We start from the raw sequence: 57671 nt of genomic DNA, 5'->3' as shown, positions 1-57671 counted from the left end.
GCAAGCGGAAGTTTGCGTTGTATTGGCGCGAGCACATTTAATGAGTTTAAACAGACTTTTGATAAGGACAAGGCGCTTTTGCGGAGATTTTCAAAGGTTGAGGTCAAAGAGCCAAGCGTGGAGGATTGCTACAAGATTCTAAAAGCGCTTGCGCCCATTTATGAGAAATTCCACAATGTGCGCTATTTGGAATCTGCTATCAAAGCCTGCGTGGATCTTTCCCACCGCTACATAAGCGATAGATTTTTGCCGGACAAGGCGATTGATTTGCTCGATGAAAGTGGCGCGTATCATAAGATAAAAATGCAAGATTCTCAAAAAAAAGATGCCGCACTTGGCGTAATCCCAACAATTGGGCTAAGGGATATTGAATCTATCATCTCAAAAAGCGTGCATATCCCAAAATCTCAAGTCAATCAAGATGAAAGCAAGGTGCTAAAAAATTTGGATAAAAAGCTAAAAGAGCGCATTTTCTCGCAAGATAAGGCAATCGATGAGGTTGTGCGCGCGATTTTGAAAAACAAGGCTGGCTTAGGCGAGGTGAATAAGCCCATTGGGAGCTTTGTTTTTGCCGGTCCTAGTGGAGTTGGGAAAACGGAGCTAAGTCAAGAGCTAGCGAGAATCTTAGGCGTTGCGTTTGTGAAATTTGACATGAGTGAATATATGGAGGCGCATTCTATCTCAAGGCTTATTGGCGCGCCGGCGGGATATGTGGGCTTTGAGCAAGGCGGGTTGCTTGTGGATAGTATCCGTAAGAATCCTTACTGTGTGCTTTTGCTCGATGAAATCGAAAAGGCGCACAGCGATATTTATAATGTCCTTTTGCAGGTGCTAGATTCTGCGAGTTTGACGGATAATGCGGGCAATCGCGCGGATTTTAAAAATGTCATTGTCATTATGACGAGTAATGCTGGGAGCAAGGAAAGCAATACGCTAGGCTTTAATATGGACAATAAGGGCAAGAGTGAGGGCGCGATAAAAAATCTTTTCTCGCCAGAGTTTCGCTCACGCCTTGATGGCGTGGTGCATTTTAGCGCGCTTGGTGTGAAGGAATATAAGCTTATTGCAAAAAAATTCCTAGATGATTTAAACGCCCAGCTAAGTGAGAAAAAAATCACACTTTTGCCACAAACTAGCGCGCTAGATTTCCTTGCTACAAGGAGCGTGGATAATGATTTGGGCGCGCGCGAGATTAAGCGCCTTATTGATTCTCAAGTCAAGCAGCCTTTGAGCGAGGAGATTCTTTTTGGCAAACTTAGACGCGGTGGGAAGGTAAAAATCAGCGCGAAAAAAGCCAAAAATGCGGATTCCAAGCAAGAGCTTTGCGTAGAGATTATGTAAAATTTGTTATAATTGCGCCCTTGGGTGTGGCAGGTGGTTGCTTGCGTGTTTTTTGCAAACAAAAAAGCGCAAGAGGAAAGTCCGAGCTACATTAAGACGAGGATTCCATTTAACAAATGGCTGGCGCAAGTCAAGGGAAAGTGCAACAGAAAAAAACCGCTTTTTAAGCAAGGGTGAAAAGGTGGGGTAAGAGCCCACCGACTTTTTAGCAATATCAAGTGCCATGCAAACCCAATCCGTAGCAAGAAGGGCAGGTTGGAAGTCTTAAAATTTAAAGTCCTTTGCATGAGGGGCAAAGTGATTTGTCCCCTAGATAAATAACCACCCACGACAGAACTCGGCTTACGCCACGCCCAAGATTCTGCAAAATTTCTTTTTTTTACTTACTTTTTTCTTCGCAAAATAATCCGCAAAAAATCACGAAAAACTTTAAGGGGAAGCAAAAAATCATCATTGTATAATGCGCGCTTACAATCCCGCGAAAATCTCGCATAAAAAGGAATCTAACTATGAAATCAAATACAAAAAAAGCCTTTATTTTGCTTGCGTTTTTTGTCATTTCTTTGCTGCCGCTAGCGCTTATTTATGACAATTTAAACGCGCGCAAACACAATTATAATTCCGTGGTTGAGGAAATTAGCAACTCTTATGGTATGACGAAAAGTCTTTCAACGCCATTGCTTGCAGTGCCGGGCGTAAAGAGCGGCGATGAAGTGCATAGCTTTTTTAACGCGCTAGATTCTGAAGTGGAAATACGCCTAAAACCACAAGTGAAATCTCGCGGAATCTACCGCGCTGTGGTGTATCAGGGCGATGCGGAATTTAAGCTTAAATTTAAGAGCGATGAACTTAAAGAACTGCAAAAGAGAGAAAAGAGGGCGGAGTTTGACTGGGATAGGGCATATCTGCGTTTGAAAGTCGTTAGCAATACAAGTCTAAGCGTTTATGACAAAAATGACAAACCGCTAAATTTTAGTATGGATTACAAGTATATGAATATCCCGCTGACAGCGTTTTTCGCTGATGAAAGCATTTCGATAAATGAAGCTTTTTTGCTGAATAAAGAAATTACTTTTCACCTTTCTTTTAAAGGTTCGCAGGATTTTAGCTTTACCCCAACAGCGAAAAATGAGCATATTACGATGTATTCCACTTGGGAAGATCCCTCATTTGATGGAATCTTGCCTGATAGTATTGAGAAAAAAGACGGCTTTAGCGCGCAGTGGAGTATAAGAAGCCCTGAATACACAGATAATCTTGAAGCAACAAAAAGCTTAGAAGTGAGATTGCTAGATTCTGTGACAGAATACCGCTTGATTGAGCGTTCTATAAAGTATGGAATCCTCTTTATCGCGCTGACTTTGGCGCTATTTTTTATCTGTGATGTTGGCTTGCAAAAGAGACTACATATTTTGCAATATTTCATCATAGGCGCGACACTTGTGGCGTTTTATATGCTGTTGCTTTCGTTGTCCGAGCAAATTGGCTTTGTTAGCGCGTATCTTATTGCGATGCTTTCTGTCGTCGTGCCAACGGCACTTTATGCCTATGGGATTTTGCGCGATAAGAAATTTGCTCTGCTTGTTGGCGGTGCCTTGTGTGCGCTCTATCTCGCGCTCCTTGGAATCTTAAAAATTGAGAATTACTCGCTTTTGTTAGGAAGCGTTCTCTTAATGATTGTGCTGTATTTTGCAATGTTTTTAACAAGGCATTTGCGCACATAGCGTAAGTAGGGACATAAATGCAAAACCAAAACACCCTTATACAAATTGAAAAGGCGGTGCTTTCATCGATTATTTTTGCGCCTAGCAATTTTGAAGATATCGCAAGCGTGCTAAAAGCGCGCGATTTTTCGCTTAAAAGCCATCAATTGCTTTTTGAGCTTATGCAAGAATGTGAAAAGCTTGAGTTACCGCTAGATTCTGAAATTTTGCTGCAGCGCTCCGCTGGGAAAATCAATGAAAATGAGCTTATAGAAATTGCGAGCATTAATCCGATTGCAAATATCGAGGCGTATGTAAGAGAGATTAAAGAAGCCTCAATCAAGCGTGATTTGCGCGAGTTGGCAAATATTTTGCGTGAAAAATCGCTGGAAAGCGCGGAAAAATCTCAAGAAATTATGGACTTAATCGAGCGTAGGATTAGCGAAATCTCGCTTGAAAATGTCACGCGCAGTAATTTTCAAACTTCGCATGAAGTCGTGGTAAAAACGCTAGAGCATTTAGAGAATCTTAAAGCGCGCGGAAACCAAGTGCTAACCGGGCTTACAACAGGATTCCATGATTTAAATATGATTACAACAGGTTTTAACAAAGGCGATCTCATCATCATCGGTGCGCGCCCATCAATGGGGAAAACTGCACTTGTGCTAAATATCGCGCAAAGTATTTTGAACTCTGATAATGGCGTGGCGATTTTTAGCCTTGAGATGCCTTCCGAACAGCTCATGCTAAGAATGCTAAGCGCGCTTGCTTCTATTCCTTTGCAGTCCTTGCGTAGGGGCGATTTGAGCGATAAGGAATGGGAAAATTTAAGCATTTCTGCGGATTCTCTTAGTCAAAAAGATCTTTTTATCGATGATGGCAGTATGCTAAATATCGCGCAGCTGCGCTCCAAACTGCGCCGATTAAAGCGCCATAATCCAAATGTCGGCATTGCGATTGTGGATTATTTGCAACTTATGATAGGCGATAGAAATCAAGGCAGGCAGGTGGAAGTAAGCGATATTTCACGCGGGCTAAAGACACTTGCGCGTGAGCTAGAAATCCCAATTATCGCGCTTTCCCAGCTTAGCAGGAGCTTAGATTCCCGCGATGATAAGCGCCCGATACTTTCAGACTTGCGGGATTCTGGCGCGATTGAGCAAGATGCGGATATGATACTTTTCTTGTATCGCGATGATGTGTATCAAAAGCACGATGATAAGCAACGCCTCGCGCGCTTGAAAAAAGAGGGCAAGGAAAAGGAATTTAAGCCTGAATACCAAGAAAAAGAAATCGAGCCTGCTGAAATCATCGTGGCAAAAAACCGCAATGGTGAGACGAAATCTGTGTATGTGCAGTTTAACAAACGCTTCACGCGCTTTGAAAACAAGCGCAGAGATGATGGAGAGAATGTGGCGCATACAGAGACGCGCTTTGATCCAGATTCTGACAATGGTGGCGTGAGGCTAGATATCAATGAAGTGACAAATCTAGTCAAGCAGTTTGAATAAAATAAGAATCTAGCGCGATTATTTTAAGCGGAGCAAATAGCCATCATTTTGCGCCTGCAAGTCATAGTCATACTGCCCATCAAGCTCTAAAGTGATGCGGTAGAAATCATCGTGGCTTGTAAGCGCAATGCTTTTAAAATATTTTTTATCCACTGCGAGATTCTCATTTAGCGCCTTGTCCAAATCATCAAAATCAAGCACTATGCGCGAAGGCGTAGGCAAAAGAAAATGGCGCAGATTCTTGCGCTTTGTAGCGATGAAAAGGGAATTTTCATTAAAATTAAACTCAAACGCCCCAAGACTGAAGCGATTTTCGCTTGTATATTGCGCGCCTATGGCATTTTGTGAAAGGCGCAAGGGATAGTGCCAATCGATACTTTTTTCAATCTCGATTTCCTTTACACTTTCCGTCCCATCGATATTTTGATAAGTGATACTGACTTTTTTCACAATGCGCGCGGTGGAGGGCAACTCAACATCGATATTTTTTAGAATCTCATTTTTTAGCTCTTTGTGGCTGTGGATTCCCTCTTTTGGCGTTATTTCTGGCTCGAAAGGATTAGTGCGCGCGTGAAGGAGGCTTGCAAAAAAGCTCAAAAAAGCAAAAAAAACAACGCCTACTTTTAAATAATTTAGATAAACATTAAAAGTTTGAGAAACCTTCAAAGCCCCTTCCTCCTTATAAATTGCTAAAATTTTTAAGGCTCTAGCCCTCTAAGCTCAAAAATTTCTTTTTGAATCTTTGCATTTTGCTTCTGTAGAGAATCCACTTCTTCAATGAGCGCATTTTGCTGGTATTTGAGCTTTAATAAACTTCGCAAGGAAATATCGCCAAAAAGTAGCACCACGCCATAGCCAAAAAGCCCAAGCACGATGAAAAATGCCACCAAAAAATAGCGGTTAGTTTCAAACCACCGCCGAAATTTTGAAGGTGTGTCAAAAAGTTGCATAAAAGATTCTTATTTTTTGAAAAGTTTCGCGCCCAAATACTCGCTATTTGAAATCTCTGTTTCAATCTCAAGCAAGCGGTTATATTTAGCTATGCGTTCACTTCTAGCAGTCGAGCCTGTCTTAATCTCGCCTGTATTTAGCGCGATGGCAAAATCCGCGATGAAAGAATCCTCGCTCTCCCCACTTCTATGACTCATAATGCAACGATACGCATTGCGCTGTGCTAAACGCACACAATCCATCGTCTGCGTAACCGTGCCTATTTGATTTGGCTTGATAAGCACTGCATTTGCGATATTTTGCTCAATCCCTTGCGCGAGGATCTTTTTATTTGTCACAAATAAATCATCGCCCACAAGCTGAATCTTGCCTCCTAGCTTTTGTGTGAGGATCTTCCAACCTTCCCAATCATCTTCACTCAAGCCATCTTCGATTGAAACGATAGGATATTTTTCCACCATTTGCACATAATATTCTACAAGCTCTTCACTGCTTAGCTTGCGCCCTTCACCCGCGAGATTATACATTCCGGAATCTTCCACTAGCTCGCTACTTGCCACATCAAGCGCGATGGCAATATCGCTACCGGGCTTATAGCCAGCCTTTTCAATCGCTTGTAAAATCACTTCAATTGGCTCTGTGTTGCTTTTAAGATTTGGCGCAAAGCCCCCTTCATCGCCGATACTTGTGATATGCTTTTGCTCGCTTAGGATTTTTTTAAGATTCTGATACACTTCCGCGCTTGCCCGCAGAGATTCACTAAAGCTCTCAAAGCCAAGCGGCATAATCATATATTCTTGAAAATCCACGGTGTTTTCGGCATGCGAGCCACCATTGATGATATTTAGCATAGGCACAGGTAATACAATCGCATTTGCCCCGCCCAAATAGCGATACAAAGGGATATTTTGACTTTTTGCCGCAGCTCTAGCAATCGCCATTGAAACGCCCAAAGTCGCGTTTGCGCCGAGTTTTGAGTAGTTTTCTGTTCCGTCTAAATCTCTTAGCGTGACATCAATAAGCCCTTGATCAAATGGGCTAGCGCCAACAAGCGCTTCGCTTATGCTTAAGTCGATATTTTCACATGCTTTTAGCACACCTTTGCCCAAAAAGCGGTTTTTGTCCCCATCGCGCAATTCTAGCGCTTCTCTTTTGCCTGTGCTTGCGCCACTTGGGACGATTGCGCTTGCTTTTGTGCCATCGCTTAAAAGCACGATTGCCTTTACCGTTGGATTCCCACGAGAATCCATTACTTCTTGTGAATAAATCTTACTAATATGCACCATTTTTAAACTCCTTTATTTATTGCATTTCATCTTGTGGCTCATCAGGCAGCGGTAAAATCTCATCTTTTGTGCCGATTTGCTCTTTGATTTTTGCGGTGATTTCTTGTGCGATATTTTGATTTTCGCGCAAGAAAATTTTCGCATTTTCCCTACCTTGCCCTAATTTGACATCTTTATAAGAAAGCCACGCGCCACTTTTATCAACGATATCAAGTTTGATTCCATAATCGATGATTTCGCCCTCTTTGCTTATCCCTTCGCCAAACATAATATCAAATTCCGCCTCTCTAAATGGCGGTGCGACTTTGTTTTTGACAACCTTTGCTTTGGCGCGGTTACCGATATTTTGATCATTTTGCTTCAAAGTCGCTATGCGGCGGATATCAATCCGCACACTTGCATAAAATTTAAGCGCATTCCCACCTGTGGTGGTTTCTGGGCTACCATAACCCATAGTGCCGATTTTCATACGGATTTGGTTGATGAAAATTAGCGTGGCGTTCATTTTATGCAAAATCCCCGTAATCTTGCGCAATGCATGGCTCATAAGGCGCGCCTGCAAGCCCACATGCTGATCGCCCATATCACCTTCAATTTCCGCGCGTGGCGTGAGTGCCGCCACAGAATCTATAACGATTAAATCCACCGCACCGCTTCTTGTGAGCGTTTCTAGGATTTCAAGTGCTTGCTCGCCATTATCTGGTTGAGAGACGAGGAGATTTTCTGTATCCACACCAAGATTTTTCGCATAATACACATCTAGCGCATGTTCAGCATCGATAAATGCCGCGATACCACCATTTTTTTGGCATTCCGCGACAATCTGCAAAGCAAGCGTGGTTTTACCGCTAGATTCTGGTCCATAAATTTCAATAATGCGCCCTTTTGGCACGCCACCAATGCCTAGCGCCATATCAAGCCCAAGCGAGCCTGTGGAGATTGCATCGATTTTTTCTACCTGTTTATCGCCCAAGCGCACAAGCGCACCTTTGCCAAAAGCCTTATCAATCTGCTTGAGCGCGAGATCAATAGCCTTCTGCCGTCTTTCATCTATTGCCATTGTATGTCCTTAAGATTTAAGATTTTGCGAGTTATAAAACGAGGGATTCTATCTTAAGTTTCTAAAATGTCAAATATATTTTAGGGTGTAAAGCTTTTGCTCAAAGACTTTCAGTAACCCAAAATGTGCCTATGGCGAGTGAAAAATTTTCACATAATTGTTTAAAATAGGGCTTTGTAAATGATAAAAATTGTCTTTTGAGCCCAAAATATGCCTAAATGCTTGACTTTGTAGAAAAAAGTTATTAGAATGTGCGCGCCTTTAAAATTTCATTCGAGGAGTTTGTTATGAACAAAGCTGATTTCGTAGAATTGGTAAAAACTGCAGGCAAGTTTGAAACCAAAAAAGATGCTGAAAGAGCAGTAAATGCTTTCACTGAAGCTGTAAGCAAAGCACTTTCTAAAAAAGAAAGCGTTGAGTTGGTAGGTTTTGGTAAATTTGAAACTGCTGTGCAAAAAGCAAAAACAGGTAAAGTACCTGGCACAAACAAAACTTACACTACAAAAGAGAAGCGTGTTCCTAAATTCAGACCAGGTAAAGGTCTAAAAGACTTAGTAAGCAAAAAATAAATTTTGCTACAAGCTAGGGTTTTTAAGCCCTAGCAACTTCTTAAGATTCTCTACTATAACTTCTGTAACCTCACAAATCGCTAGATTCTATTATTTTTTATTGCTAGATTTTCTTTGTTGAGTTTGATTTTAAATTAATCACTAAAAGCGCTATAATCTATTCTTAATTTTATAAAATTTTAAGATTCTGGGTTTGTATCACCTTAATGATTTTTAATCCTACAAGTCAAAAATGCTGTAAATATCAAATATTGTTGAAACCTGTAAGCTTATTAACCAAAAAAGGTAAAATACACGCGCAAAAAGCGAAATGTAATGAGAGCGGAGGCGAAGCGGGATTTACTTCCGCGAAGGTGATACATTAATTATGAGGAATAGAATCTAATATATGCCAATCGATAGAAATAATGCGCGGATTTTGTTAATCGGCTATGTGCTTATTGCGCTTTTTGGCGCTGGGCTTTTGATGCTACCTGCAATGCATAGGGGCGAGCTTGCGTTTATTGATGCGTTTTTTACTACTTCTTCTGCCATTAGCGTGACAGGGCTTATTGTCAAAAGTAATGCCACGGATTTTAGCTTTGGCGGGCAGTTGGTGATTTTGTGCCTTATCCAGCTTGGTGGCTTTGGGTATATGAGTTTAGGAAGCGCGCTCTATCTTATGTTGCGCAAAAATATCAATCACTCTAACGCAATGCTTTTGAAAGAAAATCTCGCTTATCCCACGACTGATGGTTTGGGCGGATTCTTAAAGCGTATGTTTCTTATCACGCTAAGCATTGAAGCATGTGGGGCGCTAATTTTAACCTTGCGTTTTATGCTTGATTTTTCGCCTACACAAGCGCTGTGGCAAGGGATTTTTCATAGTATATCAGCTTTTAATAACGCTGGATTCTCGATATTTGCGCAAGGGCTTATGCCTTATCGTGATGATGTTGTGCTAAATCTCACCATTACCACGCTCATCATCATCGGAGGCATTGGGTATTTTGTGCTGGTGGAGTGCTATTTGGTAGCAAAGGGGTGGAAAGGTGGCTTTTCACTGCATTCAAAAATCGTGCTTATTATGACGGCGATTTTGCTTGTGGTGGCGTTTTTCTCGGTGTTTTTGCTGGAATATCACAATGCAAAAAGCATTGGCGATTTATCGCTTGGGCATAAGATTCTAAGCTCGTATTTTGCCGCGGTGAATTACCGCACTTCAGGCTTCAACACGCTTGATTTAAGTTTATTACAAGATCCTACGCTATTTTTTAGCTCTATTTTTATGGTGATTGGTGGTGCGCCCGGCGGGACAGCTGGGGGCGTGAAGGTGACAACTATTGCAATAATTTTCTTGCATATTTTTTACACACTTCGAGGCTCTATGCAGGTGAAAGTGTATAATCGCGCCATTACGCCACAAACCATCAGCAAAGCCTATGTGGTGGTGATTTTGTCCGCGCTTTATATTGTCCTTGCGCTTATGGCGTTATGCTTGTTTGAAGATGGCGGGAGTAGGGGATTTTTAGCGTTGCTTTTTGAGATTTGCTCGGCTTTTGGGACGGTTGGGCTTTCTATGGGTGATGGCGGTGTGCTAAGCCTTAGCGCGCATTTTACGCCTTTTGGGAAAAGTGTGATTATAATTTTAATGCTGTGCGGGAAAGTTGGGATTTTTGCCTTTTGTGTGAGTATGATCATAAAAGAAAAAAGCGCACACATCGGCTACTTGCCAGCAAAGATTCTGATTTAAATGTGTCGCTTGTATAAATTAGATTCTTTAAATATTGAGATTGGATTTTTTAGAATCTTGCTATACAATGCGACTTTTTAAAATGTATCAACAAAAAAATTAAGGAATACTATGTCAGAAAGTTATGGTGTGATAGGATTAGGAAAGTTTGGGTTCCACATTGCTACGGGGCTTTTGAAGCAAGAAAAGCGCGTGATTATCGCCGATAGAGATGAGATCGCGCTCAAAGAAATTTCCGAGCTTACAAACAATGTGTTTATTTTGGATTCCACAGATGTGCTCGCACTCAAGGAAGCGGGCTTTAGCAATTTGGATTTTGTCATCGTAAGCATTGGCGAAAACATAGAATCTAGCATTCTCACGCTTATGGCGCTTAAGGAAATCGGGGTAAAAAATATCATCGCTAAGGCAATCACAGCCGTGCATGGAAAGATTCTCTCAAAACTAGGTGCGAGCAAGGTTATTTACCCAGAGCGCGAGGCTGCTCAGCATTTGTTGGCAAACTTTATCACGCACCCAAAGATTGAAATCACCCCTATCTCAAATTCCCTAAAAATCGCTAAGATTGAAATCAGCCACAATCTCATCGGAAAAACCCCGAGCGAAATCACAAAATTTTTACAAGAAAATAACCAAACAGAAAAAATAAAGCTTATCGCGCTTAAGCAAAGCAACCAAACAGATTGGAATCTTGATATGAGTGAAGATGTAGCACTTTTTGAACATGATAAAATCGCGATTTTAGGGGATTCTAGTGTGATTGATACTTTAAGATATTAAGTATAAGAAAACTTAAATACTTTTTATTGTAAAATGCGAGCTTTTTATTAAAAATCTCTACCCAAAAAATGCAAGGGTATTATTAAGGAAACCACAATGAGAACAGAAGAAGTCGCTGCACTCGCACTTGCAAAAGTTGATAATGATAGATATGTGCTTTCAAACCTCCTTTTTGCGCGTATCAAAGAGCTTGGCTTAGGTGCTGAACCTTTGGTGAAAAAAGATATCAAAAAAGACAAGCTCGCAGATATCGCAATGCTAGAAATTGCTGAAGGCAAAATCACTCTTGAAAAAATTCAAGACGCCCCAGCGCGCTAGTGCCTGCTTAGATTCTATTGTTTGTCTAAAATTTTAGGGAGATAGGGTGAATTTTTTTTCACAAATAGCTGCGATTGATAGTGTCGAGCATGCTATCACCAATCTCCAAACCCTCACAAAAATCACCCCAAATATCCAAAAAGCCATCGACAAAGCGATTTTCTACCATCAAGGGCAGTTTCGCAAAAGTGGGATTCCCTATGTTGTGCACCCCGTTTGTGTGGCGTGCATTGTGGCGTTTTATGGTGGCGATGAGGTTATGCTATGTGCGGCACTTTTGCATGATGCGGTTGAAGATACGCAGTGCAGTTTAGAAGATGTGCGCGAGGAGTTTGGCTGGGATTGCGCGCATTTGGTTGATGCACTGACAAAAATCGTAGAAATCCGCAAAGAAGAGTTTGAATCTAGCAAAAATCCTTCAAAAGATTCTGACATTAAGCTTGTGGCATCCGCGCTTTCTTTTCGCAAAATGCTACTTGCATCAATCAAAGATATCCGCGCTTTTGTGATTAAAATCTGCGATCGAATGCATAATATGCTAACGCTTGATGCCCTGCCTCATCATAAACAAATAAGAATCTCCGAAGAAACGCTTGTCGTGTATGCACCTATCGCGCACAGGCTTGGGATTTCTTCACTCAAAGCCGAGTTAGAAGAGCGCAGTTTTTATTATCTATTCCCTCAAGAGTATGAAAAAATCGAAAATTATATGAAAGAAAATCATCAAGCAATTAGTTTGAAGCTTAATTCTTTCATAGATACCGTCCGACATTTGCTACTTAGCAATGGCTATAATGAAAAGGATTTTAGTATCGAGCATCGCATAAAGCGCAATTATTCAATTTATCTCAAAATGCAAAGAAAGGGCGTAGAAATCGATGAAATACTTGATTTGCTCGCAGTGCGCATTATCTTAAAAGAACCGCTTGACTGCTACAAAGTGCTTGGAATCTTGCATTTAAACCTTAAGCCCGTAGTTTCGCGCTTAAAAGATTATATCGCTATCCCTAAGGAAAATGGCTACCAAACAATCCACACAACGATTTTTGATAAATCAAGCATTTTTGAAGTGCAAATCCGCACCATTGATATGCATAAATCCGCGCAATATGGAATCGCCGCGCATTGGAAATACAAAAGTGGGGGCAGAGAGCCAAATTTAAGCTGGGTAAATAATTTGCAATACCAAAATAACTCGATTGAGGAATTTTACGAGCTTGCAAAAAATGATCTCTACAAAGAAGATATCATCGTTTTTTCGCCAAAGGGCGATACTTACAGCTTGCCACTTGGCGCGGTGGTGCTGGATTTTGCCTATGCTATTCACACAGATATTGGTAGTCGCGCAAAAAGCGCCTTTGTCAATCATCAAAAAGCCTCTCTTTTACAGCCGCTCAAAAATAGCGATATCGTGCGTATCATCACCGCTGAAAGCGATGAGGAAGTAAAGCCAAAGTGTAGCTATATCGATGCACTCAAAACTTCAAAAGCAAAAAATCATCTCAAATTACAATGCCAGCAACGCATAAAAGAGATTGACAAAAAAAGCGCGATAAATATCCTTGCGACAATGTTTGAAAAAACGCCACAGCAAGTAGAGGAATACCTAAAAAGAGGGAATCTAGATTCTGAAGTGTATAAAATTATGCGCGATAGGAGCTTTTTTCGCAATGTGAAAAATTATATTAAAGAATTTTATGAAACCCAAAAAGGCTTTTTAAATATTTTCAAGCCAAATCGCTTTAAGGTGCGCCAAATCAAGCTTGATAATATTATGGCGTTTAGTAATTTTTCAATTAGCGAAGCGATTTTTGATTATTGCTGTCACCCAAAATATGGCGATGAGATTTTAGGGATCAAAAACGGCGCAAAAATTGCAATCCATCATAAGCTCTGCAATCGAGCAAATGCAGAAATTGACAAAGGCGCGCAAATGGTATTTGTGCAGTGGCTGGAAAATCAAAAATACAATTATAAGATTCTCGTCGCATTAGAGGACAAAAGAGGCGCGATTGCCGAGCTTTTATTGCTTATCAAAAAATACAATTATCGCATTGTGCGCCTAAATTACGACAGAATCAACAGCACTTTTTCCACGCTTTGTGAAGTGGTGGTGGAGAGTAACACAAGCAACACAAAACCACTCAAAGACGCGCTGGAGCAAAATTACAACATCGTAGAATTTAGCGCGCTCAAAGATGCGTATTCTAAGTGAAAGGAGAAAAATGCAAGAATATATCAATAGCCTAGATTCCACGCAGTTGGAGAATCTAAAAACTGCGATGAGTGAGATTAAGCGCGGGAGCGCGGAATTTATCGGGGAGGAATATATCGCGTTTTTGGTGGCACGCTTTTTGAAAGAAAACAAGCGCTTTATTATCAAGGCTGGCTTTGATCCGACTGCGCCAGATTTGCACTTAGGGCATTCTGTGCTTTTGCAAAAACTTGCGACTTTTCAGCGCTTTGGCGGAGATGTGAAGTTTCTTATCGGTGATTTTACCGCGACAATTGGCGATCCTAGCGGGAAAAGCGAGACAAGAAAGCCTCTAAGCAAAGAGCAGGTGCAAGAAAATGCGCGCACTTATAAAGAACAGGTTTTTAAGATTTTAGATTCTGCACATACGGAGGTTTGCTTTAATTCCGCGTGGATTGAGCCACTAGGCGCGAGCGGGCTTGTCAATCTTAGCTCAAAATTTTCTGTGGCAAGAATGCTAGAGCGCGATGATTTCACAAAACGCTACAAAAACAATCAGCCAATTTCAATTATTGAGTTTCTTTATCCACTTTTGCAGGGTTATGATTCTGTCGCGCTCAATTGTGATATTGAGCTAGGTGGGAATGATCAGAAGTTTAATTTGCTTGTGGGGCGCACTTTGCAGCGTGCTTATGGGCTAGAAAAAGAGCAGAGCGTGCTTACCATGCCACTTTTAGAAGGATTAGATGGCGTGCATAAAATGAGTAAATCGCTTAATAATTATATCGGTATTACAGAATCTCCAAACGCGATGTATGCGAAGATTCTAAGCATTTCAGATGAGCTTATGTGGCGGTATTATGAATTGCTTTCAGATATTAGTTTGCAAGAATTGCAAGATTTAAAAGCGCGCGTGGAATCTGGGGCTTTCCACCCAAAAACCGCAAAAGAAAATCTCGCCCTAGAGCTTACCGCAAAATACCACAGCCAGCAAGATGCGCTAAAGGCAAAAGAGGAATTTGACAGCGTATTTACCAAAAATGAGATTCCAAGTGATATACAGAGTTTTAGCTTTGGCAAAGATGAGTGGATTTGCAAAATCGCGCTAGATTGTGGATTGTGCGCTTCTACTTCTCAAGCAAGGCGCGAGATCAAAGCAGGCGCGCTCAAGCTAAATAAGCAAAAAATAAGCGATGAAAATTTAAAATTACAACCCGGAGAATATATCTTACAGGTTGGAAAACGGCGCTTTGCGCAGATTTTAGTTAAATAGCGAGTTTTGGTAATTTAAAATGAGGTTATTTAAATAGAAAAAAATTAAGGGAATAAAAGGATACTGATGCAATTAAAACCTCTAAAAATAGGCAAACACACCATTAAATACCCCATCTTTCAAGGTGGAATGGGCGTGGGGATAAGCTGGGACAAACTCGCTGGGAGTGTTTCAAAAGAAGGCGGGCTTGGGATTGTGAGCGCCGTTGGCACGGGATATTATCAAAAAATGCAATTTGTAGAAAGAATCGTGAATCTAAAGCCTTTTGAGGCGATTAATTTTTATTCTAAACAAGCATTAGGCGAGATTATTAAAAATGCGAGAAAAATTTGTGGCAATGCCCCACTAGGCGTAAATATCCTCTATGCGATAAATGAATATGGGCGTGTGGTGAGAGATGCGTGCGAAGCGGGGGCAAATATCATCGTCACAGGTGCAGGATTACCAACAAATATGCCAGAATTTAGCAAAAAATTCCCCGAAGTCGCGCTTGTGCCCATTGTCTCTTCTGCAAAGGCATTGCGTATTATTTGCAAACGCTGGAAAGAGCGTTATTGTAGGATTCCCGATGCCGTCGTGGTTGAAGGACCTTTGAGCGGCGGGCATCAGGGCTTTACTTATGAGGATTGCTTTAAGCCAGAATTTCAATTAGAATCTATTCTGCCTCAAATTGTCGCGGAAGCAAAGCAGTGGGGGGAAATTCCAATCATTGCAGCAGGCGGGATTTGGGATAGAGATGATATCAATCGTATGCTGAGTTTAGGTGCTAGTGGCGTGCAGATGGGGACGCGCTTTTTGGGTTCATTTGAATGCGATGCGCCAGCCTACAGGGAGCTTATGCTAAAGGTGAAAAAAGAAGACATTGCGCTTATTAAATCGCCTGTGGGCTATCCTGCACGCGCGGTAAAAACAGGCGTGCTAGCGCGCCTAGAAGAAGGCAATGCGCCAAAAGTGCGCTGTGTGAGCAACTGCGTCTCGCCTTGCAATCGTGGTGTGGAGGCTAAAAAAGTGGGCTACTGCATTGCAGATTCTCTAGGAGCGGGGCATTTGGGCGATATGCAAAATGGCTTATTTTTTACAGGTGCAAATGGTTATAAAATTGACAAGATTCAAAGCGTGCATGAAATCATCGCAGAGCTTACGCAAGAATAACAAGCGCTGAAGGAATAAAATTTGGAAAATGGGCAACTTAGCAAGGTTTTGCGCGTAAGCTTAGCCCTTTTTCTCTTTTTGCAATGTTTCACGCTTGCAGACACGCTAATAACGCAAATTACGCCTTACAAGGTGCTTTCCCTCGTCCCTTTTGGGGATAATAATCTTAAAATCGTTTTTAACCAAGATACACAGAATCTAAAGCTCAAAGAAAGCAAGCTCAAAGATGGGCGCGTGTTTATCGATATTGAAGCGATTTTAGTTGTGCCAAAAAGAAGCTTTATTTTTAAAAATAACTCTACTATCAATGTCGCGCAGAACACAAAAGAAATCCTGCGCCTTGTGATAAAGCCAAATGAAAAATACACCTACACTTTGCAAAAGCAAGAGCAAAATCTCTATATTAGGCAGGAATTAGCAGATTCTAAAGCGACAAAGCCAGCAAAGCCAAATCCCCCAACCACCCAAAGCGAAAAGCCCAAGCAAGAATCTAAACCCACGCCGCCACCAAAACCAACGCCCCCTGCCGCGCAAAATAACACAAAGAAAAAAATCGCCATAGATCCCGGACATGGTGGCAAGGACTGCGGTGCGATGGGCGCGAACAAAATATGCGAAAAAACTATCGTCTTAGAAGTGGCAAAGCTCCTTCACGCAGAGCTTAAAAAGCGCGGTTACATTGTCTATATGACGCGCAATAATGACACTTTTATCGATCTTATCGATAGGACGAAATTTGCCAATGACAAGGGCGTGGATTTGTTTATCTCAATCCATGCGAACTCTATCCCTGTGGGTAGGAAATCTCCTAGCGGGATTGAAACCTACTTCCTCTCCACCAATCGCAGTGAAAAAGCGCTCAAAGTCGCAGAAGCCGAAAATATCGGCGATATCGCAACGATGAATCATTTTTCAAAACAAACTTTTCTCAACACCATCAACAATCACCGCCTCATCGCCTCTAGCAAGCTTGCCATTGACATACAAGCAGGCATGAGGGAATCTGTGCGTCGCAAATATAAAAATGTCGTTGATGGTGGCGTGCGCGATGGTCCATTTTGGGTGCTTGCGGGCGCACTTATGCCATCTGTCCTCATAGAAATAGGCTATGTCTCGCACAATACTGAAGGCAAGCTTCTCACAACCAAAGACTACCAAAAACTTTTGGCTGAAGGCATCGCGGATGGAATCGATGATTATTTGGATAAAAATTAGAGAAAAATTAAAGGTAGGGGCTTAAGAAGTGAAAATTACAGATAATATTGTGAGCGTGATTTACTCGTGCTTGTTTTTCGCGCTTTTTTGCTGGGTGAGCGTCACGTTGTTAGGCTCGCGATTTTTAGAGACTTTTTCTTATATATTTTTTATCTTTATCCGCGAACATGGGGTTTTTGTGTGGCTGACAAATTTTATTCTCTTTTGTGGGGCGCTTTTAAGCATTGTGTTTTTAGTGCTTGGAAGCAAGAAGTTTGAGTTTATTCTTCATGCGCTGATTGTGTGTTTTTGTATCGGTTTTGTGTATATTATCGTGCTTACTTCAAATGCCCCAACGCCCAACAAACAGGACATCACAAGCCTACTTTTGATTGAATCAAGCATCGATCATCGCGGTATGGTGGAAAGTATTTTGGATTACAAAACGCGGATTCTCACAAGTGGATTTGTGTATGTGTTTTTTATCTTTCTGCCACTAAGTTTGCGCCTTTTTCATATCGTGCCAAATACCAAAACCACCATCGGTGCGCTTTTAGAAATGCTAAAGCCAAGTCTAAATATCGTTGTGATGGCACTTTTTGCCTGCGCATTGCAGCCATTTTATTTTAAGACAAATTTTTATGGTTATTTGGATTTGCTCTGCTTTATTGCGGGATTTGTGATGCTTGTCCTCACACTTTGGCGTCATAAGCCAAAGCTAGATTTTTATAGTATGAGTAATATTGTCATGCTTTGTTTGGGCGTAGTGCTTGTGTTGCTTTGCTCAAATATTTTGGCAAGCTCGGATCAGTATTTCAATGTGCGCTACACTTTGTATGCTTTTGTGTTTGTGGCGTGGTATGCGGAGTGGGCGTATAGCTACATTACGCGCACATGAGGCAAAAGGATTTGACAAAAATGGTATTTTTTTTGCTTTTTAGATTCTTAAAAGTTTTGGAGATTATGTGATGAAATCTATTTTTGTAATATTGCTAGTTTGTGTTGGATTCTTGTATGCAGAGCCTGAAAATTCCGCAGATGCGACAATCTCACAAGTGCCAAGCGCGCCCGCACCAACAGAATCTAACAAGCCTAGCACAGATTCTCTTCTCGCGCAAGCCCCACAAATTACCCCGCAGGATTTACAAAAGCAAGATGCTAGTTTTGATGATTTTGAATCCATCATCCAAAATTCCAATGCCGCGCTAAACTCTGCCATTGCCTTTGCCAAAATGGGCGAATACACAAAAGCACTCGATCTTTTCACACAATCTTGCCAAGCTGGGAATGCTGCGGGTTGCTTTGGAAGTGGGCTAATCTATATGTATGGTATGAGTAATGGCGTGCCTGAGCCAGCTACAGCGGTGAAATTTTACACACAAGCTTGCGCTGGTGGCGATGCAGTGGCATGTGCGAATCTCGCTCTTGCGTATGATAATGGCAATGGTGTAGCGCAGGATAAAGCACAAGCGCATGAGCTTTATGGCGTGGCTTGTGCTGGCGGTGATAGCCTTGCTTGCACGAATCTCGGCTGGTCGTATGCAAATGGCGTGGGCACGAAAAAAGATTATGCAAAAGCGCTAGAAGCCTATCGCACCGCATGCGCGCTAGGAAGCGATTTGGGATGCTACAATTTGGGACTTATGACAAACACTTACAATGTTTTTGGGATGAATAGGGACAAAATGGGGATTGTGGAGATGAACTATGTCGCGTGCGAGCAGGGCGATATCGTGGCGTGTGGGAATCTAGGCTTTTTGTATGCGACAGGGAGTGAGGGCGCAAATCAAAGCTACTACTACGCGGCAAAATACTTCACTATCGCGTGTGATAGCGCGCATATGCAGAGTTGCAACAATCTAGGCGTGCTTTATGATGGCGGGCTAGGCGTGCGACAGGACAAGGCACGCGCTGTGGAGCTTTTTGGCTTAGCGTGTGATTATGGGATGCAAGAGGCGTGCAATAACTTTAGCCTTATGCAAAATTACGGCACACTCAACCGCGGCGGCATCGTGGGCGATATTTTTGGAATGTAAGTAGTTTTTGAAATTTCCCTATTTTTGATTGCTTAAAGAATCCTAAGCAAGGTATTTTGTAAGATAGTGTAATTTTAAAAATGTAGCGATAAACTCTGGCAGAGAGGAAGGGATTCGAACCCTCGAAGGCTTGCACCTTACACGCGTTCCAGGCGTGCTCCTTCAACCACTCGGACACCTCTCTAAAAAGCACTTGCAGTTTTAAGCAAAAAACCTTTGCAAGCAAGCGCGCAATTATATAAACTTTTAACTTCAAAAAACTTTAGCTAGATTTGATCTTCAGGCAAAATCTTTGAAATAAAGCTCGCGGCTTTAAGCAAAAAGTTTGCGTTTGGCTCGCTTGTGTGGATTTCAAACACGCCATCTTTATTGTAGCCTTTCCAATAAGTTTTCCCATCAATGCTCCACACACGCCAAGAATCCGCCATTTGCTCCTGTATGTCGCGCTTTGTCTTTTGCGCAAACTCTGCATTGTCAAACACCACGACAGATTCTGTATTAAGGCTTCTTGAGCGCTCATCAAGATTGAAACTTCCTATCCAAGTAATGCGCTCATCAAATACAATGCTTTTGCTATGCAAAGACGCGCCAGCACTTGAATTGAGCTTTGAGCGCAAACCAGCATTTTTCTTTTTGCCCTCATATTGATACTCATACACCGCTACACCAGCCCTTGCTAAATGATCCCTGTAGCGCTCCCACGCGCCATACACCACAAGAGAATCTGTCGAGGCAAGCGAGTTTGTGAGCACATTTAGGCGGATACCGCGATTTTTAAGCTCTTCTAAACCCTTTGTCATATGTTTGCCCGGCACGAAATACGCCGCTGCGACATAAATCTCATCAGTGGTGTGCAAAAAAATCTCGCGCAACGCATTAGAAATCGGGCGCTCAATATTTGGATTTTCAACCTTAAGCGGAGAATCTGCCAAAAACTTCGCATTCCCCCACGCAAGCGCAAATTCTTTATTTTTGTAGCGTGTTAAAAATTCACTCAACAATTCCTCATATTTCGCATGTTCATCAGAATAGGTTTTAAGCTTTGTAACTGCCTTGCTAATGTCTTTTTGATAGTTTTTCATAGTGCGCTTGCTAGGAAGAAGATAGGCTGGGATTGAGCGCTCATATTGCCAATAAAGCAAGAAATTTTCGCTCGCTTCTTTTGCCACCTGTCCTAGGAAAATCGCATCTGTATCGGCGAAATTTGTCTTTGCGTTGTTGTCAAAATAATTATCCGCCACATTGCGCCCACCGATGATAAGTGCGAGCTCATCAACGACAAAAATTTTATTGTGCATGCGATGATTGATTCTATTAAAATCATAAATCATCTCTGGGTAGCGCAGGACTTTTGAGCGATTTTTGTAAGGATTGAAAATTTTTACCTCGATATTTGGGTGAGAATCAAGCGTGATAATATCCGAAAAATCAGAATCTAGCCCATTGTCATCGATGAGCATTCTCACCTTCACACCGCGATTTGCCGCCTTCCATAGCTCATACATAAAGACTTTTGAGGAAATCTCATCTTTATAAATGTAGCTTTGCAAATAAATGCTTTTTTGCGCGATGCGTGTGAGCGCGGTGCGGTGCAAAAGCGCTTGCGTGCCATCAGTGATGAGCATCGCGCCACTTTTATTTTTATTTTCCTCTAGCTCTTTAGCATACACTTGCCCGATGAGCGTTTCTTGCGGGTTGAAAGGCTCGATACTTATGCTTTTTGTGATTTTACTTTTATCGACATCTTTGATATTGACGACTACAGACGAACAGCCCGCATAGACAAATAAGCACAGCACGAAAACAACAAAAATATTTGTGGTGCTAAAAAGATATTGGCTTATAAATGTCATCTCTTAATCCCTACAAAATTTTGCAACATTTTAGAAATGCTTTATAATACTCAAATTTTTCTTGATTTTCTTTAATCAAACATTGAGATATAAAATAAATGCTAATGGGTAATATAACAATAATAGAAAAAACCTTATCAAATATTTTTTACCGCCTATGATTAAAAATAACCATAAATTTAATACTATTAGCGGAAAAATCATATACCCAACCATCGCAAGAAAATCCTTAAATCTATCTGAATGATACGCAATTACAGGCGCGAGCATCCAAACAAATATACAAAGTATAATCCAAAAAATATAAAGTATTTTGAATGCTTTCATATTATCCCATTTCTTTTGCATTTTTATCCTTTATCCTTTTAAATTGATTTCTCATTGCGCCATTCCCTGTGCTGTTCTAGGGTGTAGCTCTAAGGTTTTGTTTTTTTGTAGTATTTTATAAAATTTAGAGCAAATAGCGTAGATTCCCAATAAATTTTAGCTTTTTTGGTTGGCGGTGCAAATCTTTGAAAAACCACAGCAGAGTGTAGAATTTTGAAAGATTGAAAGTTTTAAGAATCTGCTTAATCCCTAAAGGATCGATTTTGAGCGAGGTTTTAAAAATTTGCAAGTGATTTAAAATTGTAAATTCAAAAAAGCGTTTGTAGTCTTGCGCGCTTGTTTGGATGGATTTTGCTTGCGTAGATTCTGTAGATTCTAAATATTTTGCATCTTCTAACGCGAGACAATCTATGTAAAAAGTCCAAATTTTTAGCGCTACAATGCAGTAGCAATAGGCTTTAAAATAATCGCGTAAATCTTTGTAATTTTCAAAATAAGGTTTGAGCGGTTGGAGGGCGGTTGGGAGATTTGGCGGGAAGGCGGTTTGTTTTTGCGATGAGGTTACAGAGTTTGGGCGTGAGCGGTAGATATAGCCTTCTACGCCGATATAGCCGACTTTTTTTGCGAGGCAAAAAAGCAGCGTGCCAAAGTCGTGGTCTTCATGGAAGATTCCATTTGTGAAGCGCAGATTATAGCGATTGAGGATTTCAGAGCGGAAGCACCCCTGCCACGCAAAGTAAAAATCATAAATATGATTTTGACTAAGCAATTTCGCGCCAAAATCATAGCTATCTTTTCGCACTTTTTTGAAAATCCCAAGTCGCTGGTGGTGCTTGAAAGTCTTGTTTCCTTCAAAATATTCTATCAAATTGTGCGCGCAAATTTCCAAGTGAGAATCTTCCATCGCACGCGCGCAAGATTCCATACAATCAAGTGAAAGATAATCATCAGAATCCACAAAATGGATAATGCGCGAGGGCAGTTCTTGTATGATTAAGTCGTTAATATTGCTAATGTTTGCTCGGATAAAATTTGGCGTGATAGCTGTGAAATGCTCTTGCAGCGCGCTTTGTGTGAGCATTTTTGTAGCAGGTGTGAAAGCATGCGTTTGGGTGAAAGAATAAATAGGCTTGCCTTGCTTATGCGGATTTTCAATCATTGTGCGCAAAGGCGTGTGTTTGATAAATTCTAAGCCGATGTTGCGCGCGTTCCCAAGTCCGAGATTTGGCGTGGAGATGATGAAGATTCTCTCATCTTTGCGCGCGTATTCTAGCGCGATATCAAGGCTAGAATCAAGACTGCCATCATCTACAAGCACGATGTCAAGGTTTGTGTAGCTTTGGTTTATCAGACTTTCCAAGCACTCGCGCAAGTATGGCTCGACATTGTAAATAGGGACGATGATAGAGATGAGGGGATTTTTATTTGCAGTCATTTTTAAGCCTTTGAAGTTCTTTTTTACGCAAAAGTCGCAAGTATTTTTTTCGCACACTTGAGTAAAGATAGTAAAAAAATCCCTTTGTCTTGCGCGTGTCGTTTAAAAGCGAGCATTGCAAATCATAAGAGATTATGCGTGCATAGATTGCGTGCTTTGGCTCTGCTATTTGCAATGAGGCGATTTGGCTAAGGACATATTGATGATCACAAATACTTTTTGCAAGCTTTTGCGCGTCATTTCTCTTTGTGATAGAATCTAAATTTTCACAATAAAAATAAAGTGCATCAGGGATATACGCGGCATTTTTGGCATGGAATAAAAAAAGCAAAAACATAAAAGCATCTTCAGCCATTGTGATTTTTTGCATTGTCGGAAGGGAGTTGCAGGCATTTTTGTAAGTGGAAGTTTTATAGATTTTATTGCAAAGATTCCAATAGCCTTTGCCTTGCGAAAAGAGATAGATACAAAAAGCATCGATTTTGCCTCTAAATTTGTGCTCAAAAAGTGAATCTTTGTAAAATTCCCCGCCTTCTTGTTTAAAAAAATTAAAGCCTAAAATATCGATTTCTTGTGTAGATTCTAAAAGCGCGGTGTGTAGAATCTCGCACACTGATAAATCCAAATAATCATCAGAATCTAAAAAGAGCAAATATTCCCCGCTAGCGTGCAGTGCGCCATTATTGCGACTTGCAAAAGTGCCTTGATTTTTTTCGTTGTGAATTATTTTAATCCGTAAATCTCTGCTGGCAAATTCTTTGGCAATCTCCATGCTTTTATCTTGTCCGCAATCATCTACGATGATGATTTCAATATCCCCAAAGCTCTGATTTATGCAAGATTCTAGCGCTCTGGCAATGTAGTTTTGTACATTAAAGGCAGGAAGGATAATTGAAAATTTTGGCATTATTGTGTCACTTTTGGTATTTTTTGATTCCTAAAAATCGCTTTATTTTATGGCGGATAGCTCTTTCGATGGATTTGAAAATATATCCCGCACCTTCTTTGCGGAATTGCGCCTTTGTGTAAAGTTTGCGCGCATTTTTGTAAGCATTTTTATTAGAATTTTTAAGAATCTTAAATCCAAGTTCAAGGCACTCTTTCATTGCGTCATTGAAGCGTTTTTGGTTTTGTAAATCCGCATAAAGCGCCACTTCATTTGTGCTAATTTTTTGCGTGCTTTCTGGTATCTCTCCCCAAAGGTGAAATTTCCCATAAGGTTGCGCTGGGACAAAAGTTTTCACCCCAATTTTTTGTAAAGCAAGCGAAAAGCCCATATCCTCTCCCGCGACTTTGTATTTTTGCAAGCTTTGTGTATTTGCAAAAAATGTTTCAAGCCATTGTTTTTTGAAAAACCACGAATGCCCCACGAAATCAACTTCCGCGCACCACTTGTTTGGATTCCTCCAACCGAGTGTAAAAAAGTCTTTATAAGGGTAATTTTCTGGCTTTTGCAACACCACGCCAGTCGTCCCATACAGCCCCTCCTGCTTTTGCATATGTAAAAAACAATTAGCCAAAAAATCCCTACCCGGAATCGTGTCATCATCAAACACACATACAAGCTCCGAGCTTGCCCTCCTTTGTGCGAATCTAAATCGCTCCCATACACCTTTATTTTCCTTAGAAATCTCAATAATATCAAATTCTTTCTCTATCTCTTTTGGAATCTCAATGCCTTCAAACACACCATCTTGATAAAGCAAAATTTCTTTTGGTTTTAGCGATTGATTCTGAATTGCTCGCAGTTGCTCTTTTAGTGCTTGTGGGCGTTTGTAGAGATTAAGCACGACACTTACATTAAGTTCATTTTCATAGATTGGCATTACGCAGTTTCTTTCCGCATATTCATTTCCCGGTATCATATAAGGGCGCAACGCCTCAGCTCCAGCGTTTCCAGCCTGCCCGGATTTGAAATAAAAGTCAATCGATGAGCCAAAGTCAATGTAGCGATTGTTTGGATTATGTAAAAAAAGCCGCGAAATTACAATGGGCGACAAAGGACCGCAGGACACGACAAAAAGCAGATTTTCCCTTTCGCCAAAATCTTTTTTAATCTCGCTTAGTAAATTTTGCAAATCCTCTTTAAAAAACGCATTGCAATCATCGCTGATTTCATAATGTTTGAGAATATTGAGATTCCCTATTTTCTTGCCCTTTGCGCGGTGGTTTGCGATTAGCACTGCATCTTCGCTTAGTTTTTCAAAATATTCTTTAAAACGCCTGTGGTTGATATTGACAAAAATATTTGAAAAGCTTAGATTCTTTGATTTTATATGTGTTTGATACCAGCAAGTCGCTGCTTCATCGCAACACGGGCAAGAGACGGCATAAATCAATCTTTCATCAACGATATTGAGTGAATCTAAAAGCGCGTTAGCAAAGTCTTTGTTGTCTTGGACTTCCCAGCCTTCTTGCGCCCTTACGCTATCACCCACTATAATTGCCCTCTCACCATCAGCACTACGGATAAGTGAAAAATTCTCTTTTTTATAAAGTTTCTCAAAGATTCTGTCAAATTCTTTGTCTAAATACAGTGTTTTCATTGTGAGCTATCCTTTTTATTTTTTGTTTCTCCCAAAATAGACTTTTAATTTAAGCCGAATTCCTCGCTCGAGTGCTTTGAGTTTGGATTTTATGAAGCTTTTGGCAACTTTCCATATATATATATATATATATATATCACCCTCTTTTTTCTTCTGCGCCTTGTGATAGAGCAGAGTGGATTCCCAGTAGGCTTTTTTGTTTGTTTTCTTAAGTGTTTGAAAACCAAGATCGAGGCATTCTTTCATTGCATTATTAAAGCGCTTAAGATTTTCCTCATCTTTATGTAGGGCTACATCTGCGCTTCCATAGGTTTCTCCAAATTTTGGATGCGAACCCCACATTTGTGGTTGGTCGTAAATTTGTGGCGGGACAAAGGTTTTTACCCCAATTTTTTGCAAAGCAAGCGAAAAGCCCATGTCTTCCCCCGCAACTTTGTATTTTTGCAAACTTTGTGTATTTGCAAAAAATGTTTCAAGCCATTTCTTTTTAAAAAACCACGAATGCCCGACAAAATCAACTTCCGCTCGTCGTTTATTTGGATTGAGCCAACCAAGAATTAAAAAGTCCTTATATGGATAATTTTGTGGTTTCTGCAGGATTATGCCTATTGTCCCATACAGCCCTTCTTGTTTTTGCATTTCCCTATAGCAGTTCATTAGAAAGTCGCTTCCTGGAATACAATCATCATCAAACACGCAAACAAGCTCCGAGCTCGCCCTTCTTTGTGCGAATCTAAATCGCTCCCACACACCTTTATTTTCCTTAGAAATCTCAATCACATCAAATTCTTTCTCTATCTCTTTTGGAATCTCAATTCCTTCAAACACACCATCTTGATAAAGCAAAATTTCTTTTGGTTTTAGCGATTGATTCTGAATTGCTTTCAATTGCTCTTTTAGCGCTTGTGGGCGTTTGTAGAGATTAAGCACGACACTTACATTAAGTTCATTTTCATAGATTGGCATTATGCAATTCCTTTCTGCATAGATATTGCCCGGGATTGTATAAGGACGCAATGCTTCTGCCCCCCCCCCTAGTTCTCCTTGCTTAAAGTAAAAGTCAATCGATGAGCCAAAATCAATGTAGCGATTGTTTGGATTATGTAAAAAAAGATTATAAATGATGATTTCAGCCAATGGTCCTGCGGAAATAACAAAAAGTAGATTTTCCCTTTCGCCAAAATCTTTTTTAATCTCACTTAATAAATTTTGCAAATCCTCTTTAAAAAACGCATTGCAATCATCGCTGATTTCATAATGCTTGAGAATATTAAGATTCCCTATTTTTTTGCCCTTTGCGCGGTGATTTGCGATTAACACCGCATCTTCGCTTAGTTTTTCAAAATGCTCCTTAAAGCGTCTATGATTAAAATTAACGAAAATATTTGCAAGGCTTAGGTTTTTAGATTCTATATGTGTTTGATACCAGTAGGTTGCTACTTCATCGCAACACGGACAAGAGATAGCGTAAATAACGCGAGGATCATTAAGCCCAAGGGTTTGCAAAAGTGCGTTAGTGAAGTTTTGATTATCCTCCACTTTCCAGCCTTCCCCGCTTCCATAGCTTTGCCCTACCATAATCGCTCTCTCGCCATCGCCATAACGCAAGAGACTGAAATTCTCTTTTTTATAAAGTTTCTCAAAGATTCTGTCAAATTCTTTGTCTAAATACAGCGTTTTCATTGTGAGCTACTTCCTTTCAAAAAATGCTTTAATAGCCAAAAAAATTCTTTCACTTGCTTTGCCGTCCCCATAGGGATTTTGCTTATTTGTATGAAAGGGATTTTGCAAATAGTAATCCGCGCGCTTAGAAATAAGCTCTTCATCATTCCCCACAAGCTCGCTGAAGCTAGATTTTAGCCCAGCTATCCTTTCTGTGAAGTTGCGCAAAACAAGCACCTTAACCTTAAAGCTCGGTGCTTCTTCTTGTATGCCTCCACTATCGCTTAAAATTAGCGTGCTGTGCTTCATTACATTGATTAGATCGATATAATTGAGCGCTTCGCATAAAATGATATTTTGCTTGTTTTGTAAAATTTGTGAGAGCGCTTCTTTGACATTTGGATTTGGGTGCAAAGGCAGTATGAAAGTAGCCTCTGTGTGCTTATCTGCAAGATTTAGTATGCACTTTGCTAGAGCTTTTATATTGCTGTGATTTTCCCTTCTGTGGATTGTTACAAGCACGATCTTATCTTGCTTGAGCTTTAAACCTAAGCGTTGCAAGCGTTTTGTAGAATTTGCTAGCTCATTTTTATCGATACAATGCATTGCATCGATGCCGGTATTTTTGGTGACAAAAATCGCGTTTTTGTCAATATTTTCTTTTATAAGATTCTGAGAATCCTCTTTTGTGGGGCAAAAATGCAGATTTGCTAATTTGCTAATCATTAGGCGCATAGCCTCTTCAGGGAATGGCTCATAAAGGTTACGCGAGCGCAAACCCGCCTCAATGTGGAAAATCGGCAACTTTTTATAAAAAGCCGATAAAGCGCCACAATACGCACTCATCGTATCTCCCTGCACGATCAAAGCATCAATCTGATGCTCGCTTAAAAGCGCATCAAGCTTAGTAAGAAGCTTTGCGTTAAGCGAAGGCAAGCTCTGATTTTTTGTCATCACATTGAGATTGAAGTCTGCTTTGAGGTTGAAAAATTTCAGTGTTTGGTGGCTTAAGTGTTTTTGCTGCTCTGTGTTGCACAAAAAAACTTCCATATCACTTTTTTTGGCATCTTTTTGCGCCTTGAAATACAAAAACAACGGAGCAAGCTTAATAACCTCTGGTCTCGTGCCAAGGACAAAGAGAATCTTTTTCAATTGATGCCTTTTGTTGAAAACTTGAAATTATTTTGTTTGTGTATTCTATCTAAAAAAGCAAGAATTTTTATATTATTTTGACATCAAAACCGCCACCCCAACCTTTCGGGGCGATGATAATTTTTTGCGGATTCTCATTGAGTGCCCCCCCCCATAATGAAAAAGTAGAATTAGCTATAATATTATGCTTACAGGCTCGCATAAGCTCTAAGTCGTAATGCGCCTTTTCTTGCGGGTTGTGATCCATGATAAAAAAGCGTTCCCCGCCCAATTCTCTCGCATTTTCCCTAAGCCATGCGCTATCATCTGAAAAAAGAAAATAGCAAGGATTTTCCACGCGTTCATTTATGTAGCCAATCGCGCGCTTGTAGTAATCCATATCACACAAAGCACAGCCAAGCGCGATATAATCCCCGCGCCTAATATGCACACTCACCGCGTTGCAGGATTTGATTTGCGCTAAAATCCCCATATTTATAGAATCTAGCGCATTTTTAAGCGTTAATTCCTTTCGCAAATCCCCTAAAAGTGGCGCAAAATATTTTGCGTTTTGAAAATAGCCTTCGTAAAAAGTGTTTTTCTTTGTTTGACGCAAGAGATTTTCATCATAGATTCTCGCGCCATCTTCATTTTCTCTAATATATTCGCGAAAATATTTTCTCAATGGTTTTGGGACAAGCGAGCCTTTGAGCGTGCAGTATTTAACATCTTTTGGCGTGGCGGTTTTAAGCGTGATATTGTAGTTTTGTAATAAAAATGGGCGCGGGAATTCACCATCTTCAATTTCTGGTGTATAAAAGCTAGTATCAAGCAGCACTTCGCATTGAAACTTTTCCTGCAGTGCGCGCGCAAATGCATATTGAAACATTTGATTCCCAAGCCCACCCATAATTTTTACAATTTTCACAATTCCACCACCTTAGCCTTAATTAGCGTGTGATTATAGCAAATTTCGCTATAATGCGCCGTTTTATTTATGCACTTTAAAGCGCAAGAGAGCAAATGTTTAAATCGCTTTAGAGGGCATTAGAATCCGCAAAGAGAGGGGAAAATGGAGAAAGATTCTAAGATTTTTGTCGCTGGGCATAGAGGACTGGTTGGCTCGAGCGTGGTTAAGGCATTGCAAGAGAGTGGCTTTACAAATATCATTACCAAAACGCGATCAGAGCTTGATTTGCGTGATTTTAATGCGGTGGAAGAGTTTTTCAAACAAACTAAGCCAGAATATATCTTTTTATGTGCCGCAAAAGTTGGTGGCATAGCCGCAAACAACCAATACAGGGCGGATTTCATCTATGAAAATCTTAGTATTCAAAATAATATCATTTTTAACGCCCACAAGCACAATGCAAAAAAACTCCTTTTCCTCGGTAGCTCGTGCATTTACCCAAAGAACGCGCCTCAGCCGATTAAAGAAGAGCACCTTCTCACAAGCGAGCTAGAATACACAAACGAGCCCTACGCAATCGCCAAAATCGCGGGGCTTAAGATGTGCGAGAGCTTCGCATTGCAATATGGGTGCAATTTTTTGAGCGTGATGCCGACAAATCTTTATGGCGACAATGATAATTTTGACCTCTACAGCTCGCATGTGTTGCCCGCGCTCCTGCGTAAAATCCACCTAGCAAAGCTCTTGTCAGAAGGCAAGCTTAAGGAAGTAGAATCTGATATTGGCTTAAGCGGGGAAAAGGCGCAAGAGTTTTTGCAAAAGTTTGGCATAAGTGCGCAAAGCGTGCAAATCTGGGGCAGTGGGAATCCACGGCGCGAGTTTTTGCATGCTAAAGATTTGGCAAAGGCATGCGTGTATGTGATGCAAAATATTGATTTTGCAGATCTTGCTGGGGCGGATTCTAACGCGCAAGGTGTGCAAAAGGTGCAAGGCGCGCAAAACGAGGCAAAACAAAACGAGACGAAAAAAGAAGTGCGCAACACGCATATAAATGTCGGCTTTGGCAGTGACATTAGTATCGCGGATTTGGCGCGCCTTATCCAAAAAATCGTGGGCTTTGAGGGCGCGCTTGTGTTTGATACGAGCAAGCCTGATGGGACTTTTGCAAAGCTTATGGATTCTTCAAAGCTCAATCACCTCGGCTGGAAACCAAGCATAAGCCTTGAAGAGGGCATTAAAGCGGTGTATCAACATTACAAAGAAACTCATCAATGCTAGAATCTTATCAATTTAAGGAATTAAAGGAATACTATGGCTAAAAATCCCCCAAAAAAGCGTGTGGTGCTTAAATTTGGCAGTTCAATCTTAAGCGATGGTAATGCGATAAATCAAGTGCAAATCCAAAATATCGCGCGCCTTGTTGTCGAGCTACGCGCGCGCTATGATGTTTTGCTGGTGAGCTCTGGGGCGGTGGCGAGTGGCTACACGCGCGTGAAAATCGATAAAAGCCTCATGCCAAACAAGCAGGCTCTTGCGAGTATCGGGCAGCCTTTGCTTATAGAATCTTATCGTAAAGAGTTTGCGCCTTTTGGCGTTGAGATCGCGCAGATTCTGCTAACCGGGCATAACTTTGATTCTCGCAAGCAAACAAAATGCGCCAAAGACTGCGTGGAGACGCTTTTAGCACATGGTGTTTTGCCAATTTTCAATGAAAATGATTCTACTGCTGTGCATGAGTTTATTGGCGATAATGACAGGCTGGGCGCGTTTGTGGCGCATTATTTTGACGCGGAGATTTTGGCGATTTTGAGTGATATTGATGGCTATTTTGAGAGCAATCCAAAGAAAAATCCGCACGCAAAGATTCTCTCGCGTATCCAAAATATAGAATCTAGCGCGCTTGAAGAGCTTGCTAGCCCAAATGCGCATTTTGCCACAGGCGGGATTGTTACTAAGCTTCAAGCCGCGCAGTTTCTGCTTGAGCGTGGCAAGGCGATGTTTTTAAGCAATGGTAGCAAATTAGAGGTTGTGAAAGAATTTTTACTCAACGACAACCAAATCAGCGGAAGTTTGTTTAAGAGGGACTAAAAGCAAATCCGCTAGTTTTGCGCGCTAATTTGCAAAATTTTAAAAACAGAATCTAGCATTCCGCTTAAAAGATTCTTAGTAAGTTCTGCATTTTGCTTTGTCTTCCAAGCGACATTCTTTGCTTTTAATATCCCAAAAATCCGTATAAAACATTGTTGCGCCTTTGCCAATGTGTGAATCCATAAAAGCGCCTTCATTGCTTGAAAACGCCATAATACAGCCGCCATTTGCGATAAATTCCTGCGCTTGCTTTAGCGTTTTTTCATTTTTTAGCACTGAAGTATGTAGGGCTAGCATCGGGATTCCAAGTTTGCGCGCGAGGTCAAAATCCGCACTTGAAAGCATGGGATAAAGTATGCCTGCCTTGCGCGCTTTGTAATAATTATTAAGCCCAAAGGCTTCGACTAAGAGATGGTCTTTTGGGAGTTTTAGCTGGGTTATTATGGCATCAAAATTATTGAGCTTGTCAGTTACCAAATACGCCTGCGGGTTGGCGTTAAAAATTTCATTGATTGAATCTAGCTCAAGCGGGGTAAATTGATTAAAGATTTTTGCGTTTTTGATGTAGTCTTTGTTTGGGGCTTTGAGTGCGTCTTTGCTTTCTAAAAACTCCTTGCTCTTGCCTGTGATTGAATAAAAATGCTTATAGTCATGCGCGCCAAAAATTTTACCTTCATCATCAAGCATCAAATCCAACTCAATAAATTTAAATCCTCGAGCAAGAGTGCCAAGCAGGGCTTCTTTAGAGTTTGTGTAGGAATAGCTTTTTGGTATCCCCCCCCCCTCTACAGATTCTACAGAATCTATAATTCCTCCGCCAGCGTGCGCTATGTAGGTGTATGTCGGGTCGTTTGCTATGGTCTTATTGACAAGCGGATTGAAAGGGCATTTTTCGTTTTTGAGCGATAAAAGTGTGGCTTCAAGCAAGTAGCTATCGTCAATCTTGTATTGCTCTTTGAGCGTTAATGCGCGCTTGTATAAAAGGCTTGCACCTAGGATAATTACCGCAAGGAACGCTAATGCGCCAAGTATTTTGAATTTGTGTTTTTTCATTTTGTCTCCTTTTTTGTGTGTTTGGTGAAATCTGGCTTCCAAAGAGAATCATAAAAGCGCGAGCTTTGGTTAAGCGCCTTATTAAACTCCTGCGCGCCAAATTCCTCCAAGAGTGTTTTTCCTTTAAGCGGATTGCGTCCAAGTCCAAAGGCTTCAACCTCTAATCCGATGGAATCTAAAATAAGCGCGCTTATATCAAAATGGCTAAGTTGGCGATTTTTGATAAGTTCTGGCTGTGGATTTGTGCTAAAGCTAGGATTAATAAAAGCGTTAAAAACTGCGCGTTTGGTGTCTTGCGGAAAAAAGTTTTGCTTCATACTAAGATGATCACCCAGCACGATGATAGTAGTATCTTTGTAAAAATCCTGTTTTTGCGCCCAGTCAATAAATTCTGAAATAAGCTTGTCCGCACACAAAATAGAGCTTTGATAAGGTGTTTCATCGCTAAGATTTGGGCAATTTTGTTTATCTGTAAAACCATTTGGGTGGTGTGTGTCAAGAGTTGCTAAAAAAAGCGCAAAGCGCGGGGATTCTTGCGTTTTTTCTTTGTTATAATAGCGTTCTTGCCACTCTTGCAAAAAGAGTTTTCCTTCGTTTAAGACAAGCGCATCTTTAATCCCCCATATGCCATTTTTTGTTTGTGGATTAATATTGTGCGCGCTAAGATATTGTTCGTCAAAATATTTTGCGCCTTTAAGTGGGATAAAATGCGAATTAAAAAACTGCAACATTCCAGAAAAAGCTGTATCACTTCCCTGCACGGCTTGAAGTGTGTAACCTAGCGAGTGGAGTACATCACCTATGCAAGTGGCAGATTCTAAAAAATGTCCGCGAGAAAAAGAATTCCCACCTATTGGAAGTTTTAGCGGGACGGCACACATATAAGAAGTAAGCCCAGCAATCGTCCAGCCAGTGCCTGCAAGCTGTGTCGTGCCTCCAAAGGTTTGCGTGGAGCTAAAGTTTATATGTTGCGTTGCAAGGGTTGAAAGATTTGGCAAAAGCTCGCCAAAAGGCGCATACTGCCCCCCCCCCTAATTGCACTTTTTAAGCTAAAGGTAGATTCTAAAGATTCCACAAAGATAACAATAAGATTTTTTGGAGCAGAATTGATTTTAAGCGCGAAAGGTTTATAGTGTTCTTCAAAAAGTGTGGAATCTTCACGCTGAAAAAGTGCCTTGAAAGCGCCAAATTTTTTATCCACAAGATTAAGAGATGCTAAGATAAGCGCGATAACGCCACCATACTGCGCACTTAAGACAAAAGTGCGTGAATAACGCTTGAAGTAAGCATAAATTTTGTTTATAAGGTTTCTTAGCGCAGTGTAAAATTTTGGTAAAAAATATTTTATTGCGCTATAGAATCTTGGGATTGCCTCTTTGCAATAATGATAAATTGGCACGCTAAAAATTAGCACACTAAGCAACACACTAGGAAAAAGGACGCGTTTTGCAAAGCTAGCAAACAGCGCAATTTCTGGGAGTTTGAGCTCAAAGAGAAATTTATCAAGCGTAGTTGGCGCATAGAGTGTATAAACCCTATAAATCCAAAGAGCAAAAAATATTACAAAAAAGAATGTAAGTATGAAGAAAAATGGCGCGCAAGATTTGAGCGCGTGAAAAATTTTTGTGTGCTTAAGAATCTTGCGTAAAAATAATTTGAGCGCTTTAAATGCAAGTGGGCTCAAGCTAAGAATCGCGCTTAGAATCACACTAGGAAAGATCACATGCTCTCTAAAACTCATAAGAAACTTAGGATCGACATCATTAATTGGGAATTGTAGGTGAAAAAGGATTTGTAAAAATGTGACTTTGCCATAAATGGAGCTTATCCAAGCGCTTGAAAAAAGTAGGAAAAACCCACCAAAAAAGAGTGCAAAAAGTATAAGGGGACTAATAAAGCGTAAAAAAGAAAGGACTTTGGGCATACGCAACCTTTATGTTTAAATTTTTCAAAAAAAGCGCAATTGTAATTAAAAAAATCTTAAGATTCTCTTTGTGTGATTTTTATTTGCAAGCGTTGGGTTTTTGTGCTTACTTTACAAAATCCTCTAAAAATTGCAGGAAAATTTCTTGCAAGATTTTCACATCGCCTATCTTTACGCATTCATTTACAGCGTGGATTGTGTCATTTGGCACGCCGACTTCTATCACGCTAATTGCTCTTGCACCAAAAAAGCGCGCGTCACTCGTCCCGCCTGCTGTGCTTAAAAGCGCCTCTTTGCCACACACTTTTTTGATGCTTTTTTGCATGCGCGCGATAAGTGGATTTTCCCTTTGTGTGAGAAATGGCAACGAGCTTTGGCGCAATTGCAAGCTAAACTCTAAGCCCGCGCATACTTCCCTCACATAAGATTCTACGCGCTCTAGCGAAGTCTGCGGGGAATTACGCACATTAAAAAGGATTTTCACCTCATTTGGCGTGACATTTGTAACCTCTAGCCCCCCGCGGATATCGGTAATCACAAGCTTGCTTGGTTCAAAATCGCCATCGCCATTATCCAAATTCACCCCCGCTAACTTCCCTAGACGCGCGCCTAAAAGCTCCACAGGATTCACACATTGCGCAGGATAGGCGACATGCCCTTGCTTGCCAAGGATTTTTAGCACACCATTGATACTTCCGCGCCTACCGATTTTGATACTATCGCCAGTTGTCTTGCTAGCAGTTGGTTCAGCCACGATCACCATATTTGGCATTAAGCCTTTTTCCTCTAGCAGAGGTAGCATATATTGCGTGCCATAGGTGCCTTCACCCTCTTCATCGCTTGTGAGAAGTAGAGAAATTTTTAAATATTTTTGCGCGTCTTTGTTACGCTCCAAAAATTCCAAAACCGCACAGATAAAGGCACTCACACCACCTTTCATATCCTGCGCGCCACGCCCATAAATAATGTCATTTTTTATCACCCCAGCAAAAGGCTCATATTCCCAGCCTTCCCCCGGTGGCACGACATCAATATGCCCAGCAAAGCAAATGTGAGGGGGTGTAGATTCTCCAAAATCCATTTTTTGTATCGTCTGCGCGGAAGTGAATTCCGCTTCGCCTCCGCTCCACTTCGTTTCGCGCGCATACTCGGCGTTTTTTGATTGATAAGAATCTTGGATTCTGTCGCGTCGTTTAGATTCCTCAGAAACCGCAGAATCCGCAAAATCCTTGCTATACGCAAAAAGATTTTTCACGCCGCCAGCTTCTTGCTCGAGGAAGTCAAAATGCGGGCTCAAAAGATTTTTTACAAGCTCGTAGATTCCGCATTCTTTGGGCGTTATGCTAGGGTAGGTGATGAGCTTTTGCAAAAGGGAAACGCAGTCAAATTTGCAATCAGGCTTTGGTGCTAAAGGGGACATTATTTTTTCTCATACAAGCTATGATGCCAAATGCTAAAGCCAACGAGCGCCACGCCACTAAGCACATGGATAGTTTTTGCGCTGTTATTTTTCATAAAAAACGCGCTCCCCACGCAAGTAAGCAAGCTCACGCTCATACCAAGCTTTGCAATTTCGCGTTTAGAATCTAGGGATTGCAACAAGTTTTTTGCGCCTTTTTGCGCGCTTTTTTCCTCTAAAATGTGCGCGTTGGCTTTTTGTGAAGTTGCTTTTAAAGGCGCTTTTTGCGAGTTTTTAGGTGTTTTTTTGCGTGGCATGGAATCTCCTTGTAAAATAATCTAGTGTTTTTTGGCTTTTTTGCGCATTTTGCCAAAAACTTTGCGACTTTTTGCGCTGGTTTTATAGAGCAGATACACGCAACCAATAAGCGCTAAAGGCATAAGTGGCATTATTTTTTCTTTAAATTAATGCCTTGCAAGGCATTGAGAAGTAGGACAATTGTCGTACCATTATGCAAAAAGGCGGTTTGTATCGGTGAGAGCTTCCCAAAAGTCGCAAGGGCTAAAATCGCGCTATTGACAACGACGGTGATTTTGAAATTATTGCGCACTTTTGAAAGGCACTGCATTGCGTAAATTTTGGCATCAGCTACAGATTCTATATCATCGCGCAAAAGCACCACATCAGCGCTCGCCTTTGCGATATCCGCGCCCTTGTGCATGCCTATGCCGCTATCAGCCTTTATGAGTGCTGGCGCGTCATTGATACCATCGCCCACAAAGGCGACTTTCCTGCCTTCACTCATAATAGTTTCCAAAATTTCAGCCTTTTGTGTTGGTAATAATCTCGCGTAATACCTATCAATCCCAAGCTCGCGCGCAATCTCGCTTGCTTTGGAATCTTCATCGCCTGTCAGCATAATGATTTCTTTCACGCCACTTTTTCTTAGGCGTGCGATGGCGGTTTTTGCATTGTGGCGCAAGGTGTCTTTGAGCAAAATAAGCCCTAGCAACTTCCCATCATACGCGATAAAAAGTGGCGTGTGACCGGAACGCAAAAGCTCGTTAATGCGCTCATTGTGCGCGTGCATATTAATGCCTTCATCATCTTCTAAAAAGTGGCGATTGCCAATTAACACCTCTTTGCCATTAATCTGGCTTTTCACGCCATGCGCAACGATGAAAGTCACTTCATCATGGTGAATGTGATTAAACTCTTTTTGTTTCGCAGCCTTTACCACCGCTTCAGCCACAGGGTGGAAATAATGCTCTTCAATGCTAGCGGAAAGATTTAAAATATCCTCTTCTTGCCACGAGGGGCTGAAAGAATGCACAGCGATGACTTCAAGCTCGCCTTTTGTCAGCGTGCCGGTTTTATCAAATACAAAGACTTCGGCTTCGTTGAGCGATTCTAGGCTTTTTGCGCCTTTGATGATGATACCATTTTTCCCCGCACTTGAAATGGCGGATTTAAACGCCACAGGCGTAGCAAGCTTGAGCGCGCAGGAATAATCGGCCTGCAAGACAGACGCCACACGCGTCAAATCCTGGCTAAAAATATATGAGGTAATGGCAAGCCCAAGCGTCACAGGCACGAGGTTGTCAGCCATTTTTGAGGCGCTAAGCTGGATTGAGCTTTTTTGCACGAGCGTTTCTTGTATGTAGTTTTTGATACGCGCGGTGGCGGTTTGGTTCCCCACGCCTTCAGCCCAAATTTTGATTCTGCCTTCCTGCACGATTGTGCCAGAAAGCACCCTGTCCCCTCGCGCACGCTTTACCGGCGTGGCTTCGCCTGTCATTGAGATTTGATTGACTAGCGCTTCGCCCGCGATAATATGCCCATCAATAAGTATGCTATCCCCCGCACCCACGACGATGATATCGCCGATTTTTAGATTTTCACTCGGAGTTAGGACAAGCTCGGCTTTGCCATTTATTTGCTTTTCTACCCACGCTTCAGAATCTTGAGGCTTGCTAAGCTCTTTTAGCAAATCATCGCTTTTATACATTGTCATTTCTTCAATGTATTCGCCAAGGCTTAGCATGAAGTTTGTGGAGTTTGCCGTGCGATAGTCCTTGCGATAAAGTGAAATCGCAATCGCCATAGCTTCAAGCACGCGCGAGGTGACACCTTCATTTAGCGCTTCTTTCGCGCCACTTGTGAGGATTGGCGTAGAAGCAATGAGTGAAAAAAAGCCTTTTAAGACACTAGATTGCATAAAAGGCTCTAAAAGCAACGCAGTGAGTGAGCGCGCCACTTCGCTCGAGCTTGGGATCTCACTTCTTAGCGCAATGTAGCTTTGCTCGCTTCCTTTTTTCGCCGAGGTGATAAGGAGATTTTGCAAGGTTTTGAAAAGAGATTCTGTGATTTTTTTAAGCGCGTGTTCCCCGCCAGCGTAAGTAATGATAATATTATGCAAAATATCATTGACGCGCACACTTTGGATATTTGGGATTTTTTCAATTTCCACGCGCAAAGGCAGGGATTGTATCGCGCTACCTTTTGGCAAATGATAAGAAAAGCGCGCGCGATTTGGGCTTGTGTGAAGGAGTTTTAGCTGTAAGTTTTTAGACATTGTGCAAGCTTAAAATTTACAAACTTAATTTATTCGTTAGAATCCACTTCAGCTTTGGCGTCTTCATAGCGCTCTTTGAGCTCTTCGATACCCATTTCAAAAAGGCTTGAAAGCTTTGCAAAACCTTTGAAAATTGCGCGTTGTGCGTCCTCATTTGTAAGGATAAAAGTTGCCACCGCGCCAATAAGCGCACCTTTTATAAAATCCTGTTGCGTGTTGCCACTATTAAAAAACGAGTTAATAGTATTTGTAATGCCATTAGTGGTATTTGTGTTATTTGTGGATTGTGTATTTGCGCTGTTTGTGTTATTTACGCCATTATTGCTAGCATTATTAATGTAGGGATTATTTTGCACGGAATTAAGATTCTCTAAATTTGCATTATTTGTGCTATTTGTATTATTCGCGTTATTTGTGTTGTTTGTCGCCATTTTTGCTCCTTTTGGTTTTTATCTATTTTTGCTAGTGATTTTTTGAGAATCTATACAAAAATTTTGTATCGCATAGCTTCCAGCCACACCAAGTGCTAGGTATGCGCCAGATTCTAAAAGATTATTTAAAATACTTTTTTGGCTTCCAAAAGCATTCGCCACGCCCACCGCACATGCGGTGATAAGCGCGCCTTCCGCGGTTGCTTTAAGCGTATGTTGCAAAGCATTTTCAAGGGAAATTTCACCATTTTTAAACTTTGTGTAATTATACACTCCAGAAATCATCAAGCCAGCTATGCCACCACTTACCGCGTGCCCGGGGATTGAGCGTGTAGCTCCTGTATCAAATATCATAATAAATCCTTAAAATTCTTAAATATTTGGTGTATTTTGCGAGTCATTTTGTGCTAAAAAAGTTTGCTCTTGTGCAATATTTTCTTGTGGTTTTTTTACTTTTGTAGCTTTTTTTGCGCCTTGTGCTGTTTGGTTTTTAGGTTTTCTGCCACGGCGTGATTTTACCTTCTCCACCGCTTCTTTAGCCACTGAAACGCTAAAATCCAAATCCTCTTTTAGCTCTCTAGCATTTTTTCGCACTTTTTTTGCACCTTGTGACAAATCCTCTCTTAAATCCTTTGTTTTTGCTTGCAAAGTTTTTGCAATTTCTTTGCGATTATTGTATGCGATTATCGCGCCACCGCCAAGAATAAGCCCTGCTAAAAATGGTAATGCCATAATTTACTCCTTATTTTTTGTAAAAATTGCTTGCAATCATAGCACAAAAACTTCCCAAAATGCCACCACTTATAAGAGAGAAATTGCATTTTTCCAAAAATTCCACAAGCTCTTTTTGCTGTAATTCTTTATTCTGCAACTTCGTCACAATCTCCCTTGCACGCGTGCCAAACTCCATCAACCCCTGCAAATTTTGCTCCAAAAATTCGCTGTAATTTTGCGCGTTTAAAAAATCATTTGAAAAAAGATTATTTTGCGCGTTATTTTGTGGTTTTTTCTCTTCAAAAGAATTTGTTAAAGCATTTTTCAAAAGTGGCAAATGATGCGTGTAGCTTAGCGCCTGTAGGCGAAAAAGACTATCTTTCACAAATGGCGCGCATTGCAATTTTAGCAAAAAATCGCAAGTTTGAATCTGCGTAGATTCTATGCCAAAAAGCAAAAAATACAATTCTTTAATTGCCTTAGAATCTATATTTTCAAATTGCGTGGCAAGCTTTAAAAGCTCATCGGGCAAGGGATTTTCAAGCTCCAAATTTGTATAATTAAAAGATTTTTCAAACACGCAAAAATCTTTTAATTTCTCTTCAATTTCCTCCAAAAGCGCATTTTCTTTTGAAATAATTTCTTTTAAACATTGCATAAATTCTTTTAAAATTTGGAAATCTATTCCATTTATTGTATCGTCTTGTGCGAATGAATCGCACTTCGCCTCCGCTTCGCTTTGCTCGCGTTCATACTTAGCACTTTTTGATTGCTTAGAATCCACAGATTCCAAAGGCGCATTAAGCATTTGTAAATGCAAATTTGCTTGCAAAGTTTTGTAAAATTCTAAACTTTTTTTGCGCTCTGAAATGGCTAACTGCAAGGGTTTTGATGCTTCTGAAAGCATTATTTAAATTTCCTTTATATCTTGTGAAAAATCATTAAGCTTTGCCGTAATTTCCTCTAAGCGCTCTTTTTTCACCCAAGATTCCCACAAATTTGGCTCAAAAAGATTTGCGTCATAAGTGATTGTCGCACTACCAATAAGCGCATTTACCTTGATTTCTTTAATCGCGCTTAGTCGCTTAAGTAGCGCAATAATCATCGCTTGCGTGCCATTTGCCTGCATATCATTTGAGTGAGAATCTGCCAAAAACTGCCTTAACTTCGTATTTTGCGCCCATGCTTTTGCTTTGCTAAGGTTTTTAAGATTTGCACGGATTCTAATCCTCCCGCGCACATGATGGACAATTACAAAAAAATCTGCAATTTGCGTGATTTCACTTAGTGGGATTTTTTGCGCCATAAAATGCCTTTGTGTTGGGCTTAAAAAGCCTTAAGCTAAAAGCGCGATTGTAGCGAATATCGTATTAAATTAGCTTAAAATTTTTGCTTTATCTTTTTTGTTATTTTGCAAACTTTCCACAGATTCTGCATTATTCTTTTGGGAATTAGAGAGCTTATGTTACAATTGCGCCTTAAATTTACACCAAAGGTTTTTGCATGCTTAAGACACTCACAACCCCGCTAGGCGAAAATAAAGACTTGCAAGCGGTTTTAGATTCTCACAAATTAGACGCAAAAGATTACGCGCGCATTGTTACGATGCTTCATCGCGCGCCAAATCTTATCGAGCTAGGCGTGATTTCAGCGATGTGGAGTGAGCATTGTAGCTACAAATCAAGTAAAAAATATCTCAATGGATTCCCTACAAGCGCGCCTTGGGTGGTGCAAGGACCGGGCGAAAATGCGGGCGTGATAGATATTGATGGCAAAAATGTCGCGGTGTTTAAAATAGAATCTCACAACCACCCGAGTTTCATCGAGCCACACGCAGGTGCAGCGACTGGTGTTGGCGGGATTATGCGCGATATTTTTACGATGGGTGCGCGTCCTGTGGCAAGTCTTAATTCTATCCGTTTTGGTGATGTGGCAGATTCTGGCAAGGTTGGCAAAAAGCATCGCTACCTTTTGCGCGGTGTGGTGGAAGGCATCGGCGGGTATGGCAACTGCATGGGCGTGCCGACAATCGGCGGAGAAATGAGCTTTGAAACCTGCTACAACGGCAATATTTTAGTCAATGCCTTTTGCTTGGGACTAGCCAAAAAAGAGGAAATTTTCTACGCAAAAGCCGAAGGTGTTGGGAATCCGGTAATTTATGTCGGCTCAAAAACCGGACGCGATGGCTTAGGTGGGGCGGTGATGAGTAGCGATAGTTTTAGTTCAGATTCTAAGGGCTTAAAAAGCGCGGTGCAAGTGGGCGATCCATTTGCCGAAAAGCTTCTTTTGGAGGCGTGTTTGGAGCTGTTTAAGAAAGACTATATTGTAGGGATTCAGGATATGGGCGCAGCTGGGCTTACAAGCTCAAGCTTTGAGATGGCGGGCAAAAGTGGCGCTGGTATGCGTTTAGATCTTGATAAAGTGCCGATGCGAGAATCTGGCATGAATCCTTATGAGCTTATGCTTAGCGAGTCACAAGAGCGTATGCTAATTTGCGCGAAAAAAGGCTATGAGGCGAAGGTGCTAGAGATTTTTGCCAAATGGGAGGTGGATTGCGCGGTGATTGGCGAGGTGACTAATAGCGGGCTTATGGAGCTGTATTGGTATGATGAGCCATGCGCGCGCTTGCCTATTGCCGAGCTTAGCTCAAATGCGCCTATGCTAGATAGAGCGACAAAAGAGACAAAGCGAGAAAGCGCGCCTGCTAAAACGCTAAAAACCACGCTAAGCGCGCAAGAAATGTTTGAAAAACTGCTAGGCTCACTTGAAATTAGCGATAAAAAATGGGTGTATAGTCAGTATGACTCAAGCGTGCAGACAAATACTATCGTGGGACCCGGGCAGGGCGATGCAAGCGTGATACGCATAAAGGAGAGTGAGGCGGGAATCGCGATGAGCGTGTATTGTGATGTGCGCGCAAGCTATCTTAATCCAAAAGAGGGCGCAAAGCTAAGCGTGGCGCATGTAGGGCGCGACTGCGCTACGCGTGGGGCGCGAATGAAGGCGATTAGCGATTGCCTCAACTTTGGCTCGCCAAATAATGCCGAGGTTATGTGGGAATTTAAAGAATCTTGTGAGGGTATAAAAGAGGCGTGTAAGATTCTCAATACGCCCGTTGTGAGCGGGAATGTGAGCTTGCATAATCAAAGCGATGGCAAGGATATTTATCCAACGCCTAGCATCGTGGGTGTTGGTGTGATAGAAAATAGCGCAAAAACCATTGGTAGCGCGTTGCAGAGTGTTGGAAGCGCGCTTGTGCTATTTGGTGAGATTGAAGCAAACTTTAGCGCGAGCTTGGCGCAAAAGCTAAGTGAGGGCAAGATTTATGGCGAAGTTCCGCGCATTGATTTGGCTAAGGAAGCGCGCTTGTGGGATTTTCTTTGTGAAAATATTGAATCTAACAAGATTCTTTCTGCTAAAAATGTCGGGCAAGGCGGGCTAGCTGTCGCTCTTGCAAAAATGGCGCTGCTAGGAAATAAGGGAATTAAGGTAGAGAGCGCGCTTGCGGATTCTTATATGCTTTTTGCGCAGACGCCGGGTTGTGTGGTGGTAGAGGTGGATTCTAAGAATATGGTAGATTTGATAGAATCTGCGCGCGCGCAAGGTTTGCAAGCGCGTCAAATTGGCGCTGTGGAAGGGGAGGGAATCTGCATAGATTCTCTCCAATTAGATTTTGCCCGCGCGAGGGAGCTTTATTTTGAAAGCTTTGAAGAAGTGCTAGAGCGGGATTTGTAGGATTTAGTGTTGAAAGATTCTAAAAAAAGCGTAAAAAAGCCAAATGCTAAGGGGGCGCAAAAGCCAAAGGAGCGCGCTTTCCACACTTTTAAGGAAGTGGCAAAAAACAAAAAGGCTTTTTTTGATTATGAGATTTTAGAGAGTTTGGAAGCAGGGCTTGTGCTACTTGGGAGCGAAGTGAAGTCTGCGCGCGCTGGGCGGGTAAATCTCAAGGATAGCTTTGTGCGGATTATGAAAGAAGAGGCGTTTTTGTTTAATACACATTTTGGCGCGCTGGAGCAGACAAATACGCATTTTAAGCCTGATGAAAGGCGCGTGCGCAAACTCTTATTGCATAAAAAGCAAATTACAAAACTACTTGGAAGCGTTTCTGTGCAGGGCTTAAGCATTGTGCCTTTGAGTTTGTATTTTAACCATAAAAATAAATTAAAAGCTCAAATCGCGCTTGTGAAAGGCAAGAAACTTTATGACAAGCGCGAAAGCCTTAAGAAAAAGCAACAGCTCAAAGACGCGCAGATAAGCCTCAAAGAGGCGATGAGGCGGTAAGCCTTTAATTTGCAATATTTAGTAATGCTGTGCGCCCAAAAGATCGTAGCTACCAAAAAGCGCTATATTGCAAAAGAGCAAAAATATCATATACAGCACACCAAAAAATATGCCCGCAAAAAAGCTTAATATCGGAAGTTTAATGCCGCCAACAAAGGAGGATTCCCGCAGCTTTTTTTGCGCTTGAAAAATCCCATAGCCCAAAAATGCTAGCAAAGCAAAAGGCAGAAAGAAGTTTAGACCATAAGACCTTGCGAGATTAGGCAAAATGCAAAAAAGCAAAATCAACGCAAACACCCCGCATAGCGTATAGAAATGCGCTTTGCTAGAGATTTGATAAGGTTTAAACACAAAGATTCCCACACCTAAGCTCGCCCAAATATAAGCCACATAGGCAATCCCGCGCATGCAAAGCTGTGAAAAATCATGATGAAAAATCGGCGCATGATAGTAAAAAGCGCGCATGCAAACTAAACCAAGAGTGCTAAGCAGTGGATAGAGCACAAAAGAGATAAGAAGCATTTTGTCTAAAAGCGTGCGTGCGTGCCTTGCACTAGATTTTTTGATGCTTTTAAGCAAAATCACAATAAGCATAAAGGTAACGCAGAGATACAAGAGGTTAAAAAGAGCAAGAAAATATTCAGTGGGTAAAAAGTTGAGATAAAAATAACGCTGTGCGATTCCGGCAAACCAGATCCCCATATACGCTACACATAACCACTGCGCGCTTTTTGCGTGTGTGAGCTTGCTAAGAAAAAAGCCAAGAGGCAAGAGCATGAAAGGCAAAAAGCTTAAAAAGCCAAGCAAAGGCTCAAATAACCGAGAAAGCCCAAAATCATTCCTTCCCAAAGCAAACACCACAAACAGCAATCCGCCAAATATACATAGCGTGCCACATAAACTTAAGAAAATGCGCGTTTTGACAAAAGCCTCATCAAAGAAAAACTCCCAAAACCCCAATCCTGCGAAAATAAAAAACACTCCCCATGTAAAAACCGCAAACTCAGAATTTATAAAAAAGAAATTTCCCTGATAAAAGCACAAAAGATTATACAAAGGCGCAAGCGCTAGAAATGCAAATGCTATGGCAAAAAGATAATAAAAATTAGGAAGCTTGTATTCGCGCATGTAACTACCTTTTATGGGTTTTGCATTTGTGATTATAGTGAAAATTTAAGCTTTTGTGTTGTGGTGAAGATTGTGATTTGTAGTAGATTAATTAAGTCAAGACGAGTAATTTTGTATCTTTAAAAGGTGATAAAGTGGTGCGGAAGAGAGGACTTGAACCTCCATGCCTTGCGGCGCTAGATCCTAAGTCTAGTGCGTCTGCCAGTTTCGCCACTTCCGCATATTGCTTAAATTAAAGCCGTAAAAAAGCGAAATTATACAAATTTAAGGTTAAAACTGCCTTAATTTCATTTGCCTCACTTCAAAAATTCGTTACGCAAAAGATACAATTTTGAGCTATAATCCAAATATTTTGTCATTTCAGATTCTAAGGATTTTGCTTGCGCCATGTGCCTAATATTCTCAGCATTTCTCGTATTATTTTAGCGATTTTGCTACTTTTTGTGGTGTTGCATTATGAGCTGATTTTCCCTGCATATATGGATTTTTCGTGGGTGAATTATTTTGCTTGTCTTATTTTTTGCATTGCGAGTTTGACGGATTTTTTTGATGGCTATATCGCGCGAGAATACAACTTCAAATCCCTTTTTGGCGAGGTTTTTGACCCGCTAGCGGATAAAATGCTTATTCTTTCAGCTTTCATCGCGCTACTTGTGCTGGAGAGGGCAAATGCGTGGGCGGTGTTTTTAATCTTAAGTAGGGAGTTTTTTATCACAGGTTTGCGCGTGGTGGTGGCGAGCAGTGGGAAAAGTGTCGCAGCTTCGCAAGCTGGCAAATACAAAACCGGCGCGCAAATTGCCGCAATCGCCTTTTTGCTAGCGGACTTTTTCCCCGGTGGCGAGGTTTTGCTATGGTTTGCGACAATTTTAACGCTGTATTCTGGCTTTGAATACACGATAAAATACTACAAAACGCTAAAGGGCTAGTTTGGGGCTGGCTCTCGCGCTCATCGCACTTTGCTTTCTTGTGCTGTTCCACGAGCTGGGGCATTTCCTCATTGCGCGTTTGTGCGGGATTGGCGTTGAGGTATTTAGCATCGGCTTTGGTAAAAAGCTCTGCACTTTCACCCACAAAGGCACGCAGTATGCGATTTCGCTCATTCCACTTGGCGGCTATGTGAAATTAAAAGGCTTAGAATATAGCGCGGATTCTCACACTTCAAATACTTCGCACACTTTGCAATCTCCACGCGCGCAAAACGCAGATTCTTATGAGAGCAAACCGCCCATTGTGCGACTTTTGGTTTTGTTTGGCGGTCCTGTTTTTAATCTTTTGCTTGGATTTTTGCTTTATTTTGGAATCTGCTTAAACGGCGCAGTTGGTTTAGCGCCTGTGGTTGGTGGTTTGCAGGAAGATTCTCCAGCGCAAAAAGCCGGAATCTTAGCAGGAGATAGAATCATAAAAATTGAAGGTGAAAATATTTTTTTATGGCAGGATATTAGCAATGTTTTGCAAAAGCACGCTTCTTTAAACGCGCTAAAATTCCTCATTCAGCGAGATTTTAAAGATGCAGATTCTCAAACAATAGAGCTTTTTATTACGCCATTTTTCAAACAGGGACAAAATATGTTTAAAGAGCCTCAAACACAAGCATTTATCGGAATCTACGCCACGCAAAAAGCAGAATTGCTTCAATTTTCACCCTTGCAATCCTTGCAAATCGCATGGCGCAAGACTTTAGAATCTACGCATTTCATAGCCCAAAGTATTGCAAAGCTTGCAAGTGGCGTGGTGAGCGTGCGCGAGGTGAGTGGTGTAGTGGGTATGACAAACACGCTTAGCCATGTCGCGCAAAGTGATTTGGTGGCGTTTTTTGGCTTTTGTGCGCTTCTTTCAATCAATCTCGGGCTTATCAATCTTTTGCCAATTCCACTCCTTGATGGCGGGCAGATTCTCTTTGTGTTGTATGAAATGCTCACGCGCAAAAAGCCAAATGAGCGCATTTTGCGACTTCTTAGCTTTTTTGGGCTGGCATTCATTGTCGCGATTATGCTTTTGGGGCTTTTTAATGATATGACAAGACTTATTTATTAACCTATCAAGCGCATAATTAAGGCTTATTTCAATGCAAAAGAGGTGAGTTATGGAAGATGTATTTGACACGAGATCACTTACGATGAGTATCCTTGCAGGTCCGAATTTGGCGAATTTTAGCGGTGTGGTGCATGGGGGGGAATTGATGAAATTGCTTGATCAAGTCGCCTACACTTGCGCCACGCGCTATTGTGGGCATGGCGTGGTGACTTTGAGCGTGGATAATCTTATCTTTAAACACCCCATTCCCATCGGCTCGCTTATCATTTTCCTTGCGAGCGTGAATTATGTCGGCAAGACGAGTTGCGAGGTTGGGATAAAAGTCATTAGCGAGGATATTAAACATCGTTTTGTCACGCATTGCAATACTTGCTACTTTACGATGGTGGCAATTGATACAAAAACAGGCGAGAAAAAGTCAATCCCACCATTTACGCCAAAAACGCCTACAGAAATCCGCCGCTATGAAGCCGCACTGCAACGCAAAGGCGCAAGGCGTGAGAATGTGCGGAATTTCCAAACCATACAAAATAACGCAACGCCACAAGAATTGCGCTAAAATTTATTAAGTGAAGAGAATCTATGCTAGTTGGCGCGCAGGAATTTTTAGCAAAATCTGATATTATCATCGATACGCGCTCCCCTAGCGAATACGCACTCTCTCATATCCCAAATGCGCTCAATCTCGCGGTTTTGAATGATGAGCAACGCCAAAAAATTGGCACGCTTTATAAGCAAAATCCTTTTAGTGCAAAGACGCTAGGTGCGAGCTTAATTTGTGAAAATATCGCTAGATTCTTACCACAGCTAGAATCCTTGCAAATAACCCCTGCAAAAATCATCGGAATCCACTGCGCGCGTGGCGGTATGCGCAGTCTTTCAATGCAAACGATTTTACAAAATATTGGCTTTCGCACTCTGCGTTTAAAAGATGGCTACAAAGCCTATCGCAACGAGGTTTTAAGCGCTTTAGGCAAAACTCCTAAAATGTCGTTTTTTACGCTCATCGGTCCCACAGGCTGCGGGAAAAGTGAGCTTATCGCAAATTTTAAAAATTCCCTTGATATAGAATCTTTTGCTAAACATTTAGGTTCAAGCTTTGGGGGGATTTTAGGCGCGCAACCAAGTGTGGGAATGTTTGAAAATCTCCTTTTTACGCGATTAAGAGAGTTAGAAAATATGCAGGTGCTGGTTGAGGGAGAGAGCAAAAAACTCGGCGCGCTCGTGCTACCAAATGCGCTGTATAACGCCTATCAAAACGGCGTGAAAATCCTTGTGAGCGCGCCACTTGAATTGCGTATCAAGCGCATTGTGAAGGTTTATAGCGCTATAGATTCTGCATTTTTCAATCAAGCAATGCAAAAAATCGCGCCTTTTATGCAAAAAAGTTTTTGGCTTCAAGCAAAGAGCGCGTATGAAAGAGGGGATTTGGAATGCGTGGCGAAAATTCTCATCACGCGCTATTATGACAAAGTCTATCGCATAGAATCCCACGCGTATGAGGTGGATTCTAGCGATTTAGATTCTGCATTAGAGCAAATAAAAGAAATTATGGCTAAATATCTACACGAAAAGTAAGCCAATAATTCCTTCCGGCTAAAACTTTTTGATAAGCATTAATGTATTCTGTGGCGTTATTATAAAGCACATAATCCATAAAATTTGTATTGAAAATATTATTGACTGCAAGTGTAGTATTGAGATTTTTTGTAAATTTATAACTAAGTGCAAAATCTACGAGTTGATAGTTTTTATAATAAGTGCCTATATAGTTTCGCGCTACGCTGTCATCATCTGAAATAAGTGTAGGTGTTTGAAATCGCCCTTGCCAGCGAATATAAGAGCTAAAATTTCCATAGCGATATTCAGGTTTAATAGTGAAACTATGTTTTGGGATTGCATTAAGCGGCTGTCCTTTGTAAGTTCCACTTTTTTGCTCTGTGTAAGTAAAAGCATAGGTAGAATTTAGCGAAAATCCATTGATAGGCTCTAGTTTAAATGCCAATTCTGCGCCAGTAGTGATTGCGCGATCGACATTTTGATACATAAAGCATCTATTTGCATTAGCGCAATATGTTATATTTGGATCTCTAAAACCAACTTCAGCGATTTTATTATTAAAATCTGTGTAATAGCCTGTGGCAATCATTGATAAGTAGTCATTTTCTACAATGGCACTAAACTCATAATTCCAGCTCGTTTCTTGCTTGAGCGCTTCATTGCCATAGCGACGCATACCAGAAGATTGTGTATAAAACTCATTATCTAAGTAGTAGATAGGTGGAGTGATTACGCCACTTGAGATTCCAGCTTTAAGTGTTAGCCACTCTGTGGGATTGATATTGACAAAAAAGCGTGGATTTGGAATCGCCCTAAAAATATCTGAATAGTTATAGCGCAAACCAAGTGTGGTGGAAATATACTCATTGATGTGATATTGTCCTTCCCCAAAAATCGCCACTTGATTAAGGCTTGTGTCAGTAACTGCATTTGTGCGAGAAGATATCGTATAGTAATTTTGATGGATAAAATAAACTCCACCATTAAAGCCTATCACGCCATAATTATCAAGATCGAAGTTTTTATTATAGGTTGATTGAAAGATAATATCAGTGTTAATCCATGGGTGCGCCCAATCTACATAAGCGCCTTTGTTCGCGCCAGTTACAACACCAGCGCTACCACCTTCGCCTAAGTGTCTTGCTAGCATGGTTTTAGAATACTGCACATAAGTATTGATATTTCCCCAATCATAATTTGCATCATAATTTAGCACATTGTTAAACTTGTAAAAATCCCGCACAACCGTATTATTGCTACTATTTAGCGTGCCACCTCGTGCAAAGTAGGCTTCTGTGTCAAAATAAAAGCTATTGTGTGCATTTGGCAGATAGCTAATGCGTCCGCCAGCATTCCACTGGCTAAAAGCTGTGGGAGCTTGCACGCTGTAGGGATTGCTACTTGTATCATTTAAACCCGCTGGCTTTAGATAGGCTGCTTTATCGCCATAGCGATAGCTTCCGCGCAAGTTTATTGAAAGTGTGTTTTTAATAAGTGGCAATGCCAAGTAAGCATTTGCCCCATACATATTGCCAAACTTGCTATCTTCTGCAAGCCTTGTGTCAAATTGCACGCTTGCGGTATATTTATCCACATATTTTTTGGTGATAACATTTATCACACCACCCATTGCATCACTTCCATAGATGATTGACGCAGGACCTCTAATAACCTCTATACGCTCAATCATCGAAGTTGGCGGCATCATTGTATTAAGTAATTCTGCAAAACCTCTATTAAATCCGGGCGTGACATTTTGACGCTTGCCATCGATTAAAAAGAGCGTGTAGGTATATTCTAAACCACGCATTGAGATTGCATTAGCCCCATTCCTGCTAGTTTCTATATACACACCCGGGACATCTTGCACCGCATCGCCAATATCCCTAATCGGGCGCGTGAGAATCTCCTCTTTATCCACTACGCTAATGCTCGCAGGAGCGTCCTTAATCTCTTGATCATAACCACTTGCTGTGATAACTGAACGCTGTAATTTAACAGAAGTTAGATTCTGCTCATCTGCATTTTGAGATAAGCTAACGCTAACACCTAAAACCAGAGCCACAAAAAATTTTTGTGCTACCTTAAAGGATAGAGTTGCCCCCCCCCCTTATTCTACTTAATGCATTTTGAAATGTAAGCAAAATAAACGCCATAAATTTCTCCTCTTAATTTTTTTTGGTTGTATTTTAATTTTGCGCTTATAGGGTATTTAAATACTCAAATACACCGCTAGTGCAGTAATCCCAAGTCCAGCGACAAATGTCCAAAGTGCGCTTTTTCGGCGCTTTTTACAAAATGAAGTCATAATAAGCCCGGAAAGATAAAAAATAATCATACTAATAGAAAAAGTCACCGCGATAATGTCAAAATAAAATTTGCCCTTCGCCTTATGCATCAAAAGCAAGATTCCATACAAGCCCCTATCTGTCGTGCGTAGGATATTTGTGCCATCTCTATCTTTGGCAATACTCGCGCTGTATTTGATGTTTCCCATTGTTGGCATGCCTTTCATCATACGCACTTGCGTATCACTTGGGATTTTGAGATTATGCTTTGCTAAGAGATTAAGGATAAATTCCTGCTCTTGTCCCTTTTCAGGCAGAGAATCTAGCGTGATAGTGTGGATTGTCGCATCGGCATTTTCACGCACTTCAAAGATATACAGCGCGCCTGTGAGCACATAAATAAACGCTGCGGGGAAGAAAAATATACTTAGATAGACATGGATTTTCATCCAAAGTTGCTTGTCGAATTTGAATTTTTTCATCGAAGATTCCTTATTTTTTTAAAATCAAAAGCGCGCATTATAGCAAAATGTTTGTGAAGCAATTGTGAAATTAATTCTTAAATCTTAAAAGGCAAAGGTTTAAAGACATAAGGCGCAAAGTTTCTCTTAATTTTTTGGTTGGATTTAACATTTCTTTTGCTATAATCGCGCTTCTTATTTTGTTTAGCGGAGAAATTTATGGCGTTTATTTTGCTTATAGTTCAAATTGTTTTAGTGTTTTTAATCACCATCGTAGTGCTTTTGCAAAAAAGCTCAAGCCTCGGACTTGGCGCATATAGCGGAAGTAATGAAAGTATGTTTGGCGCAAAAGGTCCAGCGGGATTTTTGGCAAAGGCGACTATGTTTTTGGGCTTGCTTTTTTTGGCAAATACCATCGCGCTTGGCTACCTTTATAATAAACAAACAAGCCTCACAGATTCTCTTCAAAATGGCGCGCAAAATGGTTTGCAAAATAGCCTGCAAGTAGCACCGGCTGAAAATCCTTTCGCAATGCCAGATTCTCCTTTAGCGCCAGCGCAAGACACATCTACAAATGTGCCAGCGCAAAATGCACCAGCAAACGAGCCTGCAAATGACGCTTCAAATAGCGCAAGTACGCCAGCGCAAGCACAATAATTTTTAAAGGAAATTGTATGAGTGATGAAATTTCGCAGATTCTCAAACACACACAAGAAAGCATGGAAAAGTCGCTTAATGCGTTAAAAAAGGACTTTAGCGCGTTGCGTAGCGGGCGCGTATCGACTGCGCGCGTGGATTCTATCAAGGCGGATTATTACGAGACGCCAACACCACTTTCGCAAATGAGCTCTATTGTCGTGCAAGATGCCTCAACGCTTGTGATAACGCCATGGGATAAGGGCTTGCTAAAGGCAATCGAGCGCGCATTGCAGGAAGCAAATATCGGCGCGACACCAAACAACGATGGAGAATCTATCCGCCTAAACTTCCCGCCCATGACAAAAGAACAGCGCGTAGAAATCGCCAAAGAAGCCAAAGCCATGGCAGAAAAAGGGCGCGTAGCAGTACGCAATATTAGGCAGGATTCTAACAACGCGCTAAAAAAACTTGAAAAAGCAAAAACTATCACAGAGGACGCTTGCAAAAAGGCGCACGAAAGCGTCCAAAAGCACACAGATGATTTTGTGAAAAAAATCGATGACGCGCTCAAGGCAAAAGAAGATGAGATTTTAAAGGTTTAAAAATCTATGAGCAAAAACGAACTTATTGGCAAAAAGATTGATGGCAAGATTTATGATTTACAGACTTTGCAAGAAAATGGCTTAGAAAACGCGCCAAATAGCGAGCCAATTTATTTTGACAATTCAGAATCCGCACTTTTTATCCTGCGCCACTCTTGCGCGCATTTGCTCGCTCAAGCAATCAAAGCACTTTACAAAGACGCGCAGTTTTTCGTCGGACCGGTGGTGGAAGAGGGCTTTTATTATGATTTTCAAACGAGTGAGAAAATCAGCGAAGAGGATCTTCCAAAGATAGAATCCAAAATGAAAGAGATTGCAAAGCAAGGCTATGACATCGCCAAATACTCTACCACGCGAAAAAGTGCCGAGCAAAAGTTTGCAAATGATGCGCTCAAGCTTGCGGTAATGAGCAAAATTGAAGGCGATACCTTTAGCTTTTATACGCAAGGTGATTTTGAGGATTTGTGCCGAGGACCGCATTTGCCAAATACGCGCTTTTTGGAGCATTTTAAGCTTACAAAAATCGCAGGGGCGTATCTTGGCGGGGACGAAAAAGCTCAAATGTTGCAGAGAATCTATGGCATTGCCTTTGCAGATAAGCAATCGCTCAAAGACTATCTTTTCCAAATTGAAGAAGCCAAAAAGCGCGATCACCGCAAGTTAGCTGTGAGTATGGGACTTTTTAGCTTTGATGAGGAAATCGGCGCGGGACTACCTTTGTGGCTACCAAAGGGCGCGAGACTACGCAGAAATATAGAATCTTTGCTTACAAAAGCCCTTATCAAGCGCGAGTATGAGCCTGTGCGCGGACCTGAGATTCTCAAAAGTGAAGTATGGAAAAAAAGCGGGCATTACGCAAATTACAAAGAAAATATGTATTTTACGACCATCGATGAGGTGGAATACGGCATTAAGCCTATGAATTGCGTTGGGCATATCAAAGTCTATCAAAGCTCGCCACGAAGCTACCGCGAGCTGCCTTTGCGCTTTTATGAATATGGTGTGGTGCATCGACATGAAAAAAGTGGCGTGTTGCATGGACTCTTGCGCGTGAGGGAATTTACTCAAGATGACGCGCATATTTTTTGCGCCCCAGAGCAGATAAAAAGCGAGATTAATCAAATCATCGATTTTACAAAAAGCATTATGGAAGCCTTTAATTTTAGCTATGAAATGGAGCTTTCTACCCGCCCGCAGAAGTCAATCGGGAGTGATGAAATTTGGGAAAGCGCGACAAATGCGCTAAAAAGCGCGCTAGAGGAAAACAATATCGCCTACAAAGTCGATGAAGGCGGTGGCGCGTTTTATGGACCAAAGATTGATATAAAAATAACAGACGCGCTAAAGCGCAAATGGCAGTGTGGCACGATACAAATTGATATGAATCTGCCAGAGCGATTTGAGCTAAGCTACACAGATGAGCATAACCAGCCCCAAACGCCCATTATGATACACCGCGCAATTTTGGGGAGTTTTGAGCGTTTTATTGCGATTTTGACGGAACATTTTGCCGGCGAGTTTCCGCTTTTCATTGCGCCTACGCAGGTATGCCTTATTCCTATTGGTGAGGCGCAAAGCGCGTATGCAAGGAGCTTGCGTCAGCGAATTAGCGCGCAAAGTGGCGCGTATGTGGAAATTTTGGATAAAAATGAAACGCTTTCAAAGAGAATCCGCACCGCGGAAAAACAGCATATTCCGCTAATTATCGTCATCGGCGAACAAGAAGTCACAAGTAAGATTCTCGCGGTGCGCGATAGGACAAAGCGCGAGCAATACAGCCTAAGCGAGGAGGAATTTATAAAAATGTTACAAACCAAATTAAGTGAGGTCAGCTTTTGAAAGAAAATAAAGACGAAGTGTTGTTGAATGAGGAAATAAACCTTAAAGAAGTGCGTTGCGTAGGCGATGATGGCGAAGTTTTTGGCGTGATGAGCTCAAGGGAAGCGCTTGAGCTAGCGGTGCAAAAGGATTTGGATTTAGTGCTTATCTCGCCAAATGCCAAACCGCCGGTGTGCAAGATTATGGATTATGGCAAGTTCCGCTATCATCAAGAAAAGCGCCAAAAAGAGGCAAAGAAAAAGCAAAAGCAAATCGAAATTAAAGAAATCAAACTTTCCACCCAAATCGCGCAAAATGATATTAATTACAAAGTCAAGCACGCGATTGAGTTTTTGGAAAATGGCAAGCATGTGCGTTTCAAGGTGTTTTTGAAACAGCGCGAGCTTAGCATTCCTGACGCGGGTATGGACACACTGCGTAAAGTCGCGCCTATGCTTGAGGAAATCGCTGTGGCTGAAAAAGAGCCAAAGCTAGAAGGGCGCTATTTAAGCGTGCTTTATGTGCCTAAAAAAGCCGCGACAAAGTAGATTCTTAGTAATTTAGAGAATCCAAAGATCTAATCAATCATCGTGCGTTATTGTGAGTGGTAGCGAAGTAGTCCAAAACTTTACGCAACCAAAGCGCGTTAGAGAATCTTTGCGCCTTATCAATTAGAAATGGTAAAATATGCACGCAAGCGCAAGCGAAGCCGAGCTTTGGCGAGCAACGCTTGCCAAAGTGATACACTCACAAGGAATAGGTAGCGGAATTCACTTCCGCAAAGGTGATACAATTTAAAGGACATAGATTCTCAAACCGCCAACCACGCAATAGAATCTTTAACCCTTATCTGCCAAAAATGGTAAAATATGCACGCGAGCGCAAGCGAAGCGGAGCCGAAGTGCGATTCACTCGCACGAGGTGATACAATTTAAAGGAATAGGCATGAGAATCTGCTATGTCGAAGATGATATAAACTACCGCAAAGCCCTTGAGCTGGGCTTTAAAAACTACCCGCAATACGAAGCCATCGGCTTTAAAAACGCCATCGAGGCGCTCAAAGCCCTGCAAGATTCCCAGCCTTTTGATGTGATTATTACTGATATTAATATGCCTAAAATGGACGGCTTGGAGTTTTTGCGCGAGCTACAAAACCAAATGCGCTATGAGTATAAAACAATCGTCATCACCGGAAATGCGTCCGTGCAAAACGCCATCGGCGCGATCCGCTTAGGCGTGAAAGATTTTCTAGTCAAGGGCTTTGATTTTGAAGAGCTTGTAAGCACGCTTGAGCGCATACAAAAAGAGCAAAATATTCGCGCAAAGATTCAAAGCGCCCAGCGCGCAGATTCTGCTAAAAAGCAGGCAAATCAACCAAATGATTTTAACTCCGCAAATGTCGCCACCCAGCTAGATTCTGCGAAATCTAATGACAAAAGCGCACCCACTTCCAAAGCCTTGCAAGAAGTGCTAAAAATCGCAAAAAAAGTCGCGCCAACTGATGCGAGTGTGTTTTTGATGGGGCAAAGTGGGGTAGGCAAAGATGTGTTTGCAAACTTTATCCACCAGCATTCCCCGCGCGCGCAAAAGCCCTTCATCGCGCTAAATATGGCGGCAATCCCTGAACATTTGCTAGAATCTGAACTTTTTGGCTATGAAAAAGGCGCATTTACAGATGCCACCGCGCCAAAACCCGGAATCTTAGAAGATGCCAATGGTGGCAGTGTATTTTTAGATGAGATCGGCGAAATGCCCGCCAGCCTGCAAGCAAAGCTCTTGCGCGTGATACAAGAAAAGAGCCTTACAAGGCTAGGAAGCTCTAAAAAAATCCCAATCAATGTGCGCTTCATCTCCGCTACAAACGCCAATATCGCGCAAAAAATTGCTAATGGCACTTTTAGAGAGGATTTGTTTTTCCGCTTGCAGACGATACCAATTTTTATCCCACCACTAAATGAACGCAAGGACGAGATTCTAGGTATTGCGCGTAATAAACTTTCCCAAACCACCGCAAATTACGGCTTCGCGCCAAAGATGCTTAGCAAAGAGGCTGAAGCGAAGCTCCTTGAATACAGCTGGCCCGGAAATATTAGAGAGCTTTTGAGCGTGATTGAGCGCGCGGTGATTTTGAGCGAGGGTGAGGTTATCGATGTGGCGGATTTGGCTTTGCAAAGCAAAGAGCGCGTTTTTAACGCCACTTTGAGCACGAATGCAAATTCTTTGGCGAGTTTAGAAAAAGAGCTACTTTCCCGCACCTTGCAAGAAGTGGGTAATAACGCGCAAAAGGCAAGCGATTTACTCGGTATGGATTTAAAAGTCCTGCGTCAAAAACTCACACAATATGGACTTTTATAAGCGCCAAATCACAGCTTTAAGCGCAAAACTCAATTTTCTTGCTATAATTTTCCCACAAGCGCTTTAAGATTTTCCCATTTTGCCGATATAGCCAAACCCGAGAAAAATACAGAATCTCATTTATTTGGAGAAAAAATGATTAGGAAGTTTTGCTTGCTTAACCTATATATATATATATATAGGATTTCCTCTCGTTTTATTCTCCATTATCCATTCTCTTGTCTTCGCGCATATAAGGGCTTTTTCGCGCACGACATTCATCTGTTTTTTACAAAATTTCACCGCACCCTCAGCACTACGCATAGAAAAACGCAATTTTCACATATTCCCACGCGGTAAGGATTCTCTTTTGATAACCAAACAGGCAAGGAGGCTACAATGAAGACTGCAAAACTCAAACGCAATCTGCACCATATTTCATTGCGCAGATTCTGTGAAGTTTCTTGCAATTGTTTTCTTGCCTCATGTCTTATTGCGCCTTCCGGACTTCAGGCGGGATTTACTAATGTTTTTAGAAATACGAATTGTGACGCAGGACATGATGCTAATAACTGCACCATTAGTGGCGCTGTGACGGTAACAAGCAATCTTGGCAGTGTGCCAAATCAAGGTGGGTCTGGAAACACCACAACAATGACTATAGCACAATCAGGAAGTTTCAGCGGTAGTAATATCTTATTTAGAAACATTGATACAGCCACTCGTTTTGTTCTTAATAATAATGGAAGTTTTTCTATTACTGGTAATGGACAGCTTGTTTATGAAAGTGGCGGTGGGGACATTACAAATAATGGAACTTTCACTTCACGGGTGCAATATAGCACAAGTACAGGGGCTTCGCAAAATGGTAATATAACAAATAATGGCACCTTTACAGGAAATGTAGCTTACTTGAATAGTAGTAGCGGGAGCGTGACAAATAATAGCGATTTTACTGGGAGTGTATCATTTGCTAGCGGTCAAGGGAATGTTGAAAACTCGGGAACTTTTACTGGAAATGTGTCGTATGGTGCTGGTGGCGGAACTCTTACGAACTCTAATGTTATTAATGGCTTAGTTAGCACATCAGGTGGCACGGTTACTATCACTAATGACGCCAATGGCATAATAACGGGTGGCGCTTTTACCAGCGGTGGGGTTAGGGGTAATGCTGGTGTATATGGTGGAAGTGGCACGCTTAATCTTACAAATAATGGTAGTATAACAACAACCACTCATGGTGTTAATGATGTTGGTATTTGGACTGCCAATGGTGTTGTAGGCACGATAACCAACAATGCAGGTGGGCTAATCGAAGGGATTACGTTTTCTAGGGCAGCTAACACCATCACCAATGCAGGACAAATCGCAAATGGCT

General features: G+C 41.5%; 52 protein-coding genes, 2 tRNA genes and 1 other RNA gene (1 of these 55 running past the window's edge). 28 read left to right on the top strand and 27 right to left on the bottom strand.

Translation table 11 applies throughout. From position 1 onward, the window contains the following. The 4 genes from CQA49_RS04835 to CQA49_RS04820 form a co-directional block, all read left to right on the top strand. Nucleotides 1-1341, top strand: partial view of an AAA family ATPase gene (locus CQA49_RS04835; protein WP_115574839.1) — the 3' portion only. 909 nt of this gene lie to the left of the window's left edge; only the last 1341 of its 2250 coding nucleotides appear in the window; its start codon lies off the left edge, out of view; it ends in the stop codon at nucleotides 1339-1341. Between the two features lie 21 nt (nucleotides 1342-1362). Next, an RNA gene (gene rnpB / locus CQA49_RS04830) (RNase P RNA component class A) lies at nucleotides 1363-1701 on the top strand. Between the two features lie 149 nt (nucleotides 1702-1850). Further along, a complete protein-coding gene (gene creD, locus CQA49_RS04825) occupies nucleotides 1851-3065 on the top strand; it encodes a cell envelope integrity protein CreD (RefSeq protein ID WP_115574838.1) in 1215 nt (404 codons plus the stop codon). A gap of 17 nt (nucleotides 3066-3082) precedes the next feature. Next, nucleotides 3083-4555, top strand: a complete 1473-nt coding sequence (locus tag CQA49_RS04820; protein ID WP_115574837.1) for a replicative DNA helicase — start codon at nucleotides 3083-3085, stop codon at nucleotides 4553-4555. 18 nt (nucleotides 4556-4573) lie between these two features. Here CQA49_RS04820 and CQA49_RS04815 read toward each other — a convergent pair whose 3' ends face one another. Genes CQA49_RS04815 through recA form a run of 4 tightly spaced genes read right to left on the bottom strand, consistent with a single transcriptional unit; the run spans nucleotide 4574 to nucleotide 7852 of the window. Beyond that, the gene (locus CQA49_RS04815) at nucleotides 4574-5221 is read right to left on the bottom strand and encodes an AMIN domain-containing protein (protein ID WP_181882606.1); all 648 of its coding nucleotides are present in this window, start codon (nucleotides 5219-5221) and stop codon (nucleotides 4574-4576) included. A gap of 32 nt (nucleotides 5222-5253) precedes the next feature. Further along, nucleotides 5254-5505, bottom strand: coding sequence for a hypothetical protein (locus CQA49_RS04810; protein WP_115574835.1), 252 nt, complete (start codon nucleotides 5503-5505; stop codon nucleotides 5254-5256). A 9-nt stretch (nucleotides 5506-5514) separates the two neighbouring features. Then, nucleotides 5515-6792, bottom strand: a complete 1278-nt coding sequence (gene eno, locus CQA49_RS04805; protein WP_115574834.1) for a phosphopyruvate hydratase — start codon at nucleotides 6790-6792, stop codon at nucleotides 5515-5517. Nucleotides 6793-6808: 16 nt separating this feature from the next. After that, the gene (gene recA, locus CQA49_RS04800; protein ID WP_115574833.1) at nucleotides 6809-7852 is read right to left on the bottom strand and encodes a recombinase RecA; all 1044 of its coding nucleotides are present in this window, start codon (nucleotides 7850-7852) and stop codon (nucleotides 6809-6811) included. A gap of 287 nt (nucleotides 7853-8139) precedes the next feature. Between recA and CQA49_RS04795 the strand changes: the two genes are divergently transcribed. The 10 genes from CQA49_RS04795 (at nucleotide 8140) to CQA49_RS04750 (ending at nucleotide 19100) form a co-directional block, all read left to right on the top strand. Then, entirely contained in the window at nucleotides 8140-8421 is a 282-nt protein-coding gene (locus CQA49_RS04795; protein ID WP_115574832.1) for an HU family DNA-binding protein, read from the top strand. A gap of 388 nt (nucleotides 8422-8809) precedes the next feature. Continuing rightward, entirely contained in the window at nucleotides 8810-10153 is a 1344-nt protein-coding gene (locus CQA49_RS04790; RefSeq protein WP_115574831.1) for a TrkH family potassium uptake protein, read from the top strand. Nucleotides 10154-10264: 111 nt separating this feature from the next. Then, on the top strand, nucleotides 10265-10933 hold the full coding sequence (locus CQA49_RS04785; RefSeq protein WP_115574830.1) for a TrkA family potassium uptake protein: 669 nt from the start codon (nucleotides 10265-10267) through the stop codon (nucleotides 10931-10933). Between the two features lie 96 nt (nucleotides 10934-11029). Beyond that, nucleotides 11030-11251, top strand: coding sequence for a DNA-directed RNA polymerase subunit omega (locus CQA49_RS04780; protein ID WP_115574829.1), 222 nt, complete (start codon nucleotides 11030-11032; stop codon nucleotides 11249-11251). A 46-nt stretch (nucleotides 11252-11297) separates the two neighbouring features. Continuing rightward, on the top strand, nucleotides 11298-13466 hold the full coding sequence (locus tag CQA49_RS04775; RefSeq protein WP_115574828.1) for a bifunctional (p)ppGpp synthetase/guanosine-3',5'-bis(diphosphate) 3'-pyrophosphohydrolase: 2169 nt from the start codon (nucleotides 11298-11300) through the stop codon (nucleotides 13464-13466). 10 nt (nucleotides 13467-13476) lie between these two features. After that, the gene (gene tyrS, locus CQA49_RS04770) at nucleotides 13477-14718 is read left to right on the top strand and encodes a tyrosine--tRNA ligase (protein ID WP_115574827.1); all 1242 of its coding nucleotides are present in this window, start codon (nucleotides 13477-13479) and stop codon (nucleotides 14716-14718) included. A 60-nt stretch (nucleotides 14719-14778) separates the two neighbouring features. Continuing rightward, the gene (locus CQA49_RS04765; RefSeq protein ID WP_181882608.1) at nucleotides 14779-15870 is read left to right on the top strand and encodes a nitronate monooxygenase; all 1092 of its coding nucleotides are present in this window, start codon (nucleotides 14779-14781) and stop codon (nucleotides 15868-15870) included. A gap of 78 nt (nucleotides 15871-15948) precedes the next feature. Then, nucleotides 15949-17085, top strand: coding sequence for an N-acetylmuramoyl-L-alanine amidase (locus CQA49_RS04760; RefSeq protein WP_115574847.1), 1137 nt, complete (start codon nucleotides 15949-15951; stop codon nucleotides 17083-17085). A 28-nt stretch (nucleotides 17086-17113) separates the two neighbouring features. Continuing rightward, complete coding sequence (locus tag CQA49_RS04755) at nucleotides 17114-17962, top strand: hypothetical protein (RefSeq protein ID WP_115574825.1); 849 nt, start codon at nucleotides 17114-17116, stop codon at nucleotides 17960-17962. A gap of 70 nt (nucleotides 17963-18032) precedes the next feature. Continuing rightward, nucleotides 18033-19100 carry a tetratricopeptide repeat protein gene (locus CQA49_RS04750; RefSeq protein ID WP_115574824.1) on the top strand — a complete coding sequence of 356 codons (1068 nt, stop codon included), beginning with the start codon at nucleotides 18033-18035 and terminating at the stop codon, nucleotides 19098-19100. 96 nt (nucleotides 19101-19196) lie between these two features. Here CQA49_RS04750 and CQA49_RS04745 read toward each other — a convergent pair. From CQA49_RS04745 to CQA49_RS04705, 8 genes are all read right to left on the bottom strand, one after another. Next, a tRNA-Ser gene (locus CQA49_RS04745) sits at nucleotides 19197-19284 on the bottom strand. A gap of 82 nt (nucleotides 19285-19366) precedes the next feature. Beyond that, the gene (locus CQA49_RS04740) at nucleotides 19367-20953 is read right to left on the bottom strand and encodes a phospholipase D family protein (RefSeq protein ID WP_115574823.1); all 1587 of its coding nucleotides are present in this window, start codon (nucleotides 20951-20953) and stop codon (nucleotides 19367-19369) included. 451 nt (nucleotides 20954-21404) lie between these two features. Further along, nucleotides 21405-22715 carry a glycosyltransferase family 2 protein gene (locus CQA49_RS04730; protein WP_115574822.1) on the bottom strand — a complete coding sequence of 437 codons (1311 nt, stop codon included), beginning with the start codon at nucleotides 22713-22715 and terminating at the stop codon, nucleotides 21405-21407. Continuing rightward, the gene (locus CQA49_RS04725; protein ID WP_115574821.1) at nucleotides 22702-23622 is read right to left on the bottom strand and encodes a glycosyltransferase family 2 protein; all 921 of its coding nucleotides are present in this window, start codon (nucleotides 23620-23622) and stop codon (nucleotides 22702-22704) included. Before CQA49_RS04725 ends, CQA49_RS04730 begins: the two co-directional genes overlap by 14 nt. A 7-nt stretch (nucleotides 23623-23629) precedes the next feature. Continuing rightward, the gene (locus tag CQA49_RS04720) at nucleotides 23630-25261 is read right to left on the bottom strand and encodes a glycosyltransferase family 2 protein (RefSeq protein WP_115574820.1); all 1632 of its coding nucleotides are present in this window, start codon (nucleotides 25259-25261) and stop codon (nucleotides 23630-23632) included. Between the two features lie 15 nt (nucleotides 25262-25276). After that, the gene (locus CQA49_RS04715; protein ID WP_115574819.1) at nucleotides 25277-26944 is read right to left on the bottom strand and encodes a glycosyltransferase family 2 protein; all 1668 of its coding nucleotides are present in this window, start codon (nucleotides 26942-26944) and stop codon (nucleotides 25277-25279) included. Nucleotides 26945-26950: 6 nt separating this feature from the next. Continuing rightward, nucleotides 26951-28075 carry a non-hydrolyzing UDP-N-acetylglucosamine 2-epimerase gene (gene wecB / locus CQA49_RS04710; RefSeq protein WP_115574818.1) on the bottom strand — a complete coding sequence of 375 codons (1125 nt, stop codon included), beginning with the start codon at nucleotides 28073-28075 and terminating at the stop codon, nucleotides 26951-26953. A 67-nt stretch (nucleotides 28076-28142) separates the two neighbouring features. After that, nucleotides 28143-28982, bottom strand: a complete 840-nt coding sequence (locus tag CQA49_RS04705) for an alpha-1,2-fucosyltransferase (RefSeq protein WP_115574817.1) — start codon at nucleotides 28980-28982, stop codon at nucleotides 28143-28145. Nucleotides 28983-29126: 144 nt separating this feature from the next. Between CQA49_RS04705 and CQA49_RS04700 the strand changes: the two genes are divergently transcribed. Together CQA49_RS04700 and proB are read left to right on the top strand one after the other, a co-directional pair. Continuing rightward, nucleotides 29127-30242: a GDP-L-fucose synthase gene (locus CQA49_RS04700; protein ID WP_115574816.1), complete on the top strand. Its 1116-nt coding sequence runs from the start codon at nucleotides 29127-29129 to the stop codon at nucleotides 30240-30242. Between the two features lie 33 nt (nucleotides 30243-30275). After that, nucleotides 30276-31052 carry a glutamate 5-kinase gene (gene proB / locus CQA49_RS04695; protein ID WP_115574815.1) on the top strand — a complete coding sequence of 259 codons (777 nt, stop codon included), beginning with the start codon at nucleotides 30276-30278 and terminating at the stop codon, nucleotides 31050-31052. A 75-nt stretch (nucleotides 31053-31127) separates the two neighbouring features. On the opposite strand, the gene CQA49_RS04690 is transcribed toward proB, so the two are convergent. From CQA49_RS04690 to CQA49_RS04640, 11 genes are all read right to left on the bottom strand, one after another. Then, on the bottom strand, nucleotides 31128-32105 hold the full coding sequence (locus tag CQA49_RS04690) for a hypothetical protein (protein ID WP_115574814.1): 978 nt from the start codon (nucleotides 32103-32105) through the stop codon (nucleotides 31128-31130). Further along, complete coding sequence (locus CQA49_RS04685; protein ID WP_115574813.1) at nucleotides 32102-33103, bottom strand: sulfatase-like hydrolase/transferase; 1002 nt, start codon at nucleotides 33101-33103, stop codon at nucleotides 32102-32104. Before CQA49_RS04685 ends, CQA49_RS04690 begins: the two co-directional genes overlap by 4 nt. Next, the gene (locus CQA49_RS04680; protein WP_115574812.1) at nucleotides 33067-34029 is read right to left on the bottom strand and encodes a hypothetical protein; all 963 of its coding nucleotides are present in this window, start codon (nucleotides 34027-34029) and stop codon (nucleotides 33067-33069) included. Before CQA49_RS04680 ends, CQA49_RS04685 begins: the two co-directional genes overlap by 37 nt. 106 nt (nucleotides 34030-34135) lie before the next feature. Continuing rightward, entirely contained in the window at nucleotides 34136-35449 is a 1314-nt protein-coding gene (gene dapE / locus CQA49_RS04675) for a succinyl-diaminopimelate desuccinylase (RefSeq protein ID WP_115574811.1), read from the bottom strand. Then, nucleotides 35449-35745 (bottom strand): hypothetical protein, encoded by a 297-nt coding sequence (locus CQA49_RS10470; protein WP_258864194.1) that lies wholly within the window; start codon nucleotides 35743-35745, stop codon nucleotides 35449-35451. Before CQA49_RS10470 ends, dapE begins: the two co-directional genes overlap by 1 nt. A 131-nt stretch (nucleotides 35746-35876) precedes the next feature. Then, nucleotides 35877-38003 (bottom strand): heavy metal translocating P-type ATPase, encoded by a 2127-nt coding sequence (locus CQA49_RS04665; protein WP_115574810.1) that lies wholly within the window; start codon nucleotides 38001-38003, stop codon nucleotides 35877-35879. 29 nt (nucleotides 38004-38032) lie between these two features. After that, nucleotides 38033-38434 (bottom strand): YtxH domain-containing protein, encoded by a 402-nt coding sequence (locus CQA49_RS04660; RefSeq protein WP_115574809.1) that lies wholly within the window; start codon nucleotides 38432-38434, stop codon nucleotides 38033-38035. An 18-nt stretch (nucleotides 38435-38452) separates the two neighbouring features. Then, nucleotides 38453-38788 carry a hypothetical protein gene (locus tag CQA49_RS04655; RefSeq protein WP_115574808.1) on the bottom strand — a complete coding sequence of 112 codons (336 nt, stop codon included), beginning with the start codon at nucleotides 38786-38788 and terminating at the stop codon, nucleotides 38453-38455. 18 nt (nucleotides 38789-38806) lie between these two features. Beyond that, entirely contained in the window at nucleotides 38807-39166 is a 360-nt protein-coding gene (locus CQA49_RS04650; protein WP_115574807.1) for a hypothetical protein, read from the bottom strand. A 10-nt stretch (nucleotides 39167-39176) separates the two neighbouring features. Continuing rightward, nucleotides 39177-40055 carry a hypothetical protein gene (locus tag CQA49_RS04645; RefSeq protein WP_115574806.1) on the bottom strand — a complete coding sequence of 293 codons (879 nt, stop codon included), beginning with the start codon at nucleotides 40053-40055 and terminating at the stop codon, nucleotides 39177-39179. 3 nt (nucleotides 40056-40058) lie between these two features. Then, nucleotides 40059-40454, bottom strand: a complete 396-nt coding sequence (locus tag CQA49_RS04640) for a hypothetical protein (protein ID WP_115574805.1) — start codon at nucleotides 40452-40454, stop codon at nucleotides 40059-40061. Nucleotides 40455-40651: 197 nt separating this feature from the next. Here CQA49_RS04640 and purL point away from each other — a divergent pair, with 197 nt between their 5' ends. Beyond that, nucleotides 40652-42883 carry a phosphoribosylformylglycinamidine synthase subunit PurL gene (purL, locus tag CQA49_RS04635; protein WP_115574804.1) on the top strand — a complete coding sequence of 744 codons (2232 nt, stop codon included), beginning with the start codon at nucleotides 40652-40654 and terminating at the stop codon, nucleotides 42881-42883. Nucleotides 42884-42892: 9 nt separating this feature from the next. Then, nucleotides 42893-43429: an SsrA-binding protein SmpB gene (smpB, locus tag CQA49_RS04630; RefSeq protein ID WP_115574803.1), complete on the top strand. Its 537-nt coding sequence runs from the start codon at nucleotides 42893-42895 to the stop codon at nucleotides 43427-43429. A gap of 18 nt (nucleotides 43430-43447) precedes the next feature. On the opposite strand, the gene CQA49_RS04625 is transcribed toward smpB, so the two are convergent. Continuing rightward, a complete protein-coding gene (locus CQA49_RS04625; RefSeq protein ID WP_115574802.1) occupies nucleotides 43448-44557 on the bottom strand; it encodes a hypothetical protein in 1110 nt (369 codons plus the stop codon). A gap of 135 nt (nucleotides 44558-44692) precedes the next feature. Further along, nucleotides 44693-44777 (bottom strand) — tRNA-Leu (locus CQA49_RS04620). Nucleotides 44778-44937: 160 nt separating this feature from the next. Here CQA49_RS04620 and pgsA point away from each other — a divergent pair. Genes pgsA through mnmH form a run of 4 tightly spaced genes read left to right on the top strand, consistent with a single transcriptional unit; the run spans nucleotide 44938 to nucleotide 48169 of the window. Next, nucleotides 44938-45483, top strand: coding sequence for a CDP-diacylglycerol--glycerol-3-phosphate 3-phosphatidyltransferase (gene pgsA, locus CQA49_RS04615; RefSeq protein ID WP_115574801.1), 546 nt, complete (start codon nucleotides 44938-44940; stop codon nucleotides 45481-45483). A 1-nt stretch (nucleotide 45484) separates the two neighbouring features. Next, nucleotides 45485-46591, top strand: a complete 1107-nt coding sequence (gene rseP / locus CQA49_RS04610) for an RIP metalloprotease RseP (protein WP_115574800.1) — start codon at nucleotides 45485-45487, stop codon at nucleotides 46589-46591. 49 nt (nucleotides 46592-46640) lie between these two features. Next, nucleotides 46641-47150 (top strand): acyl-CoA thioesterase, encoded by a 510-nt coding sequence (locus CQA49_RS04605; RefSeq protein ID WP_115574799.1) that lies wholly within the window; start codon nucleotides 46641-46643, stop codon nucleotides 47148-47150. A gap of 23 nt (nucleotides 47151-47173) precedes the next feature. Then, nucleotides 47174-48169, top strand: a complete 996-nt coding sequence (gene mnmH / locus CQA49_RS04600) for a tRNA 2-selenouridine(34) synthase MnmH (protein ID WP_115574798.1) — start codon at nucleotides 47174-47176, stop codon at nucleotides 48167-48169. On the opposite strand, the gene CQA49_RS04595 is transcribed toward mnmH, so the two are convergent. Beyond that, complete coding sequence (locus CQA49_RS04595; protein ID WP_258864192.1) at nucleotides 48147-50216, bottom strand: TonB-dependent receptor domain-containing protein; 2070 nt, start codon at nucleotides 50214-50216, stop codon at nucleotides 48147-48149. The genes mnmH and CQA49_RS04595 overlap by 23 nt on opposite strands. A gap of 147 nt (nucleotides 50217-50363) precedes the next feature. Further along, on the bottom strand, nucleotides 50364-50921 hold the full coding sequence (locus CQA49_RS04590) for a PepSY-associated TM helix domain-containing protein (RefSeq protein WP_258864190.1): 558 nt from the start codon (nucleotides 50919-50921) through the stop codon (nucleotides 50364-50366). A 198-nt stretch (nucleotides 50922-51119) separates the two neighbouring features. On the opposite strand from CQA49_RS04590, the gene secG reads away from it, so the two are divergent. The 6 genes from secG to CQA49_RS04560 form a co-directional block, all read left to right on the top strand. After that, nucleotides 51120-51557: a preprotein translocase subunit SecG gene (secG, locus tag CQA49_RS04585; RefSeq protein ID WP_115574797.1), complete on the top strand. Its 438-nt coding sequence runs from the start codon at nucleotides 51120-51122 to the stop codon at nucleotides 51555-51557. 17 nt (nucleotides 51558-51574) lie between these two features. Further along, entirely contained in the window at nucleotides 51575-52141 is a 567-nt protein-coding gene (gene frr / locus CQA49_RS04580; protein ID WP_115574796.1) for a ribosome recycling factor, read from the top strand. A 6-nt stretch (nucleotides 52142-52147) separates the two neighbouring features. Next, complete coding sequence (thrS, locus tag CQA49_RS04575) at nucleotides 52148-53980, top strand: threonine--tRNA ligase (protein WP_115574795.1); 1833 nt, start codon at nucleotides 52148-52150, stop codon at nucleotides 53978-53980. Next, nucleotides 53977-54507, top strand: a complete 531-nt coding sequence (gene infC / locus CQA49_RS04570; protein ID WP_115574794.1) for a translation initiation factor IF-3 — start codon at nucleotides 53977-53979, stop codon at nucleotides 54505-54507. Before thrS ends, infC begins: the two co-directional genes overlap by 4 nt. A 397-nt stretch (nucleotides 54508-54904) precedes the next feature. Further along, a complete protein-coding gene (locus CQA49_RS04565) occupies nucleotides 54905-56314 on the top strand; it encodes a sigma-54 dependent transcriptional regulator (RefSeq protein ID WP_115574793.1) in 1410 nt (469 codons plus the stop codon). Between the two features lie 378 nt (nucleotides 56315-56692). Then, nucleotides 56693-57671, top strand: a 979-nt coding sequence (locus tag CQA49_RS04560; protein WP_220271723.1) for a hypothetical protein, incomplete at its 3' end; no start/stop codon positions are given.

Source organism: Helicobacter sp. MIT 00-7814 (genome assembly GCF_003364115.1).
Taxonomy (GTDB): domain Bacteria; phylum Campylobacterota; class Campylobacteria; order Campylobacterales; family Helicobacteraceae; genus Helicobacter_F.
The sequence above is the reverse complement of the archived record's forward strand: the minus strand, read 5'-3'. Positions and strand labels throughout refer to the sequence as shown.

Excerpts from the sequence above, each read along its gene's own strand:
- creD (WP_115574838.1), top strand. The coding sequence starts at position 1,851 with ATGAAATCAAATACAAAAAAAGCCTTTATTTTGCTTGCGTTTTTTGTC.
- CQA49_RS04820 (WP_115574837.1), top strand. The coding sequence starts at position 3,083 with ATGCAAAACCAAAACACCCTTATACAAATTGAAAAGGCGGTGCTTTCA.
- CQA49_RS04810 (WP_115574835.1), bottom strand. The coding sequence starts at position 5,505 with ATGCAACTTTTTGACACACCTTCAAAATTTCGGCGGTGGTTTGAAACT.
- eno (WP_115574834.1), bottom strand. The coding sequence starts at position 6,792 with ATGGTGCATATTAGTAAGATTTATTCACAAGAAGTAATGGATTCTCGT.
- recA (WP_115574833.1), bottom strand. The coding sequence starts at position 7,852 with ATGGCAATAGATGAAAGACGGCAGAAGGCTATTGATCTCGCGCTCAAG.
- CQA49_RS04795 (WP_115574832.1), top strand. The coding sequence starts at position 8,140 with ATGAACAAAGCTGATTTCGTAGAATTGGTAAAAACTGCAGGCAAGTTT.
- CQA49_RS04790 (WP_115574831.1), top strand. The coding sequence starts at position 8,810 with ATGCCAATCGATAGAAATAATGCGCGGATTTTGTTAATCGGCTATGTG.
- CQA49_RS04785 (WP_115574830.1), top strand. The coding sequence starts at position 10,265 with ATGTCAGAAAGTTATGGTGTGATAGGATTAGGAAAGTTTGGGTTCCAC.
- CQA49_RS04780 (WP_115574829.1), top strand. The coding sequence starts at position 11,030 with ATGAGAACAGAAGAAGTCGCTGCACTCGCACTTGCAAAAGTTGATAAT.
- tyrS (WP_115574827.1), top strand. The coding sequence starts at position 13,477 with ATGCAAGAATATATCAATAGCCTAGATTCCACGCAGTTGGAGAATCTA.
- CQA49_RS04750 (WP_115574824.1), top strand. The coding sequence starts at position 18,033 with ATGAAATCTATTTTTGTAATATTGCTAGTTTGTGTTGGATTCTTGTAT.
- CQA49_RS04740 (WP_115574823.1), bottom strand. The coding sequence starts at position 20,953 with ATGACATTTATAAGCCAATATCTTTTTAGCACCACAAATATTTTTGTT.
- CQA49_RS04730 (WP_115574822.1), bottom strand. The coding sequence starts at position 22,715 with ATGACTGCAAATAAAAATCCCCTCATCTCTATCATCGTCCCTATTTAC.
- CQA49_RS04725 (WP_115574821.1), bottom strand. The coding sequence starts at position 23,622 with ATGCCAAAATTTTCAATTATCCTTCCTGCCTTTAATGTACAAAACTAC.
- CQA49_RS04720 (WP_115574820.1), bottom strand. The coding sequence starts at position 25,261 with ATGAAAACACTGTATTTAGACAAAGAATTTGACAGAATCTTTGAGAAA.
- CQA49_RS04715 (WP_115574819.1), bottom strand. The coding sequence starts at position 26,944 with ATGAAAACGCTGTATTTAGACAAAGAATTTGACAGAATCTTTGAGAAA.
- CQA49_RS04700 (WP_115574816.1), top strand. The coding sequence starts at position 29,127 with ATGGAGAAAGATTCTAAGATTTTTGTCGCTGGGCATAGAGGACTGGTT.
- proB (WP_115574815.1), top strand. The coding sequence starts at position 30,276 with ATGGCTAAAAATCCCCCAAAAAAGCGTGTGGTGCTTAAATTTGGCAGT.
- CQA49_RS04690 (WP_115574814.1), bottom strand. The coding sequence starts at position 32,105 with ATGAAAAAACACAAATTCAAAATACTTGGCGCATTAGCGTTCCTTGCG.
- CQA49_RS04680 (WP_115574812.1), bottom strand. The coding sequence starts at position 34,029 with ATGCCCAAAGTCCTTTCTTTTTTACGCTTTATTAGTCCCCTTATACTT.
- dapE (WP_115574811.1), bottom strand. The coding sequence starts at position 35,449 with ATGTCCCCTTTAGCACCAAAGCCTGATTGCAAATTTGACTGCGTTTCC.
- CQA49_RS10470 (WP_258864194.1), bottom strand. The coding sequence starts at position 35,745 with ATGCCACGCAAAAAAACACCTAAAAACTCGCAAAAAGCGCCTTTAAAA.
- CQA49_RS04665 (WP_115574810.1), bottom strand. The coding sequence starts at position 38,003 with ATGTCTAAAAACTTACAGCTAAAACTCCTTCACACAAGCCCAAATCGC.
- CQA49_RS04660 (WP_115574809.1), bottom strand. The coding sequence starts at position 38,434 with ATGGCGACAAACAACACAAATAACGCGAATAATACAAATAGCACAAAT.
- CQA49_RS04655 (WP_115574808.1), bottom strand. The coding sequence starts at position 38,788 with ATGATATTTGATACAGGAGCTACACGCTCAATCCCCGGGCACGCGGTA.
- CQA49_RS04650 (WP_115574807.1), bottom strand. The coding sequence starts at position 39,166 with ATGGCATTACCATTTTTAGCAGGGCTTATTCTTGGCGGTGGCGCGATA.
- CQA49_RS04645 (WP_115574806.1), bottom strand. The coding sequence starts at position 40,055 with ATGCTTTCAGAAGCATCAAAACCCTTGCAGTTAGCCATTTCAGAGCGC.
- CQA49_RS04640 (WP_115574805.1), bottom strand. The coding sequence starts at position 40,454 with ATGGCGCAAAAAATCCCACTAAGTGAAATCACGCAAATTGCAGATTTT.
- purL (WP_115574804.1), top strand. The coding sequence starts at position 40,652 with ATGCTTAAGACACTCACAACCCCGCTAGGCGAAAATAAAGACTTGCAA.
- CQA49_RS04625 (WP_115574802.1), bottom strand. The coding sequence starts at position 44,557 with ATGCGCGAATACAAGCTTCCTAATTTTTATTATCTTTTTGCCATAGCA.
- CQA49_RS04605 (WP_115574799.1), top strand. The coding sequence starts at position 46,641 with ATGGAAGATGTATTTGACACGAGATCACTTACGATGAGTATCCTTGCA.
- mnmH (WP_115574798.1), top strand. The coding sequence starts at position 47,174 with ATGCTAGTTGGCGCGCAGGAATTTTTAGCAAAATCTGATATTATCATC.
- CQA49_RS04590 (WP_258864190.1), bottom strand. The coding sequence starts at position 50,921 with ATGAAAAAATTCAAATTCGACAAGCAACTTTGGATGAAAATCCATGTC.
- secG (WP_115574797.1), top strand. The coding sequence starts at position 51,120 with ATGGCGTTTATTTTGCTTATAGTTCAAATTGTTTTAGTGTTTTTAATC.
- frr (WP_115574796.1), top strand. The coding sequence starts at position 51,575 with ATGAGTGATGAAATTTCGCAGATTCTCAAACACACACAAGAAAGCATG.
- thrS (WP_115574795.1), top strand. The coding sequence starts at position 52,148 with ATGAGCAAAAACGAACTTATTGGCAAAAAGATTGATGGCAAGATTTAT.
- CQA49_RS04565 (WP_115574793.1), top strand. The coding sequence starts at position 54,905 with ATGAGAATCTGCTATGTCGAAGATGATATAAACTACCGCAAAGCCCTT.